This window comes from Stenotrophomonas sp. Y6 (assembly GCF_022436665.1).
GTDB classification, from domain to species: Bacteria; Pseudomonadota; Gammaproteobacteria; order Xanthomonadales; family Xanthomonadaceae; genus Stenotrophomonas; species Stenotrophomonas acidaminiphila_A.
Genome location: NZ_JAKUKB010000002.1, coordinates 55,520 through 109,528 on the forward strand (window position 1 = coordinate 55,520; position 54,009 = coordinate 109,528).

The following is a 54,009-nucleotide window of genomic DNA, read 5'->3' on the forward strand; positions in this document are numbered from 1 at the left end:
GCGCCTCGCCTACCGGCGAAAGCGGGATGTCGATCTGGCCCTGGTAGCGGCCTTCGGCGTTCCACGGCGTTTCGCCGTGGCGGGCAAGCAGGATGCGCATGCAGTTGGGAGTCCATGGCGAGGGGGCCCGCATCATAGCCTGTCGCCGTGGTGCCGCAGGCGTCGGTTGCCTGCGATACGAAATCCCCGGCGAACGCTTGGCCGCCGGCCGGACAGGCGCCGCCCCGCGTGTCTGCGGGCGGCCCGCAGGCGTTACCATGACGGCCCCCGATCCGCTGCACGGTGTCACGTCCACATGAGGGCCAGCAGCTCCCACGCCCGCACGGTGGCATGAGCAGCGCTTCGTTTACCCCGCCACCGCCCGCGGTGCGCTGGAACGAACGCGTGCAGCCGTGGGCCGCCGCCTTTGTCAGCGCACTGCTGCACCTGCTGGTGCTGCTGCTCCTGCTGCATTCCACGCCGCCGGTGGTGACCACGCCGCAGGGCACCGCCGGCGGCGGCCGGGTCAAGGTGGATTTCGTCGGCGAGGCACCGCCCTCCCCGACCCCTGCCCGCCAGCCGCCGGGGCCGAAGCAGGACGACGCGCGCAAGAAGCCGGCCAGGCCCACCGCCCGCCGCCAGGCCGACGCCCGCAAGCCGGTACCGGAAGCCCGCTACATCGAACCCCCGGCCGAACCGGCCCCGGCGCAGACCCGCAGCGACGAACCGCCGGCGCCGGAGCCGGCACAGGCATCGGCCGCCAGCCCGCCCGAGGGCATGCAGCGCCGGTCGCAGGCCTGGACCGGGCGCCCGCCGGGCTGGCTGCCCCGGGAAACCTCGCCCGACGATGGCCGCGCTTCCGGGCCGGTCAACCGCAATGGCTACCGCAACGACGTGGCCGCCGGCGAGCCGGCCATGGAAGTGGGCGGCTACCAGATCATCTATGACCTGCTGGGCGAAACGCGGCTGCGCACGTGGATGGAACAGGGCATGAAGGAGCTCTCCATCCCCCTGCCCGGCACCACCTACCTGATGGTCTGCCCGGCCGAAGTCGCGCTCAGGCGCGGCTCCAGCAAATGCCGCCTGCTGCCGCCCGACGCACCGGAACTGCAGTCCATCGGCGACGCGCGCCAGGTGGTCACGGTGATGTACGTGTACCGGCGCGGCGAGCTGGTCTGGCGCGGACCGGGACCGTACCGCTGAAGCGGCTGCGGCTCGGCTCGGCACGCTCCCGCAACACACCCGGGGATGCGGGGCTCGCCCCGCGCGACCACCGCGGAAGGCCCGGTGTGGGGCAAGCCCCACACCTACTTACCGCCAACGGATTGCCTGCACGGTTGCGGCGACGGTGCCGAGCTGCCGGAACCGCCCTCGCAACATCCCGCGGGGATGGGAGACTCGCCCCGCACGACCACCGTGGAAGGCCGGTGTGGGGCAAGCCCCACACCTACGTGCCGCCAACGGATTGCCTGCGCGGTTGTGGCGACGGTGCCGACCGGCCGGAACCGCGCTCGCAACATCCCGCGCGGATGCGGGACTCGCCCCGCGCGACCACCGTGGAAGTCCGGTGTGGGGCAAGCCCCATACCTACGCGCCGCCGAAGGATTGCCTGCGCGGTTGCGGCGACGGTGCCGACCGGCCGGAACCGTCCTCGCAATATCCCGCGGGGATGCGGGACTCGCCCCGCACGACCACCGCGGAAGGCCCGGTGTGGGGCAAGCCCCACACCTACGTGCCGCCAACGGATTGCCTGCGCGGCTGCGGCGACGGTGCCGAGCTGCCGGAGCCGCCCTCACAACATCCCGCGGGGAGGCGGGACTCGCCCCGCACGACCACCGTGGAAGTCCGGTGTGGGGCAAGCCCCACCCCCACGTGCCGCCGAAGGATTGCCTGCGCGGCTGCGGCGACGGTGCCGACCGGACTGGACGGCCTTCGCAATATCGCCCGTAGATGCGGGGCTTGCCCCGCATGACCGCCATCCCCGCATGACCGCCATCCCAAGGGCCCGTCGAGGGGCCGGGAGTCGCCGCGGATGGCGGCAAAGAAAACCCCGGGCGGTTTCCCGCCCGGGGTCTTCGATCAAACGCGGAACGCGGCTTACTTCGAGGCCGCTTCCAGCTCCTTCAGCAGCTGCGGCGCCGGCGCCACTTCCTGCATGATCCAGCGCATGTAGCGCTGGTCCACCGAGATCATGCGGGTCATCACCGGGTCGAACACCCAGTTGCTGGCCACCGACTCCCAGATGCCGTCGAACGCCAGCCCGACCAGGCGGCCATGCGCGTCCAGCACCGGCGAACCGGAGTTGCCGCCGGTGATGTCCAGGTCGGACAGGAAGTCCACCGGCACGCTGCCCAGGCGCTTGTCTTCCAGGCCGCCGTAGCGCTTGGCCTTGACCGCATCGAGCAGCGCCTTCGGCGAGTCGAACGGATCGACGCCGGTTTCCTTGGCGGCGACGCCTTCGATGGTGGTGAACGGCTGCTGCACCTTGCCGTCCAGGCCGGTGTAGCCCTTCACGTTGCCGAAGGTGATGCGCAGCGACAGGTTGGCATCGGGGTAGACGAACCCGCCCTGGCTCTTCTTGTAGTCGGCGATGGCCTGCAGGAACAGCGGACGCGCGACCAGCTCCTCGCCGCGCTTGACCTTGTTCTGGTGCTCGATCTGCAGCAGCGCCGGCATCACCGCCACCGCGTACTGGATGGCCGGATCGGTGCTGGCCTCGAACGCGGCCTTGTCGGCGTTGAACCACTTCATGCGCTCGGCCAGGTCGCCCAGGCGCGAACCGTCCAGGCGGGCCAGCGCGGCGTCCACGGCGGCGGCATCGCTGCCGCCCAGCCAGGTGTCGAAGGCCGGCACGCGCTGGTCGGCCGGCAGCGCCACGTAGCGCTGCAGCCAGTACTGCTGGAACTGCCGGTCCATCGCCGCCACGTAGCGGCGGTCCATCTGCTTCAGGCCGCCCTCGATGGCCGGCAGGTCGCGTTCCTGGTAGCCCTCCTCGCGCTGTGCGTCCGGCTTGGCCTTCTCGATCGCCAGCCGGTACAGGCGCACCGCGGTGCCCAGGGTGCCGGTGCGGTTGAACATGGCCAGGGTGACGTCACGCTGCTGGGTGCTGCGCGCCTGGGTGCCCAGCGCCTGCAGCTGCGCATACGCATCGAGCGCCGGCTTGCCGGCGGCGCCCTGAGCGCGCAGCCATTCCAGCACCGCGGCCTCTTCCTTCTGCTTGTGCGCCAGCACGTTGTTGCGCTTGAAGCCGTCCAGCTGGCCGTCGTAGTTCTTGCTGGTGTTGTTCCAGCCGGCCATGCTGGCGGCGTACTTCACCGCGATGTCCTTGTTGTCCTTGCTGGCGGCTTCGACCAGCGCGATCTGGTCCTTGTACGCCTTGGCGATGGTCGGGTAGGTCCAGTTGGCGGTGTTCTCGAACTCGCTGACCAGCGCATAGCGGTCGGTGCGGCCCGGGTAGCCGGCCACCATCACGAAATCGCCCTCGCCCAGCGGCTGGTTGGCCAGCTTCAGCCAGTGCTTGGGCTGGTACGGCACGTTGTCGGCCGAGAACGCGGCCGGCTTGCCGTCCTTGCCCACGTAGGCGCGGTAGAACGCGAAATCACCGGTGTGGCGCGGCCACATCCAGTTGTCGACGTCGCCGCCGAACTTGCCCACGCTGCCCGGGGGCGCGTACGCCAGGCGCACGTCCTTGATCTCCAGGTTCTTGAACAGCCGGTAGGTGTTGCCGCCGGAGAAGCTGTACAGCGTGCAGCTGTAGCTGTCGTCGGCCTCGCACTCGGCCACCAGCTTCTTCTCCAGCGCCTCCAGCGCTTCGGTGCGCTTGAGCGGGTCGTTGCCGGCGCCGGCAATGGCGGCCCTGGCCTGGGCGGTGACGTCGGTGATGTCGTCCAGCACGTAGATGCGCGCGTTGGGGCCGGCGCTCAGCTCATCCTTGAACGCGGCCGCGCTGAAGCCGTCCTTGATCAGGTTCTTCTCGGCGGTGGAGTTGAGCTGGATGGAGCCGTAGGCGCAGTGGTGGTTGGTCGCCACCAGGCCCTGCGGCGAGACGAAGCTGGCGGTGCAGCCGCCCAGCGCCACCACCGCGCCCATCGGGTCGCCGGTCAGGTTGCTCAGCTGCAGCGGGTCCAGCTTCAGCCCGGCCTTCATCAGCGGCCCGGCGATCTGCGGCAGCTGCTGCGGCACCCACATGCCTTCGGCGGCACTGGCCGCCTGCGCCAGGCCAAGCCCGGCCACCACGGAAAAAGCGAGAAGATTCAGACGCATGAAGCGGACCCCGAAGAATGGAAAGCCCGATTGTAGCGGGTGAAACCGTTGCCGTAGCGCCGCCTCCCGCTACGGAGGGCGGCGGCCGCACGCATATAATCGGTACTCTTTCCCACTGCGGTTTCCCGGCAATGACACAGAACACGATGCGCGCGCTGGTCAAGCGCGAGGCCACCAAGGGCATCTGGATGGAAGAGGTGCCGGTGCCGGTGCCCGGCCCCAACGAGGTGCTGATCAAGCTGGAAAAGACCGCCATCTGCGGCACCGACCTGCACATCTACCTGTGGGACGAGTGGAGCCAACGCACCATCAAGCCGGGCCTGACCATCGGCCACGAGTTCGTCGGTCGCATCGTCGCGATCGGTCCCGGCGTCACCGGCTACGAGATCGGCCAGCGGGTGTCGGCCGAAGGCCACATCGTCTGCGGCCACTGCCGCAACTGCCGCGGCGGCCGCCCGCACCTGTGCCCCAACACCGTGGGCATCGGCGTCAACGTCAACGGCGCCTTCGCCGAATACATGGTGATGCCGGCCAGCAACCTGTGGCCGATCCCGGACCAGATCCCGTCCGAGCTGGCCGCGTTCTTCGACCCCTACGGCAACGCCGCGCACTGCGCGCTGGAGTTCGACGTGATCGGCGAGGACGTGCTGATCACCGGCGCCGGCCCGATCGGCATCATCGCCGCCGGCATCTGCAAGCACATCGGCGCGCGCAACGTGGTGGTCACCGACGTCAACGATTTCCGCCTGAAGCTGGCCGCCGACATGGGCGCCACCCGCGTGGTCAACGTCGCCAACCAGTCGCTAAAGGACGTGATGGCCGACCTGCACATGGAAGGCTTCGACGTGGGCCTGGAGATGAGCGGCAACCCGCGCGCGTTCAACGACATGCTCGACTGCATGTACCACGGCGGCAAGATCGCCATGCTCGGCATCATGCCCAAGGGCGCTGGCTGCGACTGGGACAAGATCATCTTCAAGGGCCTGACCGTGCAGGGCATCTACGGCCGCAAGATGTACGAGACCTGGTACAAGATGACCCAGCTGGTGCTGTCCGGCTTCCCGCTGGGCAAGGTGCTCACCCACCAGCTGCCGGTGGACCGCTTCCAGGAAGGCTTCGAGCTGATGGAACAGGGCAAGGCCGGCAAGGTCGTGCTGAGCTGGAACTGAGACGCGGCTGCCGGGCCCGCCCGGCGCCCGCGCAGGAATGAGAAAGGCGCCTTGCGGCGCCTTTCTCTTTGCTCGCGCCGCTGTGCTCAGCGCGCGATCTTGACCGCCAGCACCACGCGGTTGTCGGCCAGCTTGCCGAAGTTGTCGCGGCCCTTGCCGTCGGTGCCGTAGTAGCCCAGCGAGACGTTGGCGATGCCGAAGCTGCGGCCCACGCCCACGCCCCAGTCGGTGTAGTCCTGGGCCACGTCGCTGTCGTTGAACACGCTGCGGCCGACGTTGGCGTTGAGGCTGAAATCGTTGGGCAGCGCCCACTCGCCGCCGAGGCCGTAATACCAGCCGGTGGTGCTGCTGCCCCACACGTCGTTGGTGTAGCTGACGTTGACCTTCCAGTGCTCGGCGATGGTGGTGGTGGTGACCAGCTCGTTGTAGGCCATCTCGCTGGCACCCGGGTAGGTGTAGCGGTTGAGCATCAGGTCGACGTTGACCGCGTCACTGACGTCGAAGCCGTAGCCGACGAAGTAGTCCACCTCGACGTCGGGGCTGCCCTCGCCGAAATCCACGCCCGAGGCGAAGCTGCCGACATACAGGCCGCTGGACGTGGTCCAGGTGACGCTGCCCTGCACGGTCGGCTTCTCGTCGGTCTGCGAGGCGCCGCGGAACAGGTAATCCGACACCGCGGCGACTTCCCAGCTCAGGGGCGAGGCGTCTTCGGCAGAGGCAGTGAACGGCAGGGACAGCAGGGCAGCACAGGCAACGGCTGCAACACGCTTGCAGGGGATCATGCGGGTCTCCGGGTGGGGTGGGCGCCGCGGCGGCGCACAATTTACAAATTCTTAACCAAAATGATCCCGGACGCCAGCATTTCGTGGCGCCGCCACCCCGCGCCCCGCCAACGCGTGGCGCCCTACCCCGCGTCCGCCGCGAACACCCCGTGGCGCCGCGCCGCCAGCGCGACCACCTGCCCGGCGGCGTAGGCCGGCGCGTCCGGCGGCAGTTCGACCTCCACGTCCACCGCCGCCGTGCGCAGCCGCGCCCGCAACCGCGCCCGGGCGCCACTGCGCTGCACCGACAGCACGGTCCCCGTCCAGTCGCCGGCATCGCCGACACGCATGTCCTCCGGGCGCACGTACACCTCCAGCGCGGCGGCCTCGGGCAGGCCGGCAGGCCGCGGCCAGCGCGCGCCCGCCACCTCCAGCGCCTCGCCGTCGGTGCGCGCCGGCAGGCGGTTGGCTTCGCCGACGAAGCCGTACACGAACGGCGACTGCGGCCGGTCGTAGACCTCGCCCGGGCTGCCGACCTGTTCGATGCGGCCATGGTTGAGGATCGCCACCCGGTCGGCCAGTTCCAGCGCTTCTTCCTGGTCATGGGTGACGAACACCGTGGTCAGCCCGGTGCGGTCGTGCAGTTCGCGCAGCCAGCGGCGCAGGTCGCGGCGCACCTGCGCGTCCAGCGCCCCGAACGGCTCGTCCAGCAGCAGCACGCGCGGCTCGATCGCCAGCGCGCGCGCCAGCGCCACGCGCTGACGCTGGCCGCCGGACAGCTGGGTCGGATAGCGCCCGCCCAGGCCCTCGAGCTGCACCAGCGCCAGCAGTTCGTCGACGCGGGCATCGATGCGCGCCTTCGGCCAGCGCCGCGCGCCGCGCCGTACTTCCAGGCCGAAAGCGATGTTGGCGCGCACGTCCATGTGCCGGAACAGCGCGTAGTGCTGGAACACGAAGCCGGCGCGGCGCGCCTGCACGCTCAGCGCGGTGGCGTCCTCGCCCTCGAACAGGATCCGCCCCTGGTCCGGATGTTCCAGCCCGGCGAGCGCGCGCAGCAGGGTGGTCTTGCCCGAGCCGGAGGGCCCGAGCAGCGCCAGCAGTTCGCCGCTGCGGATATCGAGGTTGACGCCGTCGAGCGCGGCGAAGGCACCAAAACGCTTGCCCAGTTGCTGGATGCGGATGTTCATCGATTCACCTCAGTGGCGATGCGCGGCGGCCAGCGACTGGCCGTGGCGCCATTCCAGGAAAGTCTTCAGCGCCAGCGTCAGCAGTGCGCTGGCGGCCAGCAGCGAGGCGCAGGCGAACGCGGCGCTGTAGGCGTATTCGTTGTAGAGGATCTCCACGTGCAGCGGCAGCGTGTTGGTGCGCCCGCGGATGTGCCCGGACACCACCGACACCGCGCCGAACTCGCCCATCGCCCGCGCACTGCACAGCAATACCCCGTACAGCAGGCCCCAGCGGATGTTGGGCAGGGTCACCTTCCAGAACATCTGCCAGGCATTGGCCCCCAGGGTGAGCGCGGCCAGTTCCTCGTCGCTGCCCTGCTGCTCCATGAGCGGCATCAGTTCACGGGCGATGAACGGGAAGGTGACGAAGGTGGTCGCCAGCACGATGCCGGGGATCGCGAAGACGATGCGCGGCAGCTGCAGCAGCACCTCGCCCACCACCGGCAGGTGCAGGCGCAGCCCGTCCTCGATCAGCGGCCACAGCCAGCCATTGCGGCCGAACAGCAGGACGAACACCAGTCCGGCGACCACCGGCGACACCGAGAACGGCAGGTCGATCAGGGTCACCAGCCAGCGCTTGCCGGGGAAGCGGTGCTTGCTCACCACCCAGGCCGCGGCCACGCCGAACACGAGATTGAGCGGGATCACGATCGCGGTGACCAGCAACGTCAGCCGCACCGCCGCCAGTGCGTCGGCATCGCTCACCGCGCTCCACGCCGCCTGCATGCCGCCGCGCAGTGCTTCGGCGAACACCAGCAGCAGCGGCAACAGCAGGAACGACAGCAGGAACCCGAGCGCGCCGAGCACCAGCAACGCCTGCACCCAGCCCGGCTCGGTGGTGACCCGGCGCGGCGCGGGCGCCGTGGCTTCATGCATGGCCTGCACCGGCAGCGGCGACACCCATTCGTTCACCGGGCGCCCCGGCGCTGCAGGCGGCCCTGCACGATGTTGACCAGCAGCAGCAGCGCGAAGGACAGCAACAGCATCGCCGCGGCGATGGCGGTGGCGCCGGCGTAGTCGAATTCCTCCAGGCGGATGGTGATCAGCAGCGGTGCGATCTCGGTGGCGTTGGGCAGGTTGCCGGCGATGAAGATCACCGAGCCGTACTCGCCCACCCCGCGCGCGAACGCCAGCGCAAAGCCGGTCAGCATCGCCGGCCACAGCGCCGGCACGACCACCCGCGCCAGGGTCTGCCAGCGGCTGGCGCCCAGGGTTGCCGCCGCTTCCTCGAGTTCAGGCTCGGCTTCGGCCAGCACCGGCTGCACGATGCGCACCACGAACGGCAGGCCGACGAACACCAGGGCGACCACGATGCCCAGCGGCGTGTAGGCGATCTTCAGGCCGAGCGGCTCCAGCCAGCGCCCGACCCAGCCCTGTCCGCCATACAGCGCGGTGAGCGCGATGCCGGCCACCGCGGTGGGCAGCGCGAACGGCAGGTCGATCAAGGCATCGAACAGGCGCCGGCCCGGGAAGCGGTAGCGCACGAACACCCAGGCCACCCAGGTGCCCATCAGCGTGTTGAACGCGGCCGCGGCGAAGGCGGTGCCGAAGCTCAGGCGCAGCGCCGACAGCACGCGCGGCTCGCTCCATATCCGCCAGATGCCGTCCACGCCCAGTCCGGCGGCGCGCAGGAATACCCCGGCCAGCGGGACCAGCACGATCAGCCCCAGCCAGAACAGGGTGATGCCCATGCCCAGGCCAAACCCGGGCAGCACCCGCGGGGGGCGCCGTAGCGGCGCCAGTGCGGCGGCGTTCGCGGCCACCGCTTACTTGCCCGCCTGGATCTGGTCGAACAGGCCGCCGTCGGCGAAGTGCTCGGCCTGCGCCTTTTCCCAGGAACCGAACACCTCGCGGAGGGTGACCAGCCGCACCTGCGGGAACCGCGCGATGTCGGCCGGGTCGGCGTACTGCGGATTGCGCGGGCGGTAATAGTGGCGGGCGGCGATGCGCTGCCCTTCGGGCGAGTACAGGTAGTTCAGGTAGGCCTGCGCCACCTCGCGGGTGCCATGCCGGTCGACGTTGCGGTCCACCAGCGCCACCGGGGGCTCGGCCAGGATCGACTGCCGCGGCACCACGATCTCGAACTTGTCCGGGCCCAGCTCTTCCTGCGCCAGGAATGCCTCGTTCTCCCAGGCCAGCAGCACATCGCCGATGCCGCGCTGCACGAAGGTGGTGGTGGCGCCACGCGCGCCGGTATCCAGCACCGGCACGTTGCGGAACAGCGCGCGCATGTAGTTGAGGATGCGCGCGCGGTCGCCGTTGAAGATGTGCTCGGCGTACGCCCAGGCGGCCAGGTAGTTCCAGCGCGCGCCGCCGGACGTCTTGGGATTGGGCGTCACCACCGAGACGCCGGCGCGCAGCAGGTCCGGCCAGTCGCGGATCGCCTTGGGGTTGCCCTTGCGCACCAGGAACACGATGGTCGAGGTGTACGGCGCGCTGTTGTCCGGCAGCCGCGACTGCCAGTTGGCCGGCAGCAGCCGCGACTTCTGCGCGATCGCATCCACGTCGTAGGCCAGCGCCAGCGTCACCACGTCGGCCTCGATGCCATCGATCACCGCGCGCGCCTGCTTGCCCGAACCGCCATGCGAGGTTTCGATGCTGACGTTGTCGCCCCTGGTTTCCTTCCAGTGCCTGGCGAACGCGGCGTTGAAGTCGCGGTACAGCTCGCGGGTGGGGTCGTAGGAGACATTGAGCAGCTGCACGTCGCGGGCAAGCACGGCGCCGGACGCGAAGGCCAGCGCGAAAGCCACCGCGGCCGCGCCGATACGGGGAAGGAAGGACTGCTTCACGAGGGCTCTCCGTCAGAAGGAAACTTGCAGGCGCGAGAAAACGGCTTTTTCGTCGGCCAGCCTCTGGGCGCCGGCAACGGCACCGAAGCGGCTGTGCAGGTAGTTGGTGGCGAGCCTGAGGTTCGCGGTGAGGTACCAGTTCGCGCCCACCGTCCACGACCGGACGCGCGCAGCCGAGGCCGCCGGATCGGCGTAGAACGGGAACGCCGCCCCGTCGGCTTGCAGTTCGCCGTAGCGCGCAGTGAGCTCGAACGCCCCGCGCCCACCGTTGACGCCGAACGGGCGCGACGGCGTCACCCCGCGGTAGCCGGCGTCCTCGCCGGTCAGGACGTAGCTGGCCGTCGCCTGCCAGGCGCGGTGTTCCAGGGCGGTGGGGCGCGCGGCGCGGGGCCCGAGCAGGCACGGAGCGAGGTAGTAGGGCAGCAGGCCGCAGCCCATGGGGGGGAACCAGCCCTGCGGCGACCAGCGCAGCGTGTCGCCGTCGGCGGCCACCGTGCTGCGGTAGCTGAAGAAGGTCGCCTGGCCCGGGGTGCGGTAGCGCGGCAGGAAGCTGCTGCCAACGCCATGTTTCTGCCCGGCACTCGCGCCCAGGCCGACGCCCAGCCCCGCCCACGCGCTGTCGCTGCCCTTGAGCGGCTCGAAGAACACGCGGCCGGCGATCTCGAAATCATCGTCGGGGTTGCTGCTCGTCGCGTCGCGGCCATCGACCGCGCCGTTGAACACGCCCAGCGCGTAGCTGAACCTGCCCGCGGCCAGCTCGCCCTGCAGCTGCACGCCCAAGTCGCGGTTCGGCGCAAGCTCGCTGGGCAGCGCGCGCTCGACGTCCACCAGGGCCGCCGAGGACTGCAGGCGCTCCAGCCCCACCGGCGAGGTGAACTTGCCCACGCGCAGCGCATGCGCCGGATTGACGCGCAGGTCGACATAGGCATCGACGATGGTCGCGCTGTCGCCGGCGAACTCCGGGGTGAAGCGGTAGGCGACCCGCTTGCCCAGCGAACCCTCCAGCGTGGGCCGGGCGGTGCGCAGCAGGAAGCTGTCGTTCTGGTTGCCATCGCCGACGAACACGCGCGCGTCGCCCTGCAGCAGGCCGCGCAGCTTGAGCTCGTAGTGGCCGTCGCCGGACCGGAACGCGGCGCCCCTCGGGTCGACGGTGATCTGCGGCGCGGCCCGGGCGGCGGCCACCCGCTCTTCCTCCTGCAGCTCCAGGCGGCGCTCGAGGATGCGCAGGCGCTGGTCCAGCCCGGCCAGGTCGACACCTTCGACGGCTGCCACGCCTGACACGCCGGCCAGGCGTTCCAGCCGCTCCAGGCGCTGCTGCAGTTGTTCCACGGTGGGCTGCTGCGCCTGCGCCGATGCCGCCACCCCGCACAGCGCCACGGCCAGGCTGAGGGACAACAGCTTCCTGGTCGGCGCGGTGGACGGGAACAAGGGGGCGGTCATCGGTGGCTCCTGGAAGGCAGGGGTGGAGCGTCGATGCTGCGGGCGCACACGCACACGGAGAAATGACTTCGGCCGTGGCGCTTATAGCCATTCCCCATGAAACCGGCGGCGGCAACGCCAGGCCGCTAGAATCGTCACTCCCTCCACCGCAAAACCCTGCCATGACCGCCAACGCGCACACTTCCCCGCTCACCCGGCACTACGCCGAGGAACTGGACGCCATCCGCGCGCAGGGGTTGTTCAAGTCCGAACGCATCATCACCAGCCCGCAGTCGGCCGAGATCACCCTGGACGATGGCCGCAGCGTGCTGAACTTCTGCGCCAACAACTACCTGGGCCTGGCCGACCACCCGGCGCTGATCCAGGCCGCCAAGGACACGCTGGACAGCCACGGCTTCGGCATGGCCTCGGTGCGCTTCATCTGCGGCACCCAGGACCTGCACAAGCAGCTGGAAAAGCAGATCGCCGAGTTCTTCGGCAAGGACGACACCATCCTCTATGCCGCCTGCTTCGACGCCAACGGCGGCCTGTTCGAGCCGCTGCTGGGCGAGAACGACGCGATCATCTCCGATGCGCTCAACCACGCCTCGATCATCGACGGCGTGCGCCTGTGCAAGGCCAGGCGCTTCCGCTACGCCAACTGCGACATGGCCGACCTGGAAGCGCAGCTACAGGCCGCCGATGCCGCCGGCTGCAGGACCAAGCTGATCACCACCGACGGCGTGTTCTCGATGGACGGCTTCATCGCCCCGCTGGACGAGATCACCGCGCTGGCCAAGAAGTACAACGCACTGGTGCACATCGACGAATGCCATGCCACCGGCTTCCTCGGCGCCACTGGCCGCGGCTCGGCCGAGGTCAAGGGCGTGCTCGACAAGATCGACATCATCACCGGCACCCTGGGCAAGGCCATGGGCGGCGCGCTGGGCGGCTTCACCTGCGCCAGCGCCGAAGTGATCGAGCTGCTGCGCCAGCGCTCGCGCCCGTACCTGTTCTCCAACTCGCTGCCGCCGCACGTGGTCGCCGCCGGCATCAAGGCCTTCGACATGCTCGACAAGGCCGACGACCTGCGCCGCAGGCTGGCCGAAAACACCGCCTACTTCCGCGAGAAGATGACTGCCGCCGGCTTCGACGTGAAGCCCGGCGTGCACCCGATCAGCCCGGTGATGCTGTACGACGCACCGCTGGCGCAGAAGTTCGCCGAGCGCCTGCTGGAAGAAGGCATCTATGCGATCGGCTTCTTCTTCCCGGTGGTGCCCAAGGGCCAGGCGCGCATCCGCACGCAGATGAGCGCCGCGCACAGCCGCGAGCACCTGGACCGCGCCATCGACGCCTTCACCCGCATCGGCCGGGAACTGGGCGTCATCAAGGGCTGAGCGGGCCCCCAATGAGAACAGGCGCCCCAGGGCGCCTGTTTCTTTTTACGACATTGGCGGCAGGCCGTGGCGGCCGCCGCGTTACCGCTTCGCGGCCGGCGCGGCCGGCGCCGCCTCGGGCTTGGCCGCCGCGCCCCCACGGGCGACGCGGATGCCGTTGGCCTTCATCCAGGCATCGAACTGGTCGGCGCTCATGTTCTTGCCCGCCTGCTGCATGAGGAAGCGGTAGTTGCCCAGTGCGTCCTTCTCCGCCATCGGCGCTTCCACCATCACCGTGACCGGCTTTTCCGCGGGCGCCGCCGCCACCGGCTTGCCCGACGACGCACAACCGGCCAGAACCACGGCTGCGGCCGCTCCAAGTGACGACACCGCAATGCGGTTGAAAGCTGACATGGTTGCGCGACCTCGCTGGAGAACAGGCCTACAGCCTAACCATGCACTTTAGGAAATCAAGCTATTTGCATGAAATACATGAGGAATTTCATGAATTGGCGGGCGCCTGGACTGAATGCGGGGCCAACTGCTCCAGTTCCGCCTCCTCCAGCACCCGCCACTGCCCCTTGGCCAGTTCGCCCAGCCGGACCGGCCCGATCGCCACCCGCACCAGGCGCAGCACGTCGAACCCCAATGCCTGCAGCAGGCGCCGGATATGCCGGTTGCGGCCCTCGTCCAGCACGATCTCCAGCCACGCGTTGCGCTCGCCCTGGCGCAGCAGCACGACCGAATGCGCGGCCAGGTGTTCACCCGCGTCGTCGATGCCAGCGCGCATGCGCGCCAGCTGCGCCGCATCGGGCACGCCATCGACCTGCACGCGATAGGTTTTCAACGGACCGGTCGCCGGGTCGGTCAGCCGGGCGGCCCATTCCGGGTCGTTGCTGAAGAACAGCAGGCCTTCGCTGGCCTTGTCCAGGCGCCCCACCGGTGCCAGCCACGGCAGGCCCGCGCCCTCGAAACAACGGTACACGGTGTCCCTGCCCTGCTCGTCGCGGACGCTGGTGACCAGGCCGCGCGGCTTGTTCAAGGCCAGGTACAGGCGTTGCGCCGCCACGATGGGCTGGCCGTCCAGGGTCACCCGCTGCCGCCCGGGGACCACGGGGAACTCGGGGTCGCGCACGACCCGGCCGTCCACGCCAACCCGGCCGGCCAGCACGCGCCGCGCGGCCTCGGCACGCGAACACACGCCCGCCTTCGACAGCACCCGCGCCAGGCCATGCCGCGGCGTGCCCGGGGGCGCCCCGTTCCTGGCGGCGGTGCCGGAGGGCACAACAAAATGCCCGCCCTGTCTGGCAGGGCGGGCATCACGGGAATTCCTGCGCGGCATCCGGGCGCCCGGCTTACTTGACCTCGGCCGCCGCCTTGGCTTCGGCCGCGCCTTCGGCCGCCGGCGTCGCCGCCTTGACCACGCGCACGCCGCGGGCCTTCATCCACGCATCGAACTCGTCCGCGGTCATGCGCTTGCCGTTCTGGCTCATGTCGAACCGCCACGGCGTGTTGTCGTACTGCGTCTGCGGCTTGTAGGCCGCCGGATCGTTGGGGTTGATCGCCGGGCGCGCCGGCATCGCGCTGGCGACGTTGTTGCAGCTTTCCACGCGCAGGCGCATCAGTACGCGGTCCAGCGACTGCTCGCCGCTGGCGTTGGGCGCCAGCACGCCCGAGGGCATGCCCAGCTGGCCCGGACGGGCATACAGCTCCATGGCGACCGGCTCGATCACCGTGGCCGGCAACGGCGGCGGCACGATGGCACTGGCCGAGCAATCGACGGCTGCGTGGGCGGCGGGAACGAGGACCAGGGCCAGGGCGCCGGCCAGTGCGATACGCAGCATCGGTATTTCCATCCGTACAGGGAACGCCGCGAGTGTAGGCATGCCCCGCGGGGCTTTCAACCTTCATTTCCGGGTTCACGGCAGGCGTGTGCGCGCGTCGCGCGGGCATCCGCCCGGATTCCCGGGAACGCGTAAAAACAAGGCCCGGCTTTCGCCGGGCCCTGTTTCGAATCAACCGATACGTCCGATCAGTTCTGGACGTTCAGCTCGGTGCGACGGTTCTTGGCGCGACCTTCCGGGTTGTCCGAACCATCCGGGTTGGTGTTCGGCGCAATCGGGCGGCTCTCGCCGTAGCCGATCGGGCCCACCAGACGCGAAGCGGCAACGCCGTGGCCGGTCAGGTAGTCGTACACGGCCTTGGCGCGACGCTCGGACAGCTTCTGGTTGTAGGCGTCGGTACCCTTCGAGTCGGTGTGACCGGCGACTTCAACGCGCAGTTCCGGGTAACGCTTCAGGATCTCGCTGGCCTCGCTCAGGATGGCGACGGCATCCGGACGCAGGGTCGACTTGTCGAAGTCGAAGTTCACGCCCTTCAGGTCGATCGACACCGGCACCGGGCAGCCGTCCGGACCCACGATCTGGCCGGCCTGCGAGTTCGGGCACTTGTCGTCGCAGTTGTTGACGCCGTCACCGTCGTCGTCCAGGTCGGCGCAGCTCGGCGCAACCGGAGCCGGCGGCGGCGGAGCCACGGCGGCAACCGGGGCCGGGCCCAGCGGAATCACGACGCCGACCGAAGCCAGCACGTCGCCGAACCAGTCGTTGTCCTTGCCGGCCAGGCGCGGGTTCACGCTCTGGTCGTCGAAATCAGCGCGGTAGGCGACTTCGGCACGCACGGCGACGCGCTTGTCGAAGGTGGTCTGCAGACCGGCACCGATCTTGGCGGCAAAGTTGCCGTCCTTGCGCTGCGCCGGCGAGTTCACCGAATTGACGACGTACTCTTCCTCAGCCTTCTGGTAGCCCAGGCCGAACAGCAGGTACGGGTTCCAGCCGCGGCCGTCCTGGATGAAGTGGCGGCGCAGGTCCAGCGAGGCGCCGTACTGCGACCAGTTCAGGTCCTGGTTCTTGTCGAAGTTCGGGTTCTGGTAGTTCAGCTCGCCGTCCAGCGACCAGTTCGGGCTGATGAACTTGCCCAGGCCCAGGGTCACGAACGGAGCATCGTTGGTCCCACGGTCGTTGTCCTGGAAGTTGAAGCCGGCCGAACCGGTCAGATACCAGCGGTCATCGAATTCCTGGGCCGACGCAGCCTGGGCAAATGCCAGACCGCCCAGCAGTGCGGCGGTAAGGATCTTCTTGTTCATGAATACAACTCCTTGTTTCGGGGGTATGAAACCGGTAATGGCATGTCCAGCACAGCGATTTCGTTCGTCGCGTCCGAAAGATGGCCGTTTCCGCACGCCAACGCGATGCACATTATGCGCTGGGCTGTGAAGACGACGTTAACAGCTGCGTAACAAATGACAGGGCCCCCGGACTTCGGATGGCCACCGAGCCTCACCCTATACAGCTTGGTAAAAACGCACAAGATCCAAGCCCGGACAGGCATTGCGGGGTTTCCGACCACCGCGCGCAGGCGCGCCGGGCCGGCAGCGGGACAGCGGCCGCGACGGCAGATGCCGTCGTCCTGACCTGAACGGTCCCTTTGTATCATGGCCGCAGCCCCCCACCGAACGGAACTTCCGCCATGAAAGCTGTTGGCCTGAGCCGCTACCTGCCGATCGAGGACCCCCGCGCGCTGGAAGACGTCGAGCTGCCGGCGCCCGCCGCGCCGCAGGGGCAGGACCTGCTGGTGGAAGTGCGGGCGGTATCGGTCAACCCGGTCGACACCAAGCTGCGGCGTTCGGGCACGGGCGAGGAAACCCCGGCGCGCATCCTCGGCTTCGATGCGGCCGGCACCGTGCTGGCCGTCGGCCCCGCGGTGACCGCGTTCGCGGTGGGCGACGAGGTGTATTACGCCGGCGATGTCACCCGCCAGGGCTGCAACGCGCAGCGGCAACTGGTGGACGAGCGGCTGGTCGCGCGCAAGCCGCGCACGCTGGATTTCGCCGAAGCCGCGGCGCTGCCACTGACCACGCTCACGGCCTGGGAACTGCTGTTCCAGCGCATGCCCTACCAGCTCGACGGGCGGCGCAACGTCGGCCGGATCCTGTTGATCATCGGTGGCGCCGGCGGCGTCGGATCGATGGCGATCCAGCTTGGCCGCCATGCCGGATTCACCGTGGTGGCGACCGCCTCGCGCGAGGAAAGCCGCGCCTGGTGCCGGGCACTGGGTGCCGAGCACGTCATCGACCATCGCCAGCCCCTGGCGCCGCAGCTGCAGGCGCTGGGCATCAGCCAGGTGGACGCCGCGCTGAACCTGGCCGACACCGACCGCTACTGGCAGGTACTCGGTGAACTGCTGGCGCCACAGGGCCATGTCGGGCTGATCGTGGAGCCCGCCGGCGAGCTGCGCATCGGCGACCCGTACAAGGCCAAGTGCATCGGCATCCATTGGGAGTTCATGTTCGCGCGGGCGCGCTTCCGCACCGCCGACATGATCGAACAGCACCGCATCCTCACCCGCGCCGCCAGCCTGATCGACGCCGGCGAACTGCGCACCACCGTCAGCGCGCGCCTGGGCGCGGTCAACGCGGCCAACCTGCGCCAGGCGCACCGGTTGCTGGAGTCGGGCAGCACCCTGGGCAAGCTGGTGCTCGAAGGCTGGGACTGAACAGCCGCGTGCGGCGCGCACGCGCCGTGGGCGCAACGGGTGGCCGGCGGCGGTGCCTGCCGCACCTGTGCGTCTGCTGGGGTCGCGGCGGTCCGCTGTCCCGTCCGTGGCCGCTGACAACGGCTATACGCGGCCAGGCACGACGACCGTGAGGCTGATGTCCGCATACGCATGCGGATAGCGCCGGCCGCGCAATCGCGGCCGCGGCGACTTCGGCGGATTCGGCTCCTGCGCGGCACGCCGGCCGGTGCACGGGGCGCCGACAACCCGCGCCGATGGCACGTACCCGGGCCAGTGCCACGCCATGCGGAGCGCCCGCCGCCGCCCCGGGATGCCAGGCTGCGCGGGGCTGTCCGAGCCGCGGGGCCATCGCATGCGTGCCGGCCACGCCCGCCCACCCCTTGCCGCAGACCGGGTTTCGGGGCAGGCTGACGCGATCCGTACGCAAGCGTATCCATCATGACGCCAGCCACCGACACCGCCTATCCCCATCTGTTCGCGCCACTGGACCTGGGCTTCGCCCGGCTGCGCAACCGCATCCTGATGGGCTCGATGCATACCGGCCTCGAGGACCATGTCCGCGACTTCCCCAAGCTGGCGGCCTATTTCGGCGAACGCGCCGCTGGCGGCGCGGCACTGCTGGTCACCGGCGGCTTCTCGCCGAACGTCGCCGGCTGGCTGGCGCCGTTCGGCAGCAAGCTGTCCTGGCCCTGGGAAGTGGGCCGGCACAGGCAGGTCACCGCGGCCGTGCACGGCCACGGCGCCCATATCTGCCTGCAGCTGCTGCACGCCGGCCGCTATGCCTACCACCCGCTGCAGGTGGCACCGTCGAAGCTGAAGGCGCCGATCAACCCGTTCACGCCCCGCGCATTGTCGGCGCGGGGCGTCGAGCGCCAGATCGCCAGCTACGCCCGCGCCGCGCGGCTGGCGCGCGAGGCCGGCTACGACGGCGTCGAGGTCATGGGCTCGGAGGGCTATCTGATCAACGAGTTCATCGCCCCGCGCACCAACCGGCGCAACGACGCCTGGGGAGGCGACGCCGCCCGGCGCATGCGCTTCGCGGTGGAGATCGTGCGCCGCATCCGCGAGGCCTGCGGCCCGGATTTCATCATCATCTACCGGCTGTCGCTGCTGGACCTGGTGGAGGACGGCAGCAACTGGGAGGAGATCCTGCAGCAGGCCCGGGCGATCGAAGCGGCCGGCGCGACCCTGATCAACTCCGGCATCGGCTGGCACGAGGCGCGCGTGCCCACCATCGCCACCTCGGTGCCGCGCGCCGCCTTCGCCGGCGTCACCGCCAAACTGCGCCCGCACGTGAACGTGCCGGTGATCGCGGTCAACCGCATCAACATGCCCGACGTCGCCGAACGGGTACTGGCCGACGGCCAGGCCGACATGGTGTCGCTGGCGCGGCCACTGCTGGCCGACCCGCAGTGGCCGGCCAAGGCCCGCGCCGGCAGGCCGGAGACCATCAACACCTGCATCGCCTGCAACCAGGCCTGCCTGGACCACATCTTCGTCAACAAGCGCGCGACCTGCCTGGTCAACCCGCGCGCCGCGCACGAGACCGAACTGGTCTACCGCCCGGCCGCCGTCGCCAAGCGCGTGGCGGTGGTCGGCGCGGGTCCGGCGGGCCTGGCCTGCGCCACCGTCGCCGCGGAGCGTGGCCACGCCGTCACCCTGTTCGACGCGGCCGATGAGATCGGCGGCCAGTTCAACGTGGCCAAGCGCATCCCCGGCAAGGAGGAGTTCCACGAGACCCTGCGCTATTTCCGCCACCGGCTGGCCGATACCGGCGTGGACGTGCGCCTGGGCACGCGCGCCGACGTGTCGATGCTGGCCGGCTACGACGCGGTCGTGGTGGCGACCGGCATCTCGCCGCGCAAGGTCGACTTCCCCGGTGCCGACCACCCGATGGTGGTCAGCTACCTGGACGTGCTGCAGGGCCGGGTCAGGGCGGCGGACAAAGTGGCCATCATCGGCGCCGGCGGCATCGGCTTCGACGTCGGTGAATTCCTGGTACAGGAAGGACCGTCGCCGTCGCTGGACAAGGCCCGCTGGATGGCCGAGTGGGGCGTGGACCCGAGTTTCGAAAGCCGCGGCGCGCTGTCCACGCCGCAACCCGAGGCGCCGGCACGCCAGGTATGGCTGCTGCAGCGCAGCCCCGGCAAGCCCGGCGCCCGCCTGGGCAAGACCACCGGCTGGATCCACCGCGCCGCGCTCAAGGCCAAGGGCGTGCGGATGCTGGGCGGCGTGGAGTACCTGGGCGTGGACGACCGCGGCCTGCGCATCCGCGTCGACGGTGCCGAACGGTTGCTGGAGGTCGGCACCGTGGTGGTCTGCGCGGGGCAGGAGCCGATGCGCGCACTGGCCGATGCGTTGCGCGCCGCGGGCGTGGCCGCCCATGTGATCGGTGGTGCCGATGTGGCCGCCGAGCTGGATGCCAAGCGCGCCATCGACCAGGGCAGCCGCCTGGCCGCCGCGCTCTAGGCCCGCCGCCGCGCGCGCCCGCCGGGCTTGGCCGCAGCGGGCGGCGCGCATCCACCACCGCCATCGCCGTGCGCCCTGCCCGGGGCATGCGTCCCGTTGGCCGCCAACCCGCGCGCGAAGCGCTTTGGCGGCGTGCGGCTGTCCGCGTGCACGGGCATGGCGCCGCCGGGCCCCGGGCAGCCGGCCAAGGCATCGGGTTCCCTGCCGCCCGCGCCGACAACGCGCACACCGGGCGATCCGGAAGGGCCCACCGCAGGCGTTTTTTCGTGACCGGCGACACACCCTGCACCGCCCTGGACGCCCGCGCATCGCGGCACCCGGGCCGGATCCGGCCCCTGCAATGAAGCTGAATGTCAAGAACGCGCATTCAGGATGAGTTTGGGATTGCCCCCCTACCTTGCGCCGACTTTCCGCTCACCCCCCAGTTCTGGTGAGCACGGCGCAGCCCCCAGGGTCGATTGACCGGGGTCTGCCCACGGGGCGGCCCCGATGCCATGGCCGCCTCCCCATGACGCCAAGCCGCTGCCGTCCTGTCCCTGCCACGCGGGGAACAGGCCGGTTGCGGCCCACACGGAGCAAGGAGACCTATGAAACTGGCCTGGATTCTCTGGCTGTCGCAGTTGTTGCCGCAGCCGGCCGCCGATTCGCTGTGCCTGAGTACCACCGTCTATCTGGAAGCCCGCGACCAGACCCTGCGCGGCCAGCAGGCCGTGGCGGAAGTCGCGCTGCGCCGCCTCGACAGCGGCCTGTGGGGCGACTCGATGTGCCAGGTGGTGACCGCACGCAAGCAGTTCGCGCCCACCCTGGTGGCGCCGGACACCCAACTGCGCAACAACGACGCCTGGGCCGAAGCCGTGGACGTGGCCTTCGCCGCCGAGCGCAACTGGGCGCTGCCGGCCGGCCAGCGCAAGGAGATCGTGCCCGGCGCCAGCCACTTCGCCGCGCATGCTATCGCCAGCCCCAGCTGGCGCAACGCCTACCAGGTCGCCACCATCGGCGGGCACACCTTCTACAAGGTGCAGTCGCTCAAGCCGCGCACGTCCTGACGCGGCGGCATCGCATGCCGGTCACGCCGGCCGACGCGCCGCTGACGATAATGCGGGGGTCATTCCACCCCCGAGGTATCCGATGAAGCTCTACACCAAACCCGGCGCCTGCTCGCTGGCCGACCACATCGCGCTGATCTGGTCCGGCCTGCCGTTCGAAGTCCAGATCGTCGACCATGCCACCATGAAGTCGCCGGCGTACATGGCCATGAACCCGGCCGGCGCGGTGCCGGTGCTCGAGGACGACGGCTGGGTCCTGACCCAGAACGCGGCGATCCTGCATTACATCTGCGACAAGGCCCCGGGCGCCGGCCTGGACGGCGGCAGCGACCCGCGCACCCGCGCCGAGGTCAACCGCTGGCTGTCTTTCGTCAACGCCGACCTGCACCCGGTGTACTACCCGATCTTCGGCTCGACCCGGTATCTGGAGGACGAGGCGGTCATCGCCCGCACCCAGCAGCATTCGCGTGACAAGCTCAAGGGCCTGTACCAGCGCCTCAACGACCGCCTCGCGCAGGTCGAGTGGCTGGGCGGGACGCCGCGCCCCTCCATCGCCGACGCCTACACCTACGTGACCCTGCGCTGGGCACGCGGCCTCAAGATCGACCTGGCCGGCATGGACGCGCTGGACCGCTTCGAGCAGCGCATGCAGGCCGACCCGGCGGTGCAGGCCGCGCTCAAGGCCGAAGGCCTGGGCTGAGTCCGCGCTCCAACGCCTGGAAACCGAAGGGCCGCCGGTGGCATAGCCGGCGGCCCTTCGTGTTCTGGAGCCGCTACGCTGCCCCGGCTTCAACGCACTGACACCGGCATCACCAGCCGTGGCGCGTCGCGGTAGAGCGCCGGGTACTGGCGCTTGAGCGCCTCGATCTTCGGCAGGTCGTAGAAGCGGATGTACGCCGCGTCCGGATGCAGCGCGAGGTAGTTCTGGTGGTAGTCCTCGGCCGGATAGAACGGCTTGCCACCGTCGACCCGGGTCGCGAGCGGCGCGGCGAACACGCCGCTGCGCTGCAGCTGGTCGATGTAGGCCCGCGTCGCCGCGCGCTGCGCCGCGTCATCGGCGTAGACCGCGGACCGGTACTGGCTGCCGCGGTCCGGGCCTTGCCGGTCGCGCTGGGTGGGGTCGTGGACCACCGAGAAGAACACCTGCATCAGCTGCGCATAGCTCACCTGGGACGGGTCGTAGGTCACCTGCACCGCTTCGGCATGGCCGGTATTGCCGGCACTGACGCGCGGGTAGCGGGCGTCGGCGCCGCTGCCCCCGATGTAGCCGGACACGGCGCTGTCCACGCCCTTCACATGCTGGAACACGCCCTGCACGCCCCAGAAACAGCCGCCGGCGAACACCACCCGTGCGCGGTGTACGCCCGGCTGCCGCAGGTCGGCGATGCCGCTGGGCGCGGGAACCTCCGCCGCCGGCGCAGCCGCCGCCGCGTGCACGGGGCGATCGAGGCCGGCCACGCCCAGTACCAGCAGGCCGGCGACCAGCACGGCAACGCCGCCGGCGAACAGTTTTTCCATCGCGGGTTTCATCGTCCGGCCTCCCGGATTCAACCGAAGGTAAAGGCATAGGCGCGTACGCCCGGATCGAGGAACTCGATCTCGAAGCTGCGCTCGCCGACGTCGCCGTCCTGGCGGATCAACTGGTAGAGCCGGTTCTCGTCCACCCGGCCCTCGCCACCGGCGCCCACGTCGGCACCGGCCATCGCACCCGGCGCATGGCCATCGACGCGCATCCGGAAACGCACCGGCCGGCCGTCCACCTGCGGCGCCAGCACCAGGTGCAGATCGCGCGCATGGAAGCGGAAGGCAATGCGGCCGCCGGCCTGCTGCAGGCGTGCGTCCTCCTCGCCCACCAGCCAGCGCCCGCCAAGCGCCCATTGGTTGAGCCGCAGCACGGCCGGCACCGTGTAATCGAAGGCGCGGCCCGCACGCTGTCCGCCCGGCGAGGCGAAATGCTCCGCCCGCGCGTGGCCGATGTAGGTTTCCGGCGAGCGCAGGTTGCCCATGTCCGCCGCGCGCTCGACCGCCGCGCGCGCCGTCGCCGCTATCGCGGGCGCGTCGCCCGGCAACGTATTGCCCGCCTCGCGCAGCAGCCGGCGGATGATCTGCTCGGACTCCTCGTAGCCGCCCTCGCCGAAATGATGGGCGCGGATGCGCCCCTGCGCGTCGATGAAGTAATGCGCCGGCCAGTAGCGGTTGTCGAAGCCCCGCCAGATCGCGAAATCATTGTCGAGCGCCACCGGCCAGCTGACGCCCAGGTCCTCGACCGCGCGCTGCACGTTGCGCACGTCGCGCTCGAACGCGAATTCCGGCGCATGCACGCCCACCACCACCAGGCCGTGGTCGCGGTAACGCTCGTACCACTGGCGAACATGCGGCAGCGCACGCAGGCAGTTGATGCACGAGTAGGTCCAGAAATCGACCAGTACCACCTTGCCGCGCAGGCCCTGCGCATCCAGCGGCGGGCTGTTGAGCCAGCCGCTGGCGCCGGCCAGCGACGGCAGTTGGCCCTCGACCGGCAGCCCCGGCATCGCGCCCTGGTCCGCCGTCATCATCATCGCGCCACCCGGCATTGGGTCGCGCGCCGGCAATGCGTCCAGCAGCCCCTGCTCCAGGCGCGCGGTGCTCACCGTCGACAGCCGGGTCAGCACCCCGGTGTCCCAGCCCATGGCGATGGCGACCACCGCCAGCAGGGCGGCGATGCCCAGCCCGCGCCGGATCCATTCGCCCGCGCCCAGGTGCCGCTTGAGCGCGGCGAACACCCGGCCGCCGATCCACACCGCCAGCGCCAGCGACGTCGCCGCTCCCAGCGCGTAGGCCAGCAGCAGCCCGCTGGTGCCGGCATTGGCCCCCTGCAGCGCGGCACCGGTGAGGATCAACCCCAGGATCGGCCCGGCGCAGGGCGCCCACAGCAGGCCGGTGGCGATACCGATCAGCAGCGAACCGGCGACGCCCCCGCCGTCCCCGGCCGACGCATCCAGGCGCCCTCCCAGGCGCTGCAGCGGCGACAGCAGCCGGTTCGCCAGGGCCGGCCACAACAGCGCCAGCGCGAACACCGCCATCACCGCCAGGGCGATCCAGCGGCCGGCCTGGTTGGCCTGCGCCACCCAGCGGCTGCCGACCGCCGCCAGGCTGGCGACCACCGCGAACATCAGCGCCATGCCGGCCAGCAGCGGCAGCCCGCTGCGCAGGAACGGACGGTCCGAGCGCGCGAACACGAACGGCAGCACCGGCAGGATGCAGGGGCTGAGCAGGGTCAGGACACCGCCAAGGTAGGCCAGCAGCAACAGGAACATGGAACGTCCTTTTCTTGGAATCGGGAGGGACGGCGCTCAGGCCGCGACGAAATCCAGCGCCACGCCGTTGATGCAGTAGCGCAGCCCGGTCGGGCGCGGGCCGTCATCGAACACGTGGCCGAGGTGGCCGCCGCAGCGACGGCAGTGCACTTCCACCCGCAGCATGCCGAAGGTGGTGTCGCGGTCCTCGCCCACCGCGCCGTGCAGCGGCGCCCAGAAGCTCGGCCAGCCGGTACCGCTGTCGAACTTGGCGGCGGAGGAAAACAGGGCCAGCGCGCATCCGGCGCAATGGAACGTGCCGCGCCGGTGCTCGCCGTTCAACGGGCTGCTGAACGCGCGCTCGGTTCCCTGGCCGCGCAGCACCGTGTACTGCGCCGGCGTCAGCAGCCGGCGCCATTGCGCGTCGTCATGCATGACCTCGAACGTGCCGCGGCGCGGCGCCGGCGCGGCCCGGCCGCAGGCGCCAACCCCGCAGAGGCCGGCCGCCGCCAGCATGCCGCCCATGCCCAGCAGGGTGCGACGGGAAAGGGACATGGCCGGTCTCCAGGCAGGAACGATGGCGCCATGCTGCGCGCGTGGCGGTCAACGAATCCTCACGCGGAGTTAAATTTTCCGTGACACATCGGCGCCCGCTTCCCCCGACAATGGCACCCATTCCCCCAGCGGCCGGATGTGCCGATGAACCGTGCCAAACGCGTGCTGATCGTCGAGGACGACGCCCACATCGCCAACCTGCTGCGCATGCACCTGCGCGACGAAGGCTACGACGTGACCCATGCGGCCAGCGGCGACGACGGCCTGCGCCTGCTGGAGGACAACGACTGGAGCGCGCTGGTGCTCGACCTGATGCTGCCGGGCGTCGACGGGCTGGAGATCTGCCGGCGCGCGCGCGCGATGACCCGCTACACGCCGATCATCATCACCAGTGCGCGCGCCAGCGAGGTGCACCGCATCCTCGGCCTGGAACTGGGCGCGGACGACTACCTGGCCAAGCCGTTCTCGATGCTGGAACTGGTCGCGCGGATCAAGGCGCTGCTGCGCCGGGTCGAGGCGATGGCGCAGAACGCGCGCATCGATGCCGGCGCGATCGAGGTCGCCGGCATCCGCATCGATCCGGTCGCGCGCACCGCCGGGGTCGATGGCAATGCCCTGGACCTGACCCCGCGCGAGTTCGACCTGCTGCATTTCTTCGCCCGCCATCCCGACCAGGTCTACTCGCGCATGGAGCTGCTCAACCAGGTCTGGGGCCACCGCCACGAGGGCTACGAACACACCGTCAACACGCACATCAACCGCCTGCGCAACAAGATCGAACGCGACCCGGCCACGCCGCGCCGCATCCTCACCGTATGGGGCCGCGGCTACAAGCTGGCGGCCGGCGGCAACGACGCATGAAGCGGCTCGCGCTGTGGCAACGGCTGTCGCTGGTGTTCTGCGCGCTGCTGCTGGTGTGCTGCGGCGCGCTGGCGTGGATCCAGATGCGCAGCACGCGCCTGCACGAGCAGGAAACCGTGCAGCGCCTTTCGCGCGGGCTGGCCGAACACATCGCGCGCAGCGGCGAACTGATGGACGCACGCGGCATGCGCGATGGCGAGGTCCGCGCCCTGTTCGGCAAGCTGATGGCGGTCAACCCCAGCGTCGAGGTCTACCTGCTCGATGACCAGGGCCGGATCCTCGGCCACGACGCGCCGGATGGCCACCTCAGGCGCGACCGGGTCGACCTGGCGCCGGTCCATGCGCTGCTGGGCGGCGCGCCCTTGCCCATCCTCGGCGACGACCCGCGCAGCAGTACCGGGCGCAAGGTGTTCAACGTCGCGCCCCTGCGCGTGCAGGGGAAGCAGGTGGGTTACATCTACGTGGTCCTGGTCGGCGAGCAACGCGAAGCGCTAGCCGCGGACGTCGCGGCCAGCGCCAGCCTGCGCACCACGCTGTGGGCGCTGGCGATCGTGGCCGCCGTCGGCCTGCTCGCCGGCGTGGTCGCCTTCCGCTGGATTACCCGTCCGCTGCGCCGGCTGGCCCGCGACATCCAGGCATTCGATGTCGATGCCGCCCCTCCCGCGCTGCCGGCGCCAGCGGCGCCGCCCCGGCCCGGCGAGCGCGACGAACTGGCGATCCTGCGGCACAGCTTCGCGCACATGGCGCAGCGCCTCGGCGAGCAATGGCAGCAGTTGCGCCAGCAGGACCTGCAGCGTCGCGAACTGGTGGCCAACATTTCCCACGACCTGCGCACGCCGCTGTCGTCGCTGCACGGCTACCTGGAAACGCTGGCGCTGAAGGACGCCACGCTCGACCCCGCCGAGCGCCAGCGCTACCTGTCCATCGCCCTGGCGCAGAGCCACAAGGTCGGCCGCCTGGCGCAGGCCCTGTTCGAACTGGCGCGACTGGAACACGGGGGGGTGGTGCTGGAACCGCAGGCGTTCTCGTTGCCGGACCTGGTACAGGACGTGTTCCAGAAGTTCGAGCTGGCCGCGCAGTCACGCCGGCAATCGCTGGCCGCGGATATCCCCGCCAGCCTGCCGGCGGTGCATGCCGACCTGGCGCTGGTCGAGCGGGTGCTGACCAACCTGATCGACAACGCCATCCGCCACACGCCCGAGGGCGGCCGGGTGACGGTGACCCTGCGCGCGACGGGCGAGGAAGTACAGGTGCGTGTCGCCGACACCGGCCCGGGCATCGCTCCGGAACAGCGCGCGCAGCTGTTCAGCGCGCCGTCCGCGCTGGCCAGCCGGCGCCCGGACAGCGGTGGGCTCGGGCTGCTGGTGGTGCACCGCATCCTGCAGCTGCACCACCGCCGCATCGTGCTGGCCGACAGCGAGGCCGGCGCGGTGTTCGTATTCTCGCTGGCGGTGGCTGGCCGCCGGACGGAGCCACGCGGCGGCCCTGATTGAACCCCAGCGCGGCAGCCGCGACGGTCAGCCGATCTCGCCAATCACCTTGCCGCGGGCGTCCCGCAACTGCGTCGGCACCACTTCCACCTGCAGCCGCCCGCCCGGGAGCGGGTACACGCCACGCTCGGCACGGACCGCGGCCAGCAGCGCCGCGATGCTCGCGTCGCACAGCACGCAGCGCGCGCTGTCCTCGTCCAGCTGCAGGTCGTCGGCCACGCCCGGCTCGAACCGCCACTGCCGCTCCCTGCCCAGCACCACCAGCGGCCGGTCGTGGTGCAGACGCAGCGGCAGCAGTTCCAGCACGCTGTCCACCTGCCCCGCGCCCAGCACCAGGGTGGTGCCCACGTCCGCGTCGGACCAGTCCAGCATCTCCACGAACAGCATGCCGGTGCTGGACCCGTCGCGGCGGCTGCCCGCCGCCACCCGGTCCGCCAGCGCCGCATCGGCCAGCAGCGAATCGCGCGCCAGCTCGGTGATCCACGACGGCATCGCCGGCGCCAGCACGTCCATTACCCCGGAGGTCGACCAGCGCCTGACCGCGGCCATTTCGTCGTCGGTCAGGCCGACCATCTGCAGGAAGTCCAGGCGCCCGTTGGGCGTGGCGATCGCCGGCAACTGCGGATCGGCGACGAACGCCAGGTGGCGCAGGCGGGTACCGCTGTCCAGCGTGATCGGGCCGTTGGCATCGAGATGATGCCCGGCCTCGAACACGTTGCCGCTGGCGAACACGTAGCGGGCGACGTTCTGCAGCAGGTCCAGCGGCCACGTCGGTGGCGCGCCGCTGCCGTCCTCGCCGGCTTCGGCGGCGAGACGGAAGGTCAGCTCGAAGCCGAAGCCGCTCGCCTCCGGGTCGTCGCTGTGTTTGTCGTACAGCTCGGAAAAGCCGTAGGTGACGTAATGCCAGTGCGGGCGCGGCAGCGGGCTCCAGTACACGCTGATGCCGTCCAGCGGGTCGTCGCTGCCCAGTGTGTATGAGGCCGCCGTGCCGAAGTGCCGGGGCGCCTGTCCCGCGTGCACCGCGCGCAATGCCGCATTGATGGCGTCCCAGCCCGCGGTTCCCGCCCCGCCGCCGTCGTGTTTGTCCATGCCTGGCGCTCCTGTGCCCAACCCCCGCGCATGATAGTGCCGGCCGGCAGGTGGCCGCCGCGCTGCCCGCGATCACGGCACAGCGCGGCGCCCTGGTGCTGCCATCACGCCAGCACCAGGGCCCGGGTCTCCTCCAGCCAGCGGCTGGCGAATGCCGGGCTCTTGGCCTTGCCCAGCGCCGCCGCCACTTCCGGCCACAGCTGTTCCAGCCCCACCGCACTGCGGCTGCGCTCGATCTTGAGCTGGATCAGGTAGCCCTTCAGGCCCAGGTGCCGGCGTACCGATTCGGCCATCCAGTCGCGCAGTTGCTGGTAGCGCAGCGGATCGTCGCCCAACTGCGTGGTGACCGGCACCGGCGGCGCGCGCTCCACGTTGCCACCGACCACTTCGATCAACCCAAGCGCCAGCAACTGCTCCAGCGCGTCCTCCGGCGCCCGCAACCCCTGCGCCATCTGCAGCAGTTCGCGGCTGTCGCGCTGCCCGTCCACCAGCAGCAGCACCGAGCGCAGCGCCGGCGCCAGGCGCAGGCCACGGTCTTCGATCTCGCGACGGCCAGCTGCCGTCTTGGCATGGATCAACGCCATTCCCCCTCCCCCATTTGTGCATCGCAACCACGATGCGCGCGAACGGCAACCGGGGCCCCCGCCCCATCCTGCTTGCCTGCACCCGCACCGCCCCCTGCGATCGCCGCGCCAGCGGCCTGCGCTATGTCCCCAGCACGCGGCGGATTTCCTCCAGTGCGCCCGGGTCGTCCAGCGTCGACAGGTCCCCCGGGTCGCGCCGCTCCGCCAGGGCCTGCAGCGAACGCCGCAGCAGCTTACCCGAACGGGTCTTGGGAAGCGCGTTGACGATATGCACGTGCGCCGGGCGCGCCACCGCCCCCAGCGAGCCGGTGACCTGCTGCATCATCTCCGCCGACAGCGCCGCCAGCTCGTCGGCGGCCGCGGCCTGCTTGAGGGTCACGAACACCAGCGGCACCTGCCCCTTCAGCTCGTCGTGCATGCCGACCACCGCCGCCTCGGCCACCCGCGGGTGGCTGCTGATCGCCTCCTCGATCTCGCGCGTGCCCAGCCGGTGACCGGCCACGTTGATCACGTCGTCGGTGCGGCCGAGGATGAAGGTGTAGCCGTCGGCGTCGCGGATGGCCCAGTCCAGCGAGCTGTAGAGCAACTCGTCGAAATGGCTGAAGTAGCTCTTGATGAAGCGCGCATCGTCGTTCCACACGGTGCTCATGCAACCCGGCGGCAGCGGCGGCTGGATCACCAGCACGCCTTTCTGCCCGGGTGCGACTTCGGCCCCGGTGCGCTCGTCGATGACCTTCATCCGGTACCCCAGGTTGGGGAAGCCGGGCGAGCCGAACTTCACCGGCTTCATCTCCAGCCCCGGCAGCAGGGTCAACGCCGGCCAGCCGGTCTCGGTCTGCCAGTAGTTGTCGATCACCGGCTTGCGCAGCGCGTCGCCGATCCACTGCGCGGTGGGCTCGTCCAGCGGCTCGCCGGCCAGGAACAGGTACTTCAGTTCGGACAGGTCGTGGCGATGGATGAAATCCACGTCGTGCTTCTTCAGCACCCGGATCGCGGTGGGCGAGGAGAACATCGTGCGCACCCCGTACTGCTCGCACAGCGCCCACCAGATGCCCGGATCCGGATGGGTCGGCAGGCCTTCGTACAGCAGCGACGTGCAGCCGCCGATCAGCGGCCCGTACACGTTGTACGAATGCCCCACCGCCCAGCCGACGTCGGAGGTGGAGAACATCACCTGGCCGGGGGCGCAGTCGAACACCGTGCGCATCGACTGCGCCATCGCCACCGCGTAGCCGCCGACATCACGCTGCACGCCCTTCGGCTTGCCGGTGGTGCCCGAGGTGTACAGCAGGTAGCTGGGCGCGTTGGATTCCAGCCATTCCACCGGCACCTGCGCATCGCCCACCTGCGCGCGCAGCGCGGCGTAATCCTCGTCGCGCCCCGCGATCCTGGGCGTGGCCGCGTCCAGGCCGCGCGAGACGATCAGCACTTTCGGCGGTGGCGACGTGGCCTCGGCACACGCCGCGTCGACCATGGGCTTGTAGGGGATCACCTTGCCGCCGCGCATGCCCGCGTCGGCGGCGATCAGCAGCTTGGGCCGGGCATCGTCGATGCGCAGCGCCAGGTTGTGCGCGGCGAAGCCACCGAACACCACCGAATGCACCGCGCCGATGCGCGCACAGGCCAGCATCGCGAACACCGCCTCGGCCATGTTCGGCATGTAGATCACCACGCGGTCGCCGCGGGCGACATCCAGCGCCTTGAGTACGGCGGCGAAGGCATTCACCTCGCGGTGCAGCTCGCGGTAGGTGATCTCGCGGGTGACTTGGGTCTCGGTGGAGATGGCGACCAGCGCCAGCTGGTCGCCGCGCTCGGCCAGGTGCCGGTCCACCGCGTTGTAGCAGAGGTTGGTTTCGCCGCCGACGAACCAGCGCCGGAACGGCGGATTGGAGTAGTCCAGGATCTGCCGCGGCGGCTTATGCCAATGGATCGCCCTGGCCTCCTCGGCCCAGAACGCCTCCGGCGCGTCGATGGAACGGCGGTAGGTCTGCTCGTACTGCATGTCGCCTCCGGAACCTGCTGGCCTGCGCCGAGCATAGTCCGGACCACCACGCGCTCTCCCTGCGACGATGGTCGTACGACCAACGTTGCAGGGCCGGCCCCGGCCCCGCCCATGGCCGGCCGCACGCCGCGCCGCGACCGGCCTCAGAACGGACTGGGCGACGCGAACGCCATCTCCGCCCCGCTCACCGGGTGCACGAAGCCCAGCCTGCACGCATGCAACTGCACCCGCGCCGCGGGCGCGGCGCCATACAGGCAGTCGCCGATGATCGGATGGCCGGCACTGGCCATGTGCAGCCGCAGCTGGTGGCTGCGCCCGGTGACCGGCTCCAGTGCCACCCGGGTCCACGCCTGTCCCGCATCGCGCGCCAGCACCCGCCAGCGGGTCAGCGCCGGCTTGCCACGTTCCAGGTCCACCATCTGCCTGGGCCGGTTCGGCCAGTCGCAGATCAGCGGCAGGGCGATCTCGCCCGCCTCGCCCGCGACCCGCCCCTCCACCAAGGCCTCGTAACGCTTGTGCACGCGCCGCTGCTCGAACTGCATCGACAGGGCCGCCTGCACCTGCCTGCCGCGCGCGTACAGCATCAGCCCCGAGGTCACCTGGTCCAGCCGGTGCACGGTCAGCACGTCGGGAAACGACGCCTGCAGGCGCGCCACCAGGCAATCCTGGTTCTCCGGCAGGCGCCCGGGCACCGAAAGCAGGCCGGCGGGCTTTTCCACCACCAGCAGTGCGTCGTCGATGTAATGCAGTTCGATCACCGTTTCCGCCTCTGCACGCGGCCATGGGCAGGCCGCCGGCCGTCGCGCGGGACCCCGCGCCGCAGCCCTCCAACAAAAAGGGGGAAGCCGAAGCTTCCCCCCGTCGACCCGGTGGCCCGGCTGCTGCGGTCAGAGCAGGTCGGCCACGCCGGCGCGCTCTTCCTCGAGCTCGGCCAGGGTGATGTCGATGTACTTCTTGGAGAAGTCGTCGATCGGCAGGTCCTTGACGATGGTGTACTTGCCGTTCTCGGTGATCACCGGGAAGCCGAACACCACGCCTTCGGGAATGCCGTAGGAGCCGTCGGACGGCACGCCCATCGTCACCCACTTGCCGTTGCTGCCCAGCACCCAGTCATGCACGTGGTCGATGGCGGCATTGGCGGCCGAGGCGGCGGAGGACAGGCCACGGGCGGCGATGATGGCCGCGCCGCGCTTGCCGACGGTCGGAATGAAGGTGTTGGCGTTCCATTCCTGGTCGTTGATCAGCTCGGCCACCGAGGCGCCGCCGGTGGTGGCGAAGCGGTAGTCCGGGTACATGGTCGGGCTGTGGTTGCCCCACACGGTGAACTTCTCGAAGCTGTCCACGGCCTTGCCGGTCTTGGCCGACAGCTGGCTCAGGGCGCGGTTGTGGTCCAGGCGCAGCATGGCGGTGAAGTTCTTCGGGTCCAGGTCCGGCGCCGACTTCATCGCGATGTAGGCGTTGGTGTTGGCCGGGTTGCCGACCACCAGCACCTTCACGTCGCGCTTGGCCACGGCGTTCAGCGCCTTGCCCTGCACGGTGAAGATCTTGGCGTTTTCCAGCAGCAGGTCCTTGCGCTCCATGCCCGGGCCGCGCGGACGGGCGCCGACCAGCAGGGCCACGTCGACGTCCTTGAACGCCACCAGCGGATCGGCGGTGGTGACCACGCCGGCCAGCAGCGGGAACGCGCAGTCTTCCAGTTCCATGACCACGCCCTTCAGCGCGGCCTGGGCCTTCTCATTGTCGATCTCCAGCAGCTGCAGGATGACCGGCTGTTCCTTGCCCAGCATTTCGCCGGAGGCGATGCGGAACAGCAGGGCGTAGCCGATATTGCCGGCAGCGCCGGTCACGGCGACACGTACGGGTGCTTTCATGGGGGTTTCCTCTGCTAAGAAAGGTATCTGGGGACGGCCCCGGCCTCCGCGGCCGCGAAAGCGGGGCTGCAATCGGTGCACATCACGCGAACGGCCACCGTTGCCGGTGGCCGTGGGCGGGGATCAGGCGGCGAGGATCTTGTTCCACTCGGCCACGCGCCCGGCCTGGGCGGCCAGCACGGCGTCGGCATCGCCCTCGATGGTGATCTTGTTGATCAGGTCGCCCTGCTTGACCGCGTCGACCACGTCCAGGCCCTCGACCACCTTGCCGAACACGGTGTGCTTGCCGTCCAGCCAGTCGGTCTTGATGTGGGTGATGAAGAACTGGCTGCCGTTGGTGTTGGGGCCGGCATTGGCCATGGACAGCACGCCGCGCTCGTGGCGCACGCCGTTGTTGGTCTCGTCCTCGAAACGGTAGCCCGGGCCACCGCGGCCGGAGCCTTCCGGGCAGCCGCCCTGGATCATGAAATCGGCGATCACGCGGTGGAAGTTGAGGCCGTCGTAGAACCCGCGCTGGGCCAGGTTGACGAAATTGGCCACGGTCAGCGGCGCCTTGTCGGCGAACAGCTCGACCTTGATCAGGCCGCGGGAGGTGTCGAAATGGGCGGTCAGGGACATGGGAATCCTTGTGGGAGAAGACGTCTATCGCAGACCGCATAGGATACACCCGCCCCCGGCGGGCGACGTCCCCCGCCCTCACCGCGCCCGCCGCCGGCTGAACGCCCGTCCCGGCGGCCTTCACGGCCCCTTTTCGCGAATCGGCCGCATGCCCGTATAATGTTGGACTTCTTTTCCCCATTCACGGCACCGGCTGGCCGTCTTTCGCATGTCCATCGAAAACCTTCGCAACATCGCCATCGTCGCCCACGTCGACCATGGCAAGACCACCCTTGTCGACCAGTTGCTGAAGCAGTCTGGCACCCTGTCCGAGCGCACGGTGCTGGCAGAGCGCGTGATGGACAGCAACGACCAGGAAAAGGAACGCGGCATCACCATCCTGGCCAAGAACACCGCCATCAACTGGCGCGGCAACCGCATCAACATCGTCGACACCCCCGGGCACGCCGACTTCGGTGGCGAGGTGGAGCGCGTGCTGTCGATGGTGGACTCGGTGCTGCTGCTGGTCGACGCGATGGACGGCCCGATGCCGCAGACCCGCTTCGTCACCCAGAAGGCCTTCGCGATGGGCTTCAAGCCGATCGTCGTGGTCAACAAGGTGGACCGCCCGGGCGCGCGCCCGGACTGGGTGATCGACCAGGTGTTCGACCTGTTCGACAAGCTGGGCGCCACCAATGAGCAGCTGGATTTCCCGATCGTCTACGCGTCGGGCCTGAACGGCTACGCCGGCATGGAAGACACCGTGCGCGACGGCGACATGACCCCGCTGTACGAAGCGATCATGAAGTACGTGCCGGCGCCGGAAGTCGAGGCCGAGGGCCCGTTCCAGATGCGCATCAGCCAGCTGGACTACAACAACTTCGTCGGCGTGATCGGCATCGGCCGCATCCAGCGCGGCAAGGTCCGCAAGAACCAGCCGGTCATCGTCATCGACCGCGAGGGCAACAAGCGCCAGGGCAAGGTGCTGCAGGTGCTGGGCTTCATGGGCCTGGAGCGGATCGAGGTCGAGGAGGCCCAGGCCGGCGACATCGTCGCCATCTCTGGCATTCAGGAGCTGACCATCTCCGACACCGTGTGCGCGCTGGAAGCCCCCGAGGCGCTGCCGCCGCTGACCGTGGACGAACCCACCATCTCGATGACCTTCCAGGTCAACAACTCGCCGTTCGCCGGCAACAAGGACCTGTCCGGCGGCAAGTTCCTGACCAGCCGCCAGCTCAAGGAGCGGCTGGAGCGCGAGACCGTGCACAACGTCGCGCTGAAGGTCGAGCAGCTGGAGGACGCCGACAAGTTCCTGGTCTCCGGCCGTGGCGAGCTGCACCTGTCGGTGCTGATCGAAACCATGCGCCGCGAAGGCTATGAGCTGGCCGTGTCGCGCCCGGAAGTCATCATCAAGGAAATCGACGGGCAGCTGATGGAGCCGATCGAACAGCTGGTGATCGACATCGAAGAGCAGCACCAGGGCGGCGTGATGGAGAAGCTGGGCACCCGCAAGGCGCTGCTGGAGAACATGGAGCCGGACGGCAAGGGCCGCGTGCGCCTGGACTTCAAGATCCCGGCGCGCGGCCTGATCGGCTTCCAGAACGAGTTCAAGACCCTGACCCAGGGTTCGGGCCTGCTGTTCCACGTGTTCGACCACTACGGCCCGAAGGAACAGGGCGCCATCGCCAAGCGCCTCAACGGCGTGATGATCGCCAACGCCCCCGGCCCGACCCCGGCCTATGCGCTGGGCCCGCTGGAAGAGCGCGGCCGCCTGTTCGCCGCCGAAGGCGACCAGGTCTACGAAGGCCAGCTGATCGGCATCCACTCCAAGGACAACGACCTGACGGTCAACGCGATCAAGACCAAGCCGCTGACCAACATGCGCGCTTCGGGCAAGGACGACGCGATCAAGCTGACCCCGGCGCTGAAGTTCTCGCTGGAGCAGGCGCTGGACTTCATCGAGGACGACGAGCTGGTGGAAGTCACCCCGAAGGAAATCCGCCTGCGCAAGAAGTTCCTGACCGAAAGCGATCGCAAGCGCGCCTCCCGCGCCGGCTGATCGACTTGTCCGCGCGCAAGCCCTACAACCCGGATCCGCACGCGCATCCGGGACTTGCCGCCATCGCCCTGCTGGAAGCGGTCAAGGCCGTACTGGCCTTTCTGGCCGCCGCGGGCCTGGAGTTCTCCGGGCCCGCCCCCCTGCGCACCTTCGTCAACACCCTGATCCGGCACGTCGGCGGCGATCCCGAACACGGTTCGTCCTCGACGCTGCTGGACATGATCACGCCCGACACCGTGCATGTCGGCGCCCTCGCCCTGGTCGCCTACGGCCTGCTGCGGTCGCTGGAAGCCTGGGGCCTGTGGCGCGCGCGCGCCTGGGCATCGTGGCTGGGCTGCATCTCCGCCGCGCTGTACCTGCCGCTGGATGTCTACGCCATCATCCGCCACCCCGGCTGGGCCTCGTGGCTGCTGCTGGGCGTCAACCTGGTGGTGGTCTGGGTGCTTGCCCGGGATATCGGCAAGCGGCGTCCGCCAGCGGCCCGCTGAAGCCCCCCGGACATGGCGCCGGCACGGGGCCCCAAGCCCGCCGCCGGTCGCCTCCGCACGGGCGCCCCATCCGCCCGTTTGCCAAGCCCAGGCCGGCCCGATAGCCTGCGCGGCATGCGCGCCCTCCCGACCTGCTCCCGACTGCTCCTGCCCCTCCTGGCGGCGGTGCTGTGCAGCGCCTGCGACGGCGCCGCCAGCGACACGCCGGCCGGCGAACCGCCGTTCCCCTACCAGGAGGCGGGCATCGCCGAACTGCAGGCGCGGATGACCGCCGGCGAGCTCGACAGCGTCACCCTCACCGATGCCTACCTGCGCCGCATCGCGCTGCTGGACCGCGCCGGCCCGGCGCTGCGCTCGGTGATCGAGATCAACCCGGCCGCGCGGCGCGAAGCGGCGCAGCGCGATGCCGAACGCCGCGCCGGGCGCATCCGCGGCCCCCTGCACGGCATGCCGATCCTGCTCAAGGACAACATCGCCGCCACGCCCATGCACAACACCGCCGGTTCGCTGGCGCTGAAGACGTTCCGCCCGCGGCGCGATGCGTTCCTGGTGCAGCGCCTGCGCGACGCCGGCGCGGTGATCCTGGGCAAGACCAACCTGAGCGAGTGGGCCAATTTCCGCTCCAGTGGCTCGACGTCGGGCTGGAGCGCGGTGGGCGGGCAGACCCGCAACCCGTACGCACTGGACCACAACCCGTGCGGCTCCAGCTCCGGCAGCGCCGTGGCCGTCGCCGCCAACCTGGCCGTGGCCGCCATCGGCACCGAAACCGACGGCAGCATCGTCTGCCCGGCCGCGGTGAACGGCATCGTCGGACTCAAGCCCACGGTCGGCCTGGTCAGCCGCGACGGCATCATCCCGATCTCCTTCAGCCAGGACACCGCCGGACCGATGACCCGCAGCGTCGCCGATGCCGCGCTGCTGCTGGGCGCGATCGCCGGGCGCGACGAGTCCGATCCCGCGACCGCGGCGATGCCCGGGCGGGCCGTGTATGACTATGGCGCGCGCCTGCGCCCGGATGCATTGCGCGGCGCGCGCATCGGCGTGCTGCGCAACGCGCTTGCTGAGCGCGCGGAGATAAAGCCGGTGCTGGACCAGGCCGTGGCGGCGATGCGCGCGGCCGGAGCCACCGTCGTCGAAACCACGTTGCCGGATGAAGGCGCCTGGGAACAGCATGAGCAGACGGTGCTGCTGTACGAATTCAAGAACGGGCTGAACCGGTATTTCCAGCAGTGGCGGACGCCGGTCGATTCGCTCGCCGCCCTGATCGCCTTCAACCAGGCCCACGCCTCGCAGGAACTGCACCTGTTCGGCCAGGAGCTGCTGCTGCAGGCCGAACAGTCCGGCCCGCTCAACGACCCCGCCTACATCGCCGCGCGCGGCAGCGCCCGCCGGCTCGCCGGCCCGGAGGGCATCGACGCCACCCTGCGCGCGCACCGGCTCGATGCACTGGTCGCGCCCACCACCGGCGCCGCCTGGCGCACCACCCCCGGCCAGGGCGATGCCTACCCTGGTGGCAGCTACGGCGCCGCCGCCGTGGCCGGTTACCCCAGCCTGAGCGTGCCCATGGGCCACGCCGGCGGGTTGCCGCTGGGGTTGCTGTTCATGGGAACCGCCTGGAGCGAGCCGCGCCTGCTGGAGTTGGGGCACGCCTACGAACAGCTGACGCGGGCGCGCCGCGCGCCGGCGTTCGCGGACACCGCGCACGCCCGTTGACGGTGACTGTGGCGGGGCCGGCACTCACGCCGGTGCGCCGTCCTCGGCACCGGGCGAACGGATGTCCCCCGGGTCGCCCTGCCGGGCCCGCGGTGGCGCCCCGGGCTGGCGCCCGATCTCTGCGCGCAGCCGTGGCAGCGCCCCGGGATGCTCGCGCATCAGGAAGTCAACCATGCGCTCGCGCACGATGCAGCGCAGGTCGAAGGCATCGCCGGAGTTGCGCGCGCTCACCAGCAGCCGCACCTGGATCGCCTGCTCGCTGGTCTCCGTCACCTGGGTCACGCAGACGCGGCCGTCCCACAACGGCGACTGCCTGCAGATGCGCTCGAGCTCGGCGCGTACCGCCGCCACCGGGGTACGGTAGTCCAGCCACAGGAACGCGGTTCCCAGCAGGTCGGCGCTGCGCCGGGTCCAGTTCTGAAACGGGTTCTCGATGAACCATGACAGCGGCACCACCATGCGCCGCTCGTCCCAGATCCGCACCACCACGTAGGAGCTGCCGATTTCCTCGATGCGGCCCCACTCGCCCTCGACGATCACCACGTCATCGAGCCGGATCGGCTGCGTCAGCGCGATCTGCAGGCCGGCGATCAGGTTGCCGAACACCGGCTTGGCGGCGATGCCGGCCACCAGCCCGACGATGCCCGCCGAGGCCAGCAGGGTCTTGCCGACCTGCCGCGCCTGCGGGAACGTCAGCAGCACCGTCGCCACGCCGAACAGCACGATCACGCCCATCAACACCCGGCTCAGCACCCGGGTCTGGGTCTGGACGCGGCGCGCGGCGAGGTTGTCCGCCACCTCGATCGGGTGGTTGCGCAGGATCGCGCGCTCGCCGGCCGCCACCGCGCGCACCAGCAGCCAGGTCAGGCACGCCACCACGCCCACGTGCAGCAGGCGCTGCATGACCTGCAGCGACTGCCCCTCCAGCGGCGTGGCGCCCAGCGCCATCCACAGGAACAGCAGTGGCAGGAAGAACGCCAGCGGCAGGCTTACCACGCGCACGATGCGCGCGCGCCGGTAATCACGCCCGCGGGTGCGGCGGAACAGCCACAGCATCAGCGTCCATACCACGAAGCCGGCGACAATCGCCGCTCCCAGCGGCAATGCGTAGGCGCGGATGACGGTCCAGTCGGCCATCGTTGCGTGCCCTCCAGGGATACGAAAGGATGTGCCGCACAGGATGCACCAGGGGCCATGATCGCGATGTCATGCCGCGGATGGGCGCATGCCGCCGCGCCGGCCGCTGCGTGCCCGCAGTGCGGCCGGCAGGCTGCCGCCGGCGCCGCGGGGAAACCACGCCCGCGCTAGGATGCGTCCGCGCCCTGCTGCCGCTTGCGCACGATCGCCATGGCGATCTCCAGCGACTGCTCGTAGTTCAGCCGCGGGTCGACCGTGGAGCGGTAGGCGCGCTCCAGGTCGCGGTCGGTCAGCTCGCGCGCGCCGCCGGTGCACTCGGTCACGTCCTCGCCGGTGAGCTCCAGGTGCACGCCGCCCAGCCGGGTGCCGGCCGCCGCATGCAGGTCGAACGACGCCTCCACCTCGGCCAGGACGTTGTCGAAACGGCGGGTCTTGTAGCCGTTGCTGGTGCTCTCGGTGTTGCCGTGCATCGCATCGCAGACCCACAGCACGCGGCGGCCATCGCGCTTCACCGCATCCAGCAGCGGCGGCAGCCTGTCGGCGATCTGTGCCGCGCCCATGCGATGGATGAAGCTCAGGCGGCCGGGCTCGTCGTCGGGGTTGAGCACGTCGATCAGGCGCAGCAGTTGATCCGGCTGTACCGAGGGGCCCACCTTGATCGCGATCGGGTTGCGCACGCCGCGCAGGTACTCCACGTGCGCGCCCTCCAGCGCCGCGGTGCGCATGCCGATCCACGGGTAGTGGGTACTCAGGTTGAACCAGCCATGCTGGCGCGGCACCTGCCGGGTCAGCGCCTGCTCGTAGGGCAGCAGCAGCGCTTCGTGCGAGGTATAGAAATCGACCCGGTTGAGGTTGTGCACCCGGGCACCGGACAGCGTTTCCATGAACCGCACCGCATCGCCGATGGAGCCCACCATCTTCTGGTACTCGGCCGCCAGCGGCGAGCACCCCACCCAGTCCATGTTCCAGTACTCGGGGTGGTGCAGGTCGGCGAACCCGCCGTCGATCAGGGCGCGCACGAAGTTCATGGTCAGCGCCGAGCGCGAATGCGCCATGATCATCCGCTGCGGATCCGGGACGCGCGCGGCCTCGGTGAACTCCGGCGCGTTGATCACATCGCCACGGTAGCTGGGCAGAGTCACCCCGCCCCGGGTCTCGGTGTCGGCCGAGCGCGGCTTGGCATACTGGCCGGCGAAACGCCCCACCCGTATCACCGGCTTGCGCAGCCCGTGCACCAGCACCAGGCTCATCTGCAGCAGCACCTTGAGCCGGTTGGAGATCGTGGCGGACTCGCAGTCGGCGAAATTCTCCGCGCAATCGCCCCCCTGCAGCAGGAAGCGCTCGCCCTCCTGCGCCTCGGCCAGCTGCTGCTTCAGCGCCAGGATCTCCCACGAGGTCACCAGTGGCGGCAGCTGCCGCAGCTGCGTGAGCGCGGCCTCCAGCGCCTGCGGATCGGGGTAGGTCGGCATCTGCAGCGCCGGGCGCCCACGCCAGCTGTCCGGCGCCCAGTGCGATGCGGTGGCGGCCGGGGACAAGGACGGGGACAGGTTCATGCGGTTACCGTGGCGATGCGGGGGGAATACAGCGGAAAACAGGCGGACTCAGAACAGGCGCGTCCGGCGCGCGCGCAGGCCGGCATACAGCGCCCACGCCCCGAGCAGCGCGAACCACACCAGGCTCCACATCGGCATGCTCAGGCCGAGGAACGTCCAGTCGATGTTGCCGCAGTCGCCGGTGCCGGTAAGCACGGTACGGAACACCTCGAACGGCCCCATGGTCTCGCTGAGGAAACTCAACGGCGGGCCGCAGCTGCTGCCCAGGTCCTTCGGCAGCAGCTGCACGTAGACGTGGCGCCCGGCGATGCCGGCACCCACGGCCGCGGCGATGAACGCCAGCACGCCGTAGAAGCTGCGGCCACCGCGCGTGGACGGCCCGTGCAGTGCACCCAACAGCAACACCAATCCCAGCGCGGCAAAGGCGATGCGCTGGAAAATGCACAGCGGACAAGGCTCAAGGCCCATTTCCAGCTGCATCCAGATGGCGAACGCCAGAAGGCCCGCGCAGGCCAGGAAGCCCAGCAGGCACTGCGCGCGGAAGCTCCACCGCAAAGGATTCATCATGTCATTCCGGGATCACTGATCCTGCAAGCGTAACAGGCCGGCCGCCGCACGGCAGCATCACCGCGCTGGTGACCCGGCATGCGCACCCTGCAGCTGTCGCGCCGTGCCATCGCCGGCAGTTCGCCCCGAGGCCCCGGTCGCGCGCACGACGCGGGCAGCGCGCATGCGCGGCCGAATGCGCCCTGCGGCCCCGGCCCCGGAAAAGCGAAAAGCCCGGGCAGTGCCGGGCTTTTCGTTGCAGCGCGTTGCGGAAAGGCGCGATTACTCGGCCACTTCCTCGGCAACGACGGCCGGGCGGTCCACCAGCTCGACGTAGGCCATCGGCGCGTTGTCGCCGGCGCGGAAGCCGCACTTCAGCAGGCGCAGGTAGCCGCCCGGACGGGTGGCATAGCGCGGGCCCAGCACGGTGAACAGGTTGCCGACGGCTTCCTTGTCGCGCAGGCGGGCGAAGGCCAGGCGGCGGTTGGCGACGGAGTCGACCTTGGCCAGGGTGATCAGCGGCTCGGCGACGCGGCGCAGTTCCTTGGCCTTCGGCAGGGTGGTCTTGATCAGCTCGTGCTTGAACAGCGAGGCGGCCATGTTCTTGAACATCGCTTCGCGGTGGGCGCTGGTGCGGTTGAACTTGCGGCCCGACTTCTGGTGGCGCATGGGTCTATTCCTTGGTCAATGGTGGTTCGTTGGACATCGTTGTCGCCTTCCTGGCGTTGCTGCTGTGGACTGCGGGTGGTCCTGGCCGCCCCGTTCCCTGGACGACCGGCACCGTGGCTTTCAAGCCATCGGCGCGGGTACTGCTTCATGCCGTTCCCCGCATGGTCGCCCATGCGGGGAAACAGGGTTTGCTCAGCCCAGCATGCCGTGGGCGGAGACGCCGGCCGGCGGCCAGTTCTCCAGCTTCATGCCGAGCGACAGGCCACGCTGGGCCAGCACTTCCTTGATCTCGGTCAGCGACTTCTTGCCGAGGTTCGGGGTCTTGAGCAGCTCCACTTCGGTCTTCTGGATCAGATCGCCGATGTAGTAGATGCTTTCGGCCTTCAGGCAGTTGGCCGAACGCACGGTCAGTTCCAGGTCGTCGATCGGGCGCAGCAGCACCGGATCCACGCCGTTGTTGGCCGGCTTGGCCGCACCGCGGTCGCGGTGGGTGAAGTCACCGAACACCGACAGCTGGTCGCTGAGGATGTCGGCCGCGGTGCGGACGGCTTCCTCGGCGTCGATCGTGCCGTTGGTTTCGATATCGATGACCAGCTTGTCCAGGTCGGTGCGCTGTTCGACGCGGGCCGCTTCCACGGCGTAGGCGACGCGGCGGACCGGCGAGAACGAGGCGTCCAGGACCAGGCGGCCGATGGCGCGGGTTTCTTCGTCCGGACGACGACGCGAGGCCGCCGGCTGGTAGCCGAAGCCACGCTCGACCTTCAGGCGCATGTTGATCGCCGTGTCCTTGGTCAGGTTGCAGATGACCTGCTCGCCGTTGAGGACTTCGACGTTGTGGTCGACCTTGATGTCAGCGGCAGTCACCACACCCGGACCCTGCTTGGACAGGGAAATGGTGGCGCTGTCGCCGGAATGCATGCGGATGGCCACGTCCTTCAGGTTGAGCAGGACTTCGAGCACGTCCTCCTGCAGCCCTTCGACCGTGGTGTACTCATGCAGCACGCCGTCGATCTCGACTTCCGTGATGGCGAAGCCCGGGATGGACGACAGCAGCACGCGACGCAGGGCATTGCCCAGCGTATGCCCGTAACCCCGCTCCAAGGGCTCGATAACGACCTTGGCGCGGGTGTCGGTAAGGCGTTCGATCTGCGGACCGCGGGGACGCAGAACCTGGTTGGCGGTAACCGTCATGTTGCGGGTTCTCCTAGTGAACCCCCGGCCGTCGCCGGGGGTTCTCCAATGTGAATTACTTCGAGTACAGCTCGACGATCAGCGCTTCGTTGATGTCCGCCGGCAGGTCGGCGCGATCCGGAACGGCCTTGAACACGCCGCTGAACTTCTTCGAATCGACTTCGACCCACGACGGGCTCAGGTCATGCTGTTCGGCGATGGTCAGGGCTTCCTGGACGCGCAGCTGCTTGGCAGCCTTTTCCGACAGGGCGATCGCGTCGCCGGCCTTGACCTGGTACGAGGCCAGGTTGACCGACTTGCCGTTCACGGTGACGCCGCGGTGCGAGACCAGCTGGCGCGCAGCGGGACGGGTCACGGCGAAGCCCATGCGGTAGACGACGTTGTCCAGGCGGGTTTCCAGCAGCTGCAGCAGGTTCTCGCCGGTGTTGCCCTTCTTGGTCGAGGCCTTCTTGTAGTAGTTGCGGAACTGGCGCTCCAGCAGGCCGTAGATGCGCTTGACCTTCTGCTTCTCGCGCAGCTGGGTGGCGTAGTCGGACAGCTTGCCCTTGCGGGCGGTGGCGCCGTGCTGGCCGGGCTTCTGCTCCAGCTTGCACTTGGAGTCCAGCGCACGGGCCGGGCTCTTCAGCGACAGGTCGGCGCCTTCGCGACGGGCGAGCTTACAGGTAGGACCGATATAACGAGCCATTTCTTATCGCTCCTTTAGACGCGACGCTTCTTCGGCGGACGGCACCCGTTGTGCGGGATCGGCGTCACGTCGATGATGTTGGTGATCTTGTAGCCGACGTTGTTCAGCGAACGCACGGCCGACTCACGGCCCGGACCCGGACCCTTGATGCGGACTTCCAGCGACTTCACGCCGTAGTCCAGCGCGGCCTTGCCGGCCTTCTCGGCGGCGACCTGCGCAGCGAACGGAGTCGACTTGCGCGAACCGCGGAAGCCGGCACCACCGGAGGTCGCCCAGGACAGTGCATTGCCCTGGCGGTCGGTGATGGTCACGATGGTGTTGTTGAAAGAAGCGTGGACGTGGGCGACGCCGTCGGTGATGACGCGCTTGATCTTCTTCTTGGTCTTAGCAGCAGCGGGCTTAGCCATTTTCTAGGTCCCTTACTTCTTAAGCGCCTTGCGCGGACCCTTGCGGGTGCGTGCATTGGTCTTGGTGCGCTGACCACGCAGCGGCAGGCCGCGACGGTGACGCAGGCCGCGGTAGCAGCCCAGGTCCATCAGGCGCTTGATGGCGATGCCGACTTCACGACGCAGGTCGCCTTCGACGATGTACTTGCCCACTTCGAGGCGCAGACGGTCGATTTCCGGCTCCGACAGGTCGCGGATCTTGGTGGTCGAAGTAACGCCTGCGGCTTCGCAGACCTTCTTCGAGCGGGTACGGCCGATGCCGTAAATGCTTTGCAACCCGACCCAGACGTGCTTCTGGGCTGGCAGGTTGACGCCTGCAATACGCGCCATGACGCGGTTCTCCAGCTGAGTGATGGCCGAATGCGCACCGCGTGGCGCGCCATTCCGGCAGGATGGATCAAAAAAGTGAACTAGCGATTCTAACAAGGTCCCGGTTTGCTTGGAAGCCCGTGGAACACAAGGTTCCATGAGCCCGGCGTGGGGAGTGTGCCCATGCTCCGGCGCCGGATGTGCCTGGCAGGGAGATCGCTCTCCGAGCCGCCCGCGCTACTCCCGCGCGGAACAACCACATCACACCCCCACCCGGAACCGCTGCAGGGGCCGCCCTTCTGTCTTGAAGGCCCGCCCCGGGAACCAGGGCAGCCTTCTCGCTATGAAGCGGAAAGTATAGCCGGGGAATCAGCCGCGCGCAAAACCGCCGCGGTTGCCGCCCTTCAGGTTGGCCTTCTTCAGCAGGCTCTCGTACTGGTGCGACATCAGGTGCGCCTGCACCTGGGCGATGAAGTCCATCACCACCACCACCACGATCAGCAGCGAGGTGCCGCCGAAGTAGAACGAGGCATTGAGCTGGGTACGCATCAGCTCCGGCAGCAGGCAGACGATCACCAGGTACAGCGAGCCGGCCGCGGTCAGGCGGGTCAGCACCGCGTCGATGTACTCGGCGGTGGCCTTGCCCGGACGGATGCCCGGGATCAGCGCGCCCGACTTCTTCAGGTTGTCGGCGGTTTCCTGCGAATTGAACACCAGCGCGGTATAGAAGAACGCGAAACCGGTGATCAGCGCGGCGAACACGATCATGTGCAGCGGCTCGCCCGGGCCCAGCGCATTGGCCACCTTCTGCAGCCAGGTGGCGGAGCTGGCCTGGCCGGACCACATCGCCAGCGTGGCCGGGAAGGCCAGGATGCTGGAGGCGAAGATCGCCGGGATCACGCCCGCCATGTTCAGCTTCAGCGGCAGGAACGAGGTCTGGTTCATGTACGCGTTGCGACCGCCCTGGCGGCGCGCGTAGTTCACCGTGATCCGGCGCTGGCCGCGCTCGACGAACACCACGAAATAGGTGAACGCCAGCACCACGATGACGATCAGCAGCAGCGAGATGAAGCTCATGTTGCCGTCACGGTACGCATCCAGGGTATGGATGACCGCGGCCGGCAGGCCGGCGACGATGCCGGCGAAGATGATCAGCGAGACACCGTTGCCGATGCCGCGCTCGGTGACCTGCTCGCCGACCCACATCAGGAAGATGGTGCCGGCGGTCAGCGCGACCACGGCGGTGAGCACGAAGCCCATGCCCGGCGCGTAGACGACCGGTGCGCCACCCGGGGACACCTGGTTCTGCAGTGCCAGCGCTATGGAGCCGCCCTGCACGATGGCCAGGAGCACGGCGCCGATGCGCGAATACTGGGTGATCTTGCGGCGGCCCGACTCGCCTTCCTTCTGCATCGCCTTGAGCGCGGGGAAGATGTGGACCGCCAGCTGCATCACGATCGATGCCGAGATGTACGGCATCACGTTCAGCGCGAAGATGCTGAAACGGTGCAGGGCGCCGCCCGAGAACATGTTGAACATGTCCACGATACCGCCGCCCTGCGCCTGCATCAGCGCAAGCATGGCATCGGGATTGACGCCCGGCACCGGCACGTAGCAGCCGATGCGATAGACGAGCAATGCCCCGACTACGAACAGAAGACGCTGGCGAAGTTCAGTGAACTTGCCCATTCCGCCCGCGAGGTTACCGATGCCAGCTTGCGCCATGTTCCCGTTACTCCTGTACGCTGCCGCCGGCAGCTTCGATCGCGGCCTTGGCACCGGCCGTGGCGGCGACGCCCTTCAGGGTGAACGCCTTGGTCACTTCGCCCTTGACGACGATCTTGGCCTTCTTGGCGGTGCTCGGAACCAGCTTGGCGGCACGCAGGGCGGCGAAATCGATCTCGCCGGCCGGCAGCTTGTCCAGCTGGTACAGCAGCACTTCAGCGGTGTCCTTGGCGATCGGCGAACGGAAGCCGATCTTCGGCAGACGGCGCTGCATCGGGGTCTGGCCGCCTTCGAAGCCGGCCTTGATCTTGCCGCCACCCTTGCGGGCGAACGAACCCTTGTGGCCGCGGCCGGCAGTCTTGCCCAGGCCCGAGCCGATACCGCGGCCGACGCGGGTGCGCTCGGTGCGGGCGCCCGGAGCCGGGCTCAGTTCATTGAGACGCAGAGTCATGGTCGATTACTCCTCAACCTGGACGAGGTACTGAACCTTGTTGATCAGGCCGCGAACCTGCGGGCTGTCCTTCAGTTCACGCACATCGTTGAGCTTGTTCAGGCCCAGGGCACGCACCGACAGGCGGTGGCGCGACTGGGTTCCACGCAGGCCGCGCACCAGGCGCACCTTCACGGTCTTGTTGGACTCATTAGCCATGGTTGAGTTCCTCCACCTTCTTGCCACGCTTGGCCGCGATGCGCGCCGGCGACTGCATGCCCGCCAGGCCCTTCACGGTGGCGCGGACCAGGTTGATCGGGTTGCGCGAACCGGTGGCCTTGGCCAGCACGTTCTTCACGCCAACCGCTTCCAGGACGGCGCGCATGGCACCGCCGGCGATCACGCCGGTACCTTCCGAGGCGGGCTGCATGAACACGCGGGCGGCGCCGTGGCCGTCCTTGACCGGATGCCACAGGGTGCCGTTGTTCAGGTCGACGTTGACCAGGTTCTTGCGGGCCTGCTCCATCGACTTCTGGATGGCGACCGGCACTTCGCGCGCCTTGCCATAGCCGAAACCGACCTTGCCTTCGCCGTCGCCGACCACGGTCAGGGCGGTGAAGGTGAACTGGCGGCCACCCTTGACGGTCTTGCTGACGCGGTTGACCGCGACCAGCTTCTCGATCATGCCGTCGTCGATCTTCTCTTCGCGGTTGCGGTCGCGGTCGCGACCCCGCTGCTGACGTTCTTCTGCCATGTTGATTCCTTGGTTGTTGGGTATGTACGGCTCGGGGCCGCTTATGGTTGTGGAATGACGCGCTGTTCCGGTGGGCCGCTGCAGAAGAACGGCGCCGTCCGGCCTCGCTCAGGCCGGCGAGCGGGTGTGCAGGAGGCCATCGGCCCCCTGCCCGGTTCCCTTAGAACTGCAGGCCGGCCTCGCGCGCGGCGTCCGCCAGGGCCTTGATGCGGCCGTGGTAGCGGTAGCCCGAGCGGTCGAAGGCGACCTTCTCGACGCCGGCGGCCTTGGCGCGCTCGGCGACGATACGGCCCACCTTGGCGGCGGCGTCGGCGTTCTTGCCGTTCTTCAGACCGTCCTTGACGTCGGCCTGGGTGGTGTTGGCGGCAGCCAGCACCTTCGAGCCGTCGGCGGTGAAGACCTGCGCGTACAGGTGCTGGCCGGTGCGCAGCACCGACAGACGCGGCACGCCCAGGGTGCGGATGTGCGAACGGGTCGACTTGGCGCGACGCAGGCGAGCGATGTTCTTGTTCATGATCTTTATCCTCGAAAGCTGAAAACCTAGGAATTAGGCCTTCTTGGCTTCCTTGCGAATGATGTTCTCACCGGCGTACTTCACACCCTTGCCCTTGTAGGGCTCCGGCGGGCGGTAGCCACGGATCTTGGCGGCGACTTCGCCGACCACCTGCTTGTCCGCGCCCTGCACGACGATTTCCGTCTGCGTCGGGGTGGCCAGGGTGATGCCTTCCGGCGCCACGAACACGACGGGGTGCGAGAAGCCCAGCGACAGGTTCAGGTCCTTGCCCTGCATGGCAGCGCGGTAACCCACGCCCACCAGCTCCAGCTTCTTCTCGAAGCCTTCGGACACGCCCTTGACCATGTTGGCCAGGATCGAACGCACGGTGCCGGTCAGCGCGTCGAAGGAGATGTCCTTCGGATTCAGCGTGACGACGCCATTGTCGATGGTGATTTCAACGCCAGCGGACTTGTTCAGCGACAGGGTGCCCTTCGGGCCCTTCACGCTCACGGATTCCGGCTGGATGTTCAGTTCAACGCCCTTGGGCAGGTTGATCGGCTTCTTGGCTACGCGGGACATGTTCTACTCCTTCTCGCTTAGGCCACGAAGCACAGGACTTCACCGCCGACGCCCTGCTGGCGCGCCTGCGCATCGGTCATGATGCCCTTGGAGGTGGAAATGATGGCAATGCCCAGGCCGTTGAGGACCTTCGGCAGCTCGCTCTTGCCACGGTACTGGCGCAGGCCCGAACGCGAGTAGCGCTTCAGGGTCGCGATGACCGGCTTGCCCTCGAAGTACTTGAGGACGATTTCCAGCTCGGCCTTGTTGTTGTCCAGCTGGTTGACGCGCAGGTCGGTGATGTAACCCTCGTCCTTCAGGACCTGGGCAATCGCCACCTTGATCTTGGACGACGGCGCCTTCACCGTCTGCTTGCCAACCGCGGCCGCATTCTTGATGCGGACCAGCAGGTCGGCGATGGGATCAGTCATGCTCATGTGTATACCTTTGAGTGCACCGATATCCGCTTTCGCGAAAATCTCGAGTTTTCCCGGGATGGGCCGGGGCCCTTTTCCAACGTCACCCGCAATTCCGGCCGGGCAAGACGCGGGAGTATACGACAAAAAGTCCGACTTGCGTCGGACTCCCTGTCTTGCCGGCAGGTCACCCTGCCGACCCACCGGCCGGGCCTTGCGGCCCGGCGCGGAGGTCTGTTACCAGCTGGCCTTGCGCAGGCCCGGCACGTCGCCACGCATGGTGGCTTCGCGCAGCTTGTTGCGGCCCAGGCCGAACTTGCGGTACACGCCACGCGGGCGGCCCGACAGTTCGCAGCGGTTGCGCTGGCGGCTCGGCGACGAATCGCGCGGCAGCTTGGACAGCTTGGCCGCGGCTTCGATCTTCTCTTCGTAGCTCGCATCCACCGAGGACACGATCTTCTTCAGAGCCGCACGCTTGTCGGCGTACTTCTTGGCCAGCTTTTCCCGCTTGATGTCGCGGTTGACCATGGAGGTCTTTGCCATTTCGGTTTCCTCGACGGATCAGTTACGGAACGGGAACTTGAACGCTGCCAGCAGCGCCTTCGCTTCCGCGTCGGTCTTGGCGGTGGTGGTGATGGCGATATCCATGCCGCGGATCGCATCGACGGCGTCGAAGTCGATTTCCGGGAAGATGATCTGTTCCTTCACGCCCATGTTGTAGTTGCCGCGACCGTCGAACGAACGACCCGACACGCCGCGGAAGTCACGCACGCGCGGCAGCGAGATGTTGATCAGGCGATCCAGGAATTCGAACATGGTGTTGCGGCGCAGGGTGACCTTGCAACCGATCGGCCAGCCATCGCGGATCTTGAACGAGGCCACCGAGATGCGCGACTTGGTGACCACCGGCTTCTGGCCGGTGATCTTGGTCATGTCGGCCACGGCGTTCTCGAGCACCTTCTTGTTGGTCGCGGCTTCGCCGACGCCCATGTTGACGGTGATCTTGACCAGCTTCGGCACTTCCATCGGATTGGTGTAGCCGAACTGCTTCATCAGCGCCGGCACCACTTCTTCCTTGTAGATTTTTTCGAGACGGGAAGTCATCAGCTCATTCCTCAGGCGTCAATCGCCTCACCGCTGGAGCGGAACACACGCAGTTTGCGTCCATCCTCCAGCACCTTGAAGCCAACGCGCTCGCCCTTGCCCGAAGCCGGGTTCAGGACATTGACGTTGGAGATATGGATCGAAGCTTCACGCTCGACCACGCCGCCGGCAACGCCTGCCTGCGGGTTCGGCTTGGTGTGGCGCTTGACGATGTTCACGTTGGCGACGACCACGCGGTCGCCGTCGACGCGGACGACTTCGCCCTGCTTGCCCTTGTCCTTGCCGGTGTTGACGACGACCTGGTCGCCCTTCTTGATACGGTTAGCCATGATTATCTCCTGTCGCTCACAGCACTTCGGGAGCGAGCGAGACGATCTTCATGAACTTCTCGGAACGAAGTTCACGGGTCACCGGCCCGAAGATACGGGTGCCGATCGGCTCCTGCTTGTTGTTCAGCAGGACCGCGGCGTTGCCGTCAAAACGGATCAGCGAACCGTCGGCGCGACGCACACCCTTGCGGGTACGCACCACGACGGCGTCGTACACTTCGCCCTTCTTGACCTTGCCGCGCGGAATCGCGTCCTTCACGGTGACCTTGATGATGTCGCCGATGTGGGCATAACGGCGCTTCGAGCCGCCCAACACCTTGATGCACATCACTTCCTTGGCACCGGAGTTGTCAGCGACGTCGAGGTAGCTCTGCATCTGAATCATGATTCAGGCTCCTTATTTCGCTGCGCGGGTGATGATTTCCACCACCCGCCAGTTCTTGGTCTTGGACAGCGGCGCAATCTCGGTCACACGCACGAAATCACCTTCGTTGCAGGTGTTCTCGGCGTCGTGAGCGTGCAGCTTGGTCGAACGCTTGATGTACTTGCCGTACAGGGCGTGCTTGACCTGGCGCTCCACCAACACGGTGACCGTCTTGTCCATCTTGTTGCTGACGACACGGCCTTCGACCGTGCGCAGCGTCTTGCTTTCAGTATTTTCGCTCATCGCAGCCATCCTTACTTCGTGCTGCCGATCAGGTGCTTGACGCGAGCGATCTCGCGGCGCACCCGGCGGGTTTCGTGGGTCTTCGGCAGCTGGCCGGTGGCGGCCTGCATGCGGAGCGAGAACTGCTCCTTGCGCAGGTCGACCAAGTGGGCCTTCAGTTCGTCAGCCGACTTCTCGCGGAGTTGTTTGATGTCCATCAGCGCACCGTCCGGGTCACGAAAGTGGTGGTGACCGAGAGCTTGGCCGACGCCAGGCGGAACGCCTCGCGCGCCACTTCCTCGGAAACACCCTCGATTTCATAGATCATGCGGCCCGGCTGGATCTGGGCGACCCAGTACTCCACGCCACCCTTACCGGCACCCATTCGGACTTCGATGGGCTTCTTGGTGATGGGCTTGTCCGGGAAAACGCGGATCCACATCTTGCCGCCACGCTTGACGTAACGGCTGATCGAACGACGGGCCGCTTCGATCTGGCGCGCGGTCAGCTGGCCGTGAGCGGTGGCCTTCAGGCCGTACTCACCGAAGCTGACGGCATTGGCGCTCCAGCTCAGGCCGTCGTTGCGGCCCTTGAACATCTTGCGGTATTTGGTTCGCTTGGGTTGCAACATTGCCGTTACCTCGCTTCACGAGCCGGGCGCGACGGACGGTCGGCACGGTCGCCACGATCATTGCGATCGCTGCGCGGGCTGTCGTCCTGCTTTTCCTGGCCAACCTGGGAGAAATCGAAGACCTCGCCCTTGTAGATCCAGACCTTGATGCCGATGATGCCGTAGGTGGTGCTGGCCTCAGCGAAACCGTAGTCGATGTCGGCGCGCAGGGTGTGCAGCGGCACGCGGCCTTCGCGGTACCACTCCGAACGGGCGATTTCAGCGCCGTTCAGGCGGCCAGCCACGTTGACCTTGATGCCCAGGGCACCCAGGCGCATCGCGTTGCCGACCGCACGCTTCATCGCGCGGCGGAACATGATGCGACGCTCCAGCTGCTGCGCGATCGACTCGGCGACCAGCTGCGCGTCCAGCTCCGGCTTGCGCACTTCGGTGACGTTGATGTGCGCCGGAACGCCCATCACTTCGCTCACTTCCTTGCGCAGCTTCTCGATGTCCTCACCACGCTTGCCGATCACCACGCCCGGGCGGGCGGTGTGGATCGTCACGCGCGCGGTCTTGGCCGGACGCTCGATCAGGATCTTGGAGATACCGGCCTGCGCCAGCTTCTTGCGAAGCATCTCGCGGACCTTCAGGTCGGCCGCCAGGTAGCTGGCGAACTCGGCCTTGTTGGCGTACCACTTGGAGTTCCAGTCCTTGGCGATGCCCAGGCGGATACCAATCGGATGAACTTTGTGACCCATCGTTATTTGCCCTCGCCCACGACCACGGTGATGTGGCTGGTGCGCTTGAGAATGCGCGTGCCGCGGCCCTTGGCGCGGGCCATGAAGCGCTTCAGGCTCGGACCTTCATCAACCATGATGGTCTTGACCTTCAGCTCATCGACGTCGGCGCCCTGGTTGTTCTCGGCGTTCGCGATGGCCGACTCCACCACCTTCTTGATGAGGGCAGCGGCCTTCTTGTCCGAGAACTTCAGCAGATTGACCGCACGCTCGGCCGGAAGGCCGCGCACCTGGTCAGCGACCAGACGGGCCTTCTGCGGGGAGATGCGCGCGGTGCGCAGGATTGCTTTCGCTTCCATCGTCATCTCTCCTTACTTGCCCGACTTCTTGTCAGCACCGTGACCCTTGAAGGTCCGGGTGATGGCGAATTCGCCGAGCTTGTGGCCGACCATGTTCTCGTTGACGAGAACCGGTACGTGGTTCTTGCCGTTATGCACGGCGATGGTGATGCCTACCATTTCCGGCAGGATCATCGAACGGCGCGACCAGGTCTTGATCGGCTTCTTGCTGCCCGCAGCGGCCTCCACCTTCTTGACGAGGTGGTGATCGACGAACGGGCCCTTCTTGAGTGAACGTGCCATGGTCGATTAGCCCCTACGATCGCGGACGATGAACTGCTGGGTGCGCTTGTTATGGCGCGTCTTGTAACCCTTGGTCGGGACACCCCACGGGGTGACCGGATGCGGATTACCCTGGCCGGCCTTGGCCTCACCACCACCGTGCGGGTGGTCCACCGGGTTCATGGCGGCACCGCGGACGGTCGGGCGGACACCGCGCCAACGCTTGGCGCCGGCCTTGCCCAGCTTCTCCAGGTTGTGCTCGTCGTTGCCGACTTCACCGATGGTGGCGCGGCACTCGACCGGCACCTTGCGCATTTCACCCGAGCGCAGGCGCAGGGTGGCGTAGATGCCTTCGCGAGCCACCAGCTGCACCGAAGCACCGGCGGCGCGGGCGATCTGGGCGCCCTTGCCCGGCTTCAGCTCGATGCCGTGGATGGTGGTACCGACCGGGATGTTGCGCAGCGGCAGGGTGTTGCCGGTCTTGATCGGCGCATGCGCGCCGGAGATGACCTGGTCACCCGCCTTCAGGCCCTTCGGGGCGATGATGTAGCGGCGCTCACCGTCGACGTAGCACAGCAGGGCGATGTGGGCGGTGCGGTTCGGATCGTATTCGATGCGTTCCACGCGCGCCGGAATGCCTTCCTTGTTGCGCTTGAAGTCGATGATGCGGTAGTGCTGCTTGTGGCCACCGCCCACGTGACGGGTGGTGATGCGGCCATGGTGGTTGCGACCACCGGACTTGCTCTGCGACTCCACCAGCGCCGCGTGCGGTGCGCCCTTGTGCAGATCGGGCGTGACCACGCGCAGGGCCGAACGACGGCCTGCGGAGGTGGGCTTGAATTTCATCAATGGCATGGGATGTACCTCAGGCCTTGGCCGTTACATCGATGGACTGGCCATCGGCCAGACGCACGTACGCCTTGCGCCAATCGCCGCGACGGCCAGCGCGGTTACGGAAGGACTTGCTCTTGCCCTTGACGTTGACCACGTTGACGGCCTCGACCTTGACGTCGAACAGCTGCTCGACCGCGGCCTTCACATCGGCCTTGGTTGCTTCGTTCGAGACTTCGAAGACGTACTGGTTGGAGAGTTCCTGCAGGCGCGCGGTCTTTTCGGAGACTCGCGGAGCGCGCAGCACGCTGAAGATTTTTTCGTTGCTGCTCATGCCAGCCACTCCTCGACCTTCTTGACCGCATCGGCGGTGATGACGACCGTGTCGGCACCCACCAGCGCGACCGGATCCAGGCCCTGCACGTCACGCACCTGCACGTAGGGCAGGTTGCGGGCCGACAGGTACAGATGCTCGGACGCCTCTTCGGTGACGATCAGCGGACGCTTGCCCACTTCCAGGCCAGCCAGCTTGCCGATCAGACCCTTGGTGCTGGTCGCTTC

General features: G+C 68.6%; 61 protein-coding genes (2 of these 61 only partly in view). 12 read left to right on the forward strand and 49 right to left on the reverse strand.

The genetic code is table 11. The features are described from left to right. A protein-coding gene (locus MKP15_RS03025) for a histidine phosphatase family protein (RefSeq protein ID WP_240211753.1) crosses the window boundary here: on the reverse strand, window positions 1–100 show its 5' portion. It extends 545 nt beyond the left edge of the window; the window shows 100 of its 645 coding nt (coding positions 1–100); the start codon lies at window positions 98–100; its stop codon lies off the left edge, out of view. A gap of 230 nt (window positions 101–330) precedes the next feature. On the opposite strand from MKP15_RS03025, the gene MKP15_RS03030 reads away from it, so the two are divergent. Next, on the forward strand, window positions 331–1,182 hold the full coding sequence (locus MKP15_RS03030) for a type II toxin-antitoxin system RelE/ParE family toxin (RefSeq protein WP_240211754.1): 852 nt from the start codon (window positions 331–333) through the stop codon (window positions 1,180–1,182). A gap of 894 nt (window positions 1,183–2,076) precedes the next feature. Here MKP15_RS03030 and MKP15_RS03035 read toward each other — a convergent pair. Further along, window positions 2,077–4,242 (reverse strand): S46 family peptidase, encoded by a 2,166-nt coding sequence (locus MKP15_RS03035; RefSeq protein ID WP_240211755.1) that lies wholly within the window; start codon window positions 4,240–4,242, stop codon window positions 2,077–2,079. Window positions 4,243–4,373: 131 nt separating this feature from the next. Between MKP15_RS03035 and tdh the strand changes: the two genes are divergently transcribed. Further along, on the forward strand, window positions 4,374–5,411 hold the full coding sequence (gene tdh, locus MKP15_RS03040) for an L-threonine 3-dehydrogenase (protein ID WP_240211756.1): 1,038 nt from the start codon (window positions 4,374–4,376) through the stop codon (window positions 5,409–5,411). An 86-nt stretch (window positions 5,412–5,497) separates the two neighbouring features. Here the strand turns inward: tdh and MKP15_RS03045 are convergent, their stop codons facing one another. The 6 genes from MKP15_RS03045 to MKP15_RS03070 form a co-directional block, all read right to left on the reverse strand. Continuing rightward, complete coding sequence (locus tag MKP15_RS03045) at window positions 5,498–6,193, reverse strand: TorF family putative porin (RefSeq protein WP_240211757.1); 696 nt, start codon at window positions 6,191–6,193, stop codon at window positions 5,498–5,500. A gap of 122 nt (window positions 6,194–6,315) precedes the next feature. After that, on the reverse strand, window positions 6,316–7,359 hold the full coding sequence (locus MKP15_RS03050; RefSeq protein WP_161615232.1) for a sulfate ABC transporter ATP-binding protein: 1,044 nt from the start codon (window positions 7,357–7,359) through the stop codon (window positions 6,316–6,318). A 9-nt stretch (window positions 7,360–7,368) separates the two neighbouring features. Then, window positions 7,369–8,274, reverse strand: coding sequence for a sulfate ABC transporter permease subunit CysW (gene cysW / locus MKP15_RS03055; protein WP_240211781.1), 906 nt, complete (start codon window positions 8,272–8,274; stop codon window positions 7,369–7,371). Window positions 8,275–8,306: 32 nt separating this feature from the next. Continuing rightward, window positions 8,307–9,161 carry a sulfate ABC transporter permease subunit CysT gene (gene cysT / locus MKP15_RS03060; RefSeq protein WP_293764757.1) on the reverse strand — a complete coding sequence of 285 codons (855 nt, stop codon included), beginning with the start codon at window positions 9,159–9,161 and terminating at the stop codon, window positions 8,307–8,309. A 3-nt stretch (window positions 9,162–9,164) separates the two neighbouring features. Further along, window positions 9,165–10,163, reverse strand: coding sequence for a sulfate ABC transporter substrate-binding protein (locus tag MKP15_RS03065; protein WP_104940128.1), 999 nt, complete (start codon window positions 10,161–10,163; stop codon window positions 9,165–9,167). Window positions 10,164–10,199: 36 nt separating this feature from the next. Then, entirely contained in the window at window positions 10,200–11,627 is a 1,428-nt protein-coding gene (locus MKP15_RS03070; RefSeq protein ID WP_240211758.1) for a porin, read from the reverse strand. Between the two features lie 161 nt (window positions 11,628–11,788). Between MKP15_RS03070 and kbl the strand changes: the two genes are divergently transcribed. Continuing rightward, the gene (gene kbl, locus MKP15_RS03075; protein WP_240211759.1) at window positions 11,789–13,003 is read left to right on the forward strand and encodes a glycine C-acetyltransferase; all 1,215 of its coding nucleotides are present in this window, start codon (window positions 11,789–11,791) and stop codon (window positions 13,001–13,003) included. A gap of 81 nt (window positions 13,004–13,084) precedes the next feature. On the opposite strand, the gene MKP15_RS03080 is transcribed toward kbl, so the two are convergent. The 4 genes from MKP15_RS03080 to MKP15_RS03095 form a co-directional block, all read right to left on the reverse strand. Then, window positions 13,085–13,396: a hypothetical protein gene (locus MKP15_RS03080; protein ID WP_240211760.1), complete on the reverse strand. Its 312-nt coding sequence runs from the start codon at window positions 13,394–13,396 to the stop codon at window positions 13,085–13,087. An 88-nt stretch (window positions 13,397–13,484) separates the two neighbouring features. Continuing rightward, entirely contained in the window at window positions 13,485–14,324 is an 840-nt protein-coding gene (locus MKP15_RS03085; protein WP_240211761.1) for a pseudouridine synthase, read from the reverse strand. 13 nt (window positions 14,325–14,337) lie between these two features. Then, window positions 14,338–14,826 carry a hypothetical protein gene (locus MKP15_RS03090; protein ID WP_104940126.1) on the reverse strand — a complete coding sequence of 163 codons (489 nt, stop codon included), beginning with the start codon at window positions 14,824–14,826 and terminating at the stop codon, window positions 14,338–14,340. Between the two features lie 188 nt (window positions 14,827–15,014). Further along, entirely contained in the window at window positions 15,015–16,124 is a 1,110-nt protein-coding gene (locus tag MKP15_RS03095; protein ID WP_240211762.1) for an OmpA family protein, read from the reverse strand. A 383-nt stretch (window positions 16,125–16,507) separates the two neighbouring features. Here MKP15_RS03095 and MKP15_RS03100 point away from each other — a divergent pair, with 383 nt between their 5' ends. From MKP15_RS03100 to MKP15_RS03115, 4 genes are all read left to right on the forward strand, one after another. Beyond that, window positions 16,508–17,533 (forward strand): zinc-binding alcohol dehydrogenase family protein, encoded by a 1,026-nt coding sequence (locus MKP15_RS03100; protein ID WP_240211763.1) that lies wholly within the window; start codon window positions 16,508–16,510, stop codon window positions 17,531–17,533. Window positions 17,534–17,992: 459 nt separating this feature from the next. Continuing rightward, window positions 17,993–20,023: an NADPH-dependent 2,4-dienoyl-CoA reductase gene (locus MKP15_RS03105; RefSeq protein WP_240211764.1), complete on the forward strand. Its 2,031-nt coding sequence runs from the start codon at window positions 17,993–17,995 to the stop codon at window positions 20,021–20,023. A gap of 587 nt (window positions 20,024–20,610) precedes the next feature. Further along, a complete protein-coding gene (locus MKP15_RS03110) occupies window positions 20,611–21,069 on the forward strand; it encodes a cell wall hydrolase (protein ID WP_054663411.1) in 459 nt (152 codons plus the stop codon). 82 nt (window positions 21,070–21,151) lie between these two features. Beyond that, a complete protein-coding gene (locus MKP15_RS03115) occupies window positions 21,152–21,769 on the forward strand; it encodes a glutathione S-transferase N-terminal domain-containing protein (protein WP_240211765.1) in 618 nt (205 codons plus the stop codon). 89 nt (window positions 21,770–21,858) lie between these two features. Here MKP15_RS03115 and msrA read toward each other — a convergent pair whose 3' ends face one another. From msrA to msrB, 3 genes are read right to left on the reverse strand one after another with little or no spacing between them, the layout of a single operon-like run. Further along, the gene (msrA, locus tag MKP15_RS03120; RefSeq protein WP_240211766.1) at window positions 21,859–22,599 is read right to left on the reverse strand and encodes a peptide-methionine (S)-S-oxide reductase MsrA; all 741 of its coding nucleotides are present in this window, start codon (window positions 22,597–22,599) and stop codon (window positions 21,859–21,861) included. Window positions 22,600–22,616: 17 nt separating this feature from the next. Further along, entirely contained in the window at window positions 22,617–24,365 is a 1,749-nt protein-coding gene (locus tag MKP15_RS03125) for a cytochrome c biogenesis protein DipZ (RefSeq protein ID WP_240211767.1), read from the reverse strand. A gap of 36 nt (window positions 24,366–24,401) precedes the next feature. Next, complete coding sequence (gene msrB / locus MKP15_RS03130; RefSeq protein ID WP_240211768.1) at window positions 24,402–24,899, reverse strand: peptide-methionine (R)-S-oxide reductase MsrB; 498 nt, start codon at window positions 24,897–24,899, stop codon at window positions 24,402–24,404. A 144-nt stretch (window positions 24,900–25,043) separates the two neighbouring features. Here msrB and MKP15_RS03135 point away from each other — a divergent pair, with 144 nt between their 5' ends. Together MKP15_RS03135 and MKP15_RS03140 are read left to right on the forward strand one after the other, a co-directional pair. Further along, a complete protein-coding gene (locus MKP15_RS03135; protein ID WP_104938154.1) occupies window positions 25,044–25,760 on the forward strand; it encodes a response regulator transcription factor in 717 nt (238 codons plus the stop codon). After that, entirely contained in the window at window positions 25,757–27,253 is a 1,497-nt protein-coding gene (locus MKP15_RS03140) for a HAMP domain-containing sensor histidine kinase (RefSeq protein ID WP_240211769.1), read from the forward strand. The genes MKP15_RS03135 and MKP15_RS03140 overlap by 4 nt, the downstream gene beginning before the upstream one ends. A gap of 24 nt (window positions 27,254–27,277) precedes the next feature. Here the strand turns inward: MKP15_RS03140 and MKP15_RS03145 are convergent, their stop codons facing one another. From MKP15_RS03145 to MKP15_RS03170, 6 genes are all read right to left on the reverse strand, one after another. Continuing rightward, the gene (locus MKP15_RS03145) at window positions 27,278–28,339 is read right to left on the reverse strand and encodes a suppressor of fused domain protein (protein WP_240211770.1); all 1,062 of its coding nucleotides are present in this window, start codon (window positions 28,337–28,339) and stop codon (window positions 27,278–27,280) included. A gap of 104 nt (window positions 28,340–28,443) precedes the next feature. Further along, a complete protein-coding gene (locus MKP15_RS03150; protein WP_240211771.1) occupies window positions 28,444–28,923 on the reverse strand; it encodes a hypothetical protein in 480 nt (159 codons plus the stop codon). Between the two features lie 121 nt (window positions 28,924–29,044). Further along, window positions 29,045–30,925, reverse strand: coding sequence for a propionate--CoA ligase (gene prpE, locus MKP15_RS03155; RefSeq protein ID WP_161613306.1), 1,881 nt, complete (start codon window positions 30,923–30,925; stop codon window positions 29,045–29,047). 143 nt (window positions 30,926–31,068) lie between these two features. Further along, window positions 31,069–31,683 (reverse strand): RluA family pseudouridine synthase, encoded by a 615-nt coding sequence (locus MKP15_RS03160; protein ID WP_240211772.1) that lies wholly within the window; start codon window positions 31,681–31,683, stop codon window positions 31,069–31,071. A 129-nt stretch (window positions 31,684–31,812) separates the two neighbouring features. After that, the gene (locus tag MKP15_RS03165; RefSeq protein ID WP_240211773.1) at window positions 31,813–32,796 is read right to left on the reverse strand and encodes a malate dehydrogenase; all 984 of its coding nucleotides are present in this window, start codon (window positions 32,794–32,796) and stop codon (window positions 31,813–31,815) included. A 123-nt stretch (window positions 32,797–32,919) separates the two neighbouring features. Beyond that, complete coding sequence (locus MKP15_RS03170; RefSeq protein ID WP_056931941.1) at window positions 32,920–33,414, reverse strand: peptidylprolyl isomerase; 495 nt, start codon at window positions 33,412–33,414, stop codon at window positions 32,920–32,922. A 208-nt stretch (window positions 33,415–33,622) separates the two neighbouring features. On the opposite strand from MKP15_RS03170, the gene typA reads away from it, so the two are divergent. From typA to MKP15_RS03185, 3 genes are all read left to right on the forward strand, one after another. Beyond that, window positions 33,623–35,452, forward strand: a complete 1,830-nt coding sequence (gene typA, locus MKP15_RS03175; protein ID WP_104938149.1) for a translational GTPase TypA — start codon at window positions 33,623–33,625, stop codon at window positions 35,450–35,452. 5 nt (window positions 35,453–35,457) lie between these two features. Then, window positions 35,458–35,940, forward strand: a complete 483-nt coding sequence (locus tag MKP15_RS03180; RefSeq protein WP_104938148.1) for a DUF2127 domain-containing protein — start codon at window positions 35,458–35,460, stop codon at window positions 35,938–35,940. 114 nt (window positions 35,941–36,054) lie between these two features. Continuing rightward, a complete protein-coding gene (locus tag MKP15_RS03185; RefSeq protein WP_240211774.1) occupies window positions 36,055–37,653 on the forward strand; it encodes an amidase in 1,599 nt (532 codons plus the stop codon). A gap of 24 nt (window positions 37,654–37,677) precedes the next feature. Here the strand turns inward: MKP15_RS03185 and MKP15_RS03190 are convergent, their stop codons facing one another. The 28 genes from MKP15_RS03190 to rplD form a co-directional block, all read right to left on the reverse strand. Further along, window positions 37,678–38,790 carry a mechanosensitive ion channel family protein gene (locus MKP15_RS03190; RefSeq protein WP_240211775.1) on the reverse strand — a complete coding sequence of 371 codons (1,113 nt, stop codon included), beginning with the start codon at window positions 38,788–38,790 and terminating at the stop codon, window positions 37,678–37,680. Between the two features lie 167 nt (window positions 38,791–38,957). Continuing rightward, the gene (locus MKP15_RS03195) at window positions 38,958–40,343 is read right to left on the reverse strand and encodes a 3-deoxy-7-phosphoheptulonate synthase class II (RefSeq protein WP_240211776.1); all 1,386 of its coding nucleotides are present in this window, start codon (window positions 40,341–40,343) and stop codon (window positions 38,958–38,960) included. Between the two features lie 48 nt (window positions 40,344–40,391). Further along, window positions 40,392–40,907, reverse strand: coding sequence for a disulfide bond formation protein B (locus MKP15_RS03200; RefSeq protein WP_240211777.1), 516 nt, complete (start codon window positions 40,905–40,907; stop codon window positions 40,392–40,394). A 264-nt stretch (window positions 40,908–41,171) separates the two neighbouring features. Next, window positions 41,172–41,558 (reverse strand): 50S ribosomal protein L17, encoded by a 387-nt coding sequence (gene rplQ, locus MKP15_RS03205; protein WP_161613299.1) that lies wholly within the window; start codon window positions 41,556–41,558, stop codon window positions 41,172–41,174. A gap of 192 nt (window positions 41,559–41,750) precedes the next feature. Next, window positions 41,751–42,749 carry a DNA-directed RNA polymerase subunit alpha gene (rpoA, locus tag MKP15_RS03210; RefSeq protein WP_104938143.1) on the reverse strand — a complete coding sequence of 333 codons (999 nt, stop codon included), beginning with the start codon at window positions 42,747–42,749 and terminating at the stop codon, window positions 41,751–41,753. 55 nt (window positions 42,750–42,804) lie between these two features. After that, window positions 42,805–43,434, reverse strand: coding sequence for a 30S ribosomal protein S4 (gene rpsD / locus MKP15_RS03215; protein ID WP_054663355.1), 630 nt, complete (start codon window positions 43,432–43,434; stop codon window positions 42,805–42,807). Window positions 43,435–43,448: 14 nt separating this feature from the next. Continuing rightward, on the reverse strand, window positions 43,449–43,841 hold the full coding sequence (rpsK, locus tag MKP15_RS03220) for a 30S ribosomal protein S11 (RefSeq protein ID WP_054663352.1): 393 nt from the start codon (window positions 43,839–43,841) through the stop codon (window positions 43,449–43,451). 12 nt (window positions 43,842–43,853) lie between these two features. Further along, entirely contained in the window at window positions 43,854–44,210 is a 357-nt protein-coding gene (gene rpsM, locus MKP15_RS03225) for a 30S ribosomal protein S13 (RefSeq protein ID WP_054663350.1), read from the reverse strand. Between the two features lie 348 nt (window positions 44,211–44,558). Further along, entirely contained in the window at window positions 44,559–45,914 is a 1,356-nt protein-coding gene (gene secY, locus MKP15_RS03230; RefSeq protein WP_054663347.1) for a preprotein translocase subunit SecY, read from the reverse strand. A 7-nt stretch (window positions 45,915–45,921) separates the two neighbouring features. Further along, window positions 45,922–46,365, reverse strand: a complete 444-nt coding sequence (gene rplO / locus MKP15_RS03235) for a 50S ribosomal protein L15 (RefSeq protein ID WP_054663344.1) — start codon at window positions 46,363–46,365, stop codon at window positions 45,922–45,924. A gap of 6 nt (window positions 46,366–46,371) precedes the next feature. After that, window positions 46,372–46,563 carry a 50S ribosomal protein L30 gene (gene rpmD, locus MKP15_RS03240; protein WP_005408214.1) on the reverse strand — a complete coding sequence of 64 codons (192 nt, stop codon included), beginning with the start codon at window positions 46,561–46,563 and terminating at the stop codon, window positions 46,372–46,374. Continuing rightward, window positions 46,556–47,098: a 30S ribosomal protein S5 gene (gene rpsE / locus MKP15_RS03245; RefSeq protein WP_054663341.1), complete on the reverse strand. Its 543-nt coding sequence runs from the start codon at window positions 47,096–47,098 to the stop codon at window positions 46,556–46,558. Before rpsE ends, rpmD begins: the two co-directional genes overlap by 8 nt. A 160-nt stretch (window positions 47,099–47,258) precedes the next feature. Then, the gene (gene rplR / locus MKP15_RS03250) at window positions 47,259–47,612 is read right to left on the reverse strand and encodes a 50S ribosomal protein L18 (protein WP_054663339.1); all 354 of its coding nucleotides are present in this window, start codon (window positions 47,610–47,612) and stop codon (window positions 47,259–47,261) included. Window positions 47,613–47,645: 33 nt separating this feature from the next. Beyond that, complete coding sequence (gene rplF / locus MKP15_RS03255; protein WP_104938142.1) at window positions 47,646–48,173, reverse strand: 50S ribosomal protein L6; 528 nt, start codon at window positions 48,171–48,173, stop codon at window positions 47,646–47,648. A 17-nt stretch (window positions 48,174–48,190) separates the two neighbouring features. Then, window positions 48,191–48,589: a 30S ribosomal protein S8 gene (gene rpsH, locus MKP15_RS03260; protein ID WP_104938141.1), complete on the reverse strand. Its 399-nt coding sequence runs from the start codon at window positions 48,587–48,589 to the stop codon at window positions 48,191–48,193. 216 nt (window positions 48,590–48,805) lie between these two features. Beyond that, entirely contained in the window at window positions 48,806–49,111 is a 306-nt protein-coding gene (gene rpsN, locus MKP15_RS03265) for a 30S ribosomal protein S14 (protein WP_054663332.1), read from the reverse strand. An 18-nt stretch (window positions 49,112–49,129) separates the two neighbouring features. Next, window positions 49,130–49,672 carry a 50S ribosomal protein L5 gene (gene rplE / locus MKP15_RS03270; protein WP_104938140.1) on the reverse strand — a complete coding sequence of 181 codons (543 nt, stop codon included), beginning with the start codon at window positions 49,670–49,672 and terminating at the stop codon, window positions 49,130–49,132. 11 nt (window positions 49,673–49,683) lie between these two features. Beyond that, window positions 49,684–50,001, reverse strand: a complete 318-nt coding sequence (gene rplX / locus MKP15_RS03275; RefSeq protein WP_054663326.1) for a 50S ribosomal protein L24 — start codon at window positions 49,999–50,001, stop codon at window positions 49,684–49,686. Between the two features lie 16 nt (window positions 50,002–50,017). Continuing rightward, entirely contained in the window at window positions 50,018–50,386 is a 369-nt protein-coding gene (rplN, locus tag MKP15_RS03280; protein ID WP_003479595.1) for a 50S ribosomal protein L14, read from the reverse strand. Between the two features lie 12 nt (window positions 50,387–50,398). Further along, window positions 50,399–50,668, reverse strand: coding sequence for a 30S ribosomal protein S17 (gene rpsQ / locus MKP15_RS03285; protein ID WP_055767498.1), 270 nt, complete (start codon window positions 50,666–50,668; stop codon window positions 50,399–50,401). Window positions 50,669–50,679: 11 nt separating this feature from the next. After that, window positions 50,680–50,865: a 50S ribosomal protein L29 gene (gene rpmC / locus MKP15_RS03290; protein WP_055767495.1), complete on the reverse strand. Its 186-nt coding sequence runs from the start codon at window positions 50,863–50,865 to the stop codon at window positions 50,680–50,682. Then, the gene (rplP, locus tag MKP15_RS03295) at window positions 50,865–51,278 is read right to left on the reverse strand and encodes a 50S ribosomal protein L16 (RefSeq protein WP_054663318.1); all 414 of its coding nucleotides are present in this window, start codon (window positions 51,276–51,278) and stop codon (window positions 50,865–50,867) included. The genes rpmC and rplP overlap by 1 nt, the downstream gene beginning before the upstream one ends. A 5-nt stretch (window positions 51,279–51,283) precedes the next feature. Further along, a complete protein-coding gene (rpsC, locus tag MKP15_RS03300; protein WP_054663315.1) occupies window positions 51,284–52,018 on the reverse strand; it encodes a 30S ribosomal protein S3 in 735 nt (244 codons plus the stop codon). A 2-nt stretch (window positions 52,019–52,020) separates the two neighbouring features. Next, window positions 52,021–52,356, reverse strand: coding sequence for a 50S ribosomal protein L22 (gene rplV, locus MKP15_RS03305; protein WP_054668596.1), 336 nt, complete (start codon window positions 52,354–52,356; stop codon window positions 52,021–52,023). 12 nt (window positions 52,357–52,368) lie between these two features. Further along, window positions 52,369–52,638, reverse strand: coding sequence for a 30S ribosomal protein S19 (gene rpsS, locus MKP15_RS03310; protein ID WP_104938139.1), 270 nt, complete (start codon window positions 52,636–52,638; stop codon window positions 52,369–52,371). A 6-nt stretch (window positions 52,639–52,644) separates the two neighbouring features. Then, the gene (gene rplB, locus MKP15_RS03315; protein ID WP_056931946.1) at window positions 52,645–53,472 is read right to left on the reverse strand and encodes a 50S ribosomal protein L2; all 828 of its coding nucleotides are present in this window, start codon (window positions 53,470–53,472) and stop codon (window positions 52,645–52,647) included. A 10-nt stretch (window positions 53,473–53,482) separates the two neighbouring features. After that, window positions 53,483–53,782 (reverse strand): 50S ribosomal protein L23, encoded by a 300-nt coding sequence (gene rplW / locus MKP15_RS03320; RefSeq protein ID WP_054663307.1) that lies wholly within the window; start codon window positions 53,780–53,782, stop codon window positions 53,483–53,485. Next, window positions 53,779–54,009: the end of a 50S ribosomal protein L4 gene (gene rplD, locus MKP15_RS03325; protein WP_054668595.1), read on the reverse strand. The gene runs 375 nt beyond the window's last position; the window shows 231 of its 606 coding nt (coding positions 376–606); its start codon lies off the right edge, out of view; it ends in the stop codon at window positions 53,779–53,781. The genes rplW and rplD overlap by 4 nt, the downstream gene beginning before the upstream one ends.

Coding starts and splice junctions, on each gene's coding strand:
- rplE (WP_104938140.1), bottom strand. CDS start 49,672: ATGACTTCCCGTCTCGAAAAAATCTACAAGGAAGAAGTGGTGCCGGCG.
- MKP15_RS03190 (WP_240211775.1), bottom strand. CDS start 38,790: ATGGCCGACTGGACCGTCATCCGCGCCTACGCATTGCCGCTGGGAGCG.
- rpsN (WP_054663332.1), bottom strand. CDS start 49,111: ATGGCAAAGACCTCCATGGTCAACCGCGACATCAAGCGGGAAAAGCTG.
- rpsH (WP_104938141.1), bottom strand. CDS start 48,589: ATGAGCATGACTGATCCCATCGCCGACCTGCTGGTCCGCATCAAGAAT.
- rpsC (WP_054663315.1), bottom strand. CDS start 52,018: ATGGGTCACAAAGTTCATCCGATTGGTATCCGCCTGGGCATCGCCAAG.
- MKP15_RS03125 (WP_240211767.1), bottom strand. CDS start 24,365: ATGTTCCTGTTGCTGCTGGCCTACCTTGGCGGTGTCCTGACCCTGCTC.
- MKP15_RS03185 (WP_240211774.1), top strand. CDS start 36,055: ATGCGCGCCCTCCCGACCTGCTCCCGACTGCTCCTGCCCCTCCTGGCG.
- rplR (WP_054663339.1), bottom strand. CDS start 47,612: ATGAACAAGAACATCGCTCGCCTGCGTCGCGCCAAGTCGACCCGTTCG.
- rpsM (WP_054663350.1), bottom strand. CDS start 44,210: ATGGCGCGTATTGCAGGCGTCAACCTGCCAGCCCAGAAGCACGTCTGG.
- MKP15_RS03035 (WP_240211755.1), bottom strand. CDS start 4,242: ATGCGTCTGAATCTTCTCGCTTTTTCCGTGGTGGCCGGGCTTGGCCTG.
- MKP15_RS03145 (WP_240211770.1), bottom strand. CDS start 28,339: ATGGACAAACACGACGGCGGCGGGGCGGGAACCGCGGGCTGGGACGCC.
- MKP15_RS03170 (WP_056931941.1), bottom strand. CDS start 33,414: ATGTCCCTGACCGCCCATTTCGACACCTCCCGCGGCCTGATCAAGGTC.
- rpsS (WP_104938139.1), bottom strand. CDS start 52,638: ATGGCACGTTCACTCAAGAAGGGCCCGTTCGTCGATCACCACCTCGTC.
- rpmC (WP_055767495.1), bottom strand. CDS start 50,865: ATGGACATCAAACAACTCCGCGAGAAGTCGGCTGACGAACTGAAGGCC.
- MKP15_RS03150 (WP_240211771.1), bottom strand. CDS start 28,923: ATGGCGTTGATCCATGCCAAGACGGCAGCTGGCCGTCGCGAGATCGAA.
- MKP15_RS03195 (WP_240211776.1), bottom strand. CDS start 40,343: ATGAACCTGTCCCCGTCCTTGTCCCCGGCCGCCACCGCATCGCACTGG.
- MKP15_RS03105 (WP_240211764.1), top strand. CDS start 17,993: ATGACGCCAGCCACCGACACCGCCTATCCCCATCTGTTCGCGCCACTG.
- rplQ (WP_161613299.1), bottom strand. CDS start 41,558: ATGCGCCACCAGAAGTCGGGCCGCAAGTTCAACCGCACCAGCGCCCAC.
- MKP15_RS03030 (WP_240211754.1), top strand. CDS start 331: ATGAGCAGCGCTTCGTTTACCCCGCCACCGCCCGCGGTGCGCTGGAAC.
- typA (WP_104938149.1), top strand. CDS start 33,623: ATGTCCATCGAAAACCTTCGCAACATCGCCATCGTCGCCCACGTCGAC.
- MKP15_RS03095 (WP_240211762.1), bottom strand. CDS start 16,124: ATGAACAAGAAGATCCTTACCGCCGCACTGCTGGGCGGTCTGGCATTT.
- rplX (WP_054663326.1), bottom strand. CDS start 50,001: ATGGCTAACCGTATCAAGAAGGGCGACCAGGTCGTCGTCAACACCGGC.
- MKP15_RS03115 (WP_240211765.1), top strand. CDS start 21,152: ATGAAGCTCTACACCAAACCCGGCGCCTGCTCGCTGGCCGACCACATC.
- MKP15_RS03135 (WP_104938154.1), top strand. CDS start 25,044: ATGAACCGTGCCAAACGCGTGCTGATCGTCGAGGACGACGCCCACATC.
- prpE (WP_161613306.1), bottom strand. CDS start 30,925: ATGCAGTACGAGCAGACCTACCGCCGTTCCATCGACGCGCCGGAGGCG.
- MKP15_RS03080 (WP_240211760.1), bottom strand. CDS start 13,396: ATGTCAGCTTTCAACCGCATTGCGGTGTCGTCACTTGGAGCGGCCGCA.
- rplO (WP_054663344.1), bottom strand. CDS start 46,365: ATGACTCTGCGTCTCAATGAACTGAGCCCGGCTCCGGGCGCCCGCACC.
- MKP15_RS03050 (WP_161615232.1), bottom strand. CDS start 7,359: ATGAACATCCGCATCCAGCAACTGGGCAAGCGTTTTGGTGCCTTCGCC.
- secY (WP_054663347.1), bottom strand. CDS start 45,914: ATGGCGCAAGCTGGCATCGGTAACCTCGCGGGCGGAATGGGCAAGTTC.
- kbl (WP_240211759.1), top strand. CDS start 11,789: ATGACCGCCAACGCGCACACTTCCCCGCTCACCCGGCACTACGCCGAG.
- msrB (WP_240211768.1), bottom strand. CDS start 24,899: ATGTCCCTTTCCCGTCGCACCCTGCTGGGCATGGGCGGCATGCTGGCG.
- rplN (WP_003479595.1), bottom strand. CDS start 50,386: ATGATTCAGATGCAGAGCTACCTCGACGTCGCTGACAACTCCGGTGCC.
- rplW (WP_054663307.1), bottom strand. CDS start 53,782: ATGAGCAGCAACGAAAAAATCTTCAGCGTGCTGCGCGCTCCGCGAGTC.
- msrA (WP_240211766.1), bottom strand. CDS start 22,599: ATGAAACCCGCGATGGAAAAACTGTTCGCCGGCGGCGTTGCCGTGCTG.
- rplB (WP_056931946.1), bottom strand. CDS start 53,472: ATGCCATTGATGAAATTCAAGCCCACCTCCGCAGGCCGTCGTTCGGCC.
- rplV (WP_054668596.1), bottom strand. CDS start 52,356: ATGGAAGCGAAAGCAATCCTGCGCACCGCGCGCATCTCCCCGCAGAAG.
- MKP15_RS03085 (WP_240211761.1), bottom strand. CDS start 14,324: ATGCCGCGCAGGAATTCCCGTGATGCCCGCCCTGCCAGACAGGGCGGG.
- MKP15_RS03045 (WP_240211757.1), bottom strand. CDS start 6,193: ATGATCCCCTGCAAGCGTGTTGCAGCCGTTGCCTGTGCTGCCCTGCTG.
- MKP15_RS03090 (WP_104940126.1), bottom strand. CDS start 14,826: ATGCTGCGTATCGCACTGGCCGGCGCCCTGGCCCTGGTCCTCGTTCCC.
- MKP15_RS03140 (WP_240211769.1), top strand. CDS start 25,757: ATGAAGCGGCTCGCGCTGTGGCAACGGCTGTCGCTGGTGTTCTGCGCG.
- rpsD (WP_054663355.1), bottom strand. CDS start 43,434: ATGGCTCGTTATATCGGTCCTACCTGTAAGCTCGCCCGTCGCGAAGGC.
- MKP15_RS03200 (WP_240211777.1), bottom strand. CDS start 40,907: ATGAATCCTTTGCGGTGGAGCTTCCGCGCGCAGTGCCTGCTGGGCTTC.
- MKP15_RS03165 (WP_240211773.1), bottom strand. CDS start 32,796: ATGAAAGCACCCGTACGTGTCGCCGTGACCGGCGCTGCCGGCAATATC.
- rplF (WP_104938142.1), bottom strand. CDS start 48,173: ATGTCCCGCGTAGCCAAGAAGCCGATCAACCTGCCCAAGGGCGTTGAA.
- MKP15_RS03110 (WP_054663411.1), top strand. CDS start 20,611: ATGAAACTGGCCTGGATTCTCTGGCTGTCGCAGTTGTTGCCGCAGCCG.
- cysW (WP_240211781.1), bottom strand. CDS start 8,274: ATGCATGAAGCCACGGCGCCCGCGCCGCGCCGGGTCACCACCGAGCCG.
- tdh (WP_240211756.1), top strand. CDS start 4,374: ATGACACAGAACACGATGCGCGCGCTGGTCAAGCGCGAGGCCACCAAG.
- MKP15_RS03100 (WP_240211763.1), top strand. CDS start 16,508: ATGAAAGCTGTTGGCCTGAGCCGCTACCTGCCGATCGAGGACCCCCGC.
- rplP (WP_054663318.1), bottom strand. CDS start 51,278: ATGTTGCAACCCAAGCGAACCAAATACCGCAAGATGTTCAAGGGCCGC.
- rpmD (WP_005408214.1), bottom strand. CDS start 46,563: ATGGCTAATGAGTCCAACAAGACCGTGAAGGTGCGCCTGGTGCGCGGC.
- rpsE (WP_054663341.1), bottom strand. CDS start 47,098: ATGGCAGAAGAACGTCAGCAGCGGGGTCGCGACCGCGACCGCAACCGC.
- rpoA (WP_104938143.1), bottom strand. CDS start 42,749: ATGACGGTTACCGCCAACCAGGTTCTGCGTCCCCGCGGTCCGCAGATC.
- rpsK (WP_054663352.1), bottom strand. CDS start 43,841: ATGGCTAAGCCCGCTGCTGCTAAGACCAAGAAGAAGATCAAGCGCGTC.
- MKP15_RS03070 (WP_240211758.1), bottom strand. CDS start 11,627: ATGACCGCCCCCTTGTTCCCGTCCACCGCGCCGACCAGGAAGCTGTTG.
- rpsQ (WP_055767498.1), bottom strand. CDS start 50,668: ATGAGCGAAAATACTGAAAGCAAGACGCTGCGCACGGTCGAAGGCCGT.